Annotated in this window: 46 protein-coding genes, 1 other RNA gene and 1 pseudogene (1 of these 48 running past the window's edge); 16 read left to right on the plus strand and 32 right to left on the minus strand. The window is 62.3% G+C overall.

What is annotated here, in order from left to right; genetic code table 11:
- Positions 1-130: 130 nt before the first annotated feature.
- The 4 genes from NTD80_RS27220 to NTD80_RS27235 are packed head-to-tail and all read right to left on the minus strand — an operon-like array spanning position 131 to position 4,891.
- Positions 131-991: an HlyD family secretion protein gene (locus NTD80_RS27220; RefSeq protein WP_262135560.1), complete on the minus strand. Its 861-nt coding sequence runs from the start codon at positions 989-991 to the stop codon at positions 131-133.
- A 10-nt stretch (positions 992-1,001) separates the two neighbouring features.
- A complete protein-coding gene (locus NTD80_RS27225; RefSeq protein ID WP_065900886.1) occupies positions 1,002-1,202 on the minus strand; it encodes a DUF1656 domain-containing protein in 201 nt (66 codons plus the stop codon).
- Complete coding sequence (locus NTD80_RS27230; protein ID WP_262135561.1) at positions 1,192-3,369, minus strand: FUSC family protein; 2,178 nt, start codon at positions 3,367-3,369, stop codon at positions 1,192-1,194. Before NTD80_RS27230 ends, NTD80_RS27225 begins: the two co-directional genes overlap by 11 nt.
- Positions 3,370-3,379: 10 nt before the next feature.
- Positions 3,380-4,891, minus strand: a complete 1,512-nt coding sequence (locus NTD80_RS27235) for an efflux transporter outer membrane subunit (protein WP_065900879.1) — start codon at positions 4,889-4,891, stop codon at positions 3,380-3,382.
- Positions 4,892-5,120: 229 nt separating this feature from the next.
- On the opposite strand from NTD80_RS27235, the gene NTD80_RS27240 reads away from it, so the two are divergent.
- The 6 genes from NTD80_RS27240 (at position 5,121) to NTD80_RS27265 (ending at position 12,059) form a co-directional block, all read left to right on the plus strand.
- Positions 5,121-7,310 (plus strand): hypothetical protein, encoded by a 2,190-nt coding sequence (locus NTD80_RS27240; protein ID WP_262135562.1) that lies wholly within the window; start codon positions 5,121-5,123, stop codon positions 7,308-7,310.
- A gap of 97 nt (positions 7,311-7,407) precedes the next feature.
- Positions 7,408-8,376 carry a LysR family transcriptional regulator gene (locus NTD80_RS27245; protein ID WP_065900869.1) on the plus strand — a complete coding sequence of 323 codons (969 nt, stop codon included), beginning with the start codon at positions 7,408-7,410 and terminating at the stop codon, positions 8,374-8,376.
- 194 nt (positions 8,377-8,570) lie between these two features.
- On the plus strand, positions 8,571-9,545 hold the full coding sequence (locus NTD80_RS27250; RefSeq protein ID WP_106805116.1) for a 2-hydroxyacid dehydrogenase: 975 nt from the start codon (positions 8,571-8,573) through the stop codon (positions 9,543-9,545).
- A 272-nt stretch (positions 9,546-9,817) separates the two neighbouring features.
- Positions 9,818-10,720, plus strand: a complete 903-nt coding sequence (locus NTD80_RS27255) for a chemotaxis protein CheV (protein ID WP_106805117.1) — start codon at positions 9,818-9,820, stop codon at positions 10,718-10,720.
- Between the two features lie 3 nt (positions 10,721-10,723).
- Positions 10,724-11,206, plus strand: coding sequence for a GNAT family N-acetyltransferase (locus NTD80_RS27260; RefSeq protein WP_106805118.1), 483 nt, complete (start codon positions 10,724-10,726; stop codon positions 11,204-11,206).
- 109 nt (positions 11,207-11,315) lie between these two features.
- Positions 11,316-12,059 carry a YkgJ family cysteine cluster protein gene (locus NTD80_RS27265; RefSeq protein WP_262135563.1) on the plus strand — a complete coding sequence of 248 codons (744 nt, stop codon included), beginning with the start codon at positions 11,316-11,318 and terminating at the stop codon, positions 12,057-12,059.
- Positions 12,060-12,126: 67 nt separating this feature from the next.
- Here the strand turns inward: NTD80_RS27265 and NTD80_RS27270 are convergent, their stop codons facing one another.
- From NTD80_RS27270 to NTD80_RS27280, 4 genes and pseudogenes are all read right to left on the minus strand, one after another.
- Positions 12,127-13,215 (minus strand): methyl-accepting chemotaxis protein, encoded by a 1,089-nt coding sequence (locus NTD80_RS27270; protein WP_410017440.1) that lies wholly within the window; start codon positions 13,213-13,215, stop codon positions 12,127-12,129.
- A gap of 204 nt (positions 13,216-13,419) precedes the next feature.
- Positions 13,420-13,701: pseudogene (locus NTD80_RS31480) on the minus strand (PAS domain-containing protein); the annotation flags it as partial.
- 107 nt (positions 13,702-13,808) lie between these two features.
- On the minus strand, positions 13,809-14,579 hold the full coding sequence (locus NTD80_RS27275) for a transporter substrate-binding domain-containing protein (RefSeq protein WP_262135565.1): 771 nt from the start codon (positions 14,577-14,579) through the stop codon (positions 13,809-13,811).
- Between the two features lie 170 nt (positions 14,580-14,749).
- Positions 14,750-14,983: a hypothetical protein gene (locus NTD80_RS27280; RefSeq protein ID WP_065900852.1), complete on the minus strand. Its 234-nt coding sequence runs from the start codon at positions 14,981-14,983 to the stop codon at positions 14,750-14,752.
- A gap of 214 nt (positions 14,984-15,197) precedes the next feature.
- On the opposite strand from NTD80_RS27280, the gene NTD80_RS27285 reads away from it, so the two are divergent.
- The 6 genes from NTD80_RS27285 to NTD80_RS27310 all read left to right on the plus strand — a co-directional run bounded on the left by NTD80_RS27285 (position 15,198) and on the right by NTD80_RS27310 (position 24,789).
- Positions 15,198-16,364 (plus strand): efflux RND transporter periplasmic adaptor subunit, encoded by a 1,167-nt coding sequence (locus NTD80_RS27285; RefSeq protein ID WP_262135566.1) that lies wholly within the window; start codon positions 15,198-15,200, stop codon positions 16,362-16,364.
- On the plus strand, positions 16,361-19,456 hold the full coding sequence (locus NTD80_RS27290) for a multidrug efflux RND transporter permease subunit (protein ID WP_120447647.1): 3,096 nt from the start codon (positions 16,361-16,363) through the stop codon (positions 19,454-19,456). The genes NTD80_RS27285 and NTD80_RS27290 overlap by 4 nt, the downstream gene beginning before the upstream one ends.
- Positions 19,457-19,487: 31 nt before the next feature.
- Positions 19,488-20,165 carry a heavy metal response regulator transcription factor gene (locus NTD80_RS27295; protein WP_065900845.1) on the plus strand — a complete coding sequence of 226 codons (678 nt, stop codon included), beginning with the start codon at positions 19,488-19,490 and terminating at the stop codon, positions 20,163-20,165.
- A complete protein-coding gene (locus NTD80_RS27300; RefSeq protein ID WP_065900842.1) occupies positions 20,155-21,519 on the plus strand; it encodes a heavy metal sensor histidine kinase in 1,365 nt (454 codons plus the stop codon). Before NTD80_RS27295 ends, NTD80_RS27300 begins: the two co-directional genes overlap by 11 nt.
- A gap of 269 nt (positions 21,520-21,788) precedes the next feature.
- Entirely contained in the window at positions 21,789-23,111 is a 1,323-nt protein-coding gene (locus tag NTD80_RS27305) for an OprD family porin (protein ID WP_262135567.1), read from the plus strand.
- A 187-nt stretch (positions 23,112-23,298) separates the two neighbouring features.
- Positions 23,299-24,789, plus strand: a complete 1,491-nt coding sequence (locus NTD80_RS27310; RefSeq protein WP_262135568.1) for a diguanylate cyclase — start codon at positions 23,299-23,301, stop codon at positions 24,787-24,789.
- Positions 24,790-24,906: 117 nt separating this feature from the next.
- Here the strand turns inward: NTD80_RS27310 and lpxC are convergent, their stop codons facing one another.
- The 18 genes from lpxC to rsmI form a co-directional block, all read right to left on the minus strand.
- Positions 24,907-25,818, minus strand: coding sequence for a UDP-3-O-acyl-N-acetylglucosamine deacetylase (lpxC, locus tag NTD80_RS27315; RefSeq protein WP_065900836.1), 912 nt, complete (start codon positions 25,816-25,818; stop codon positions 24,907-24,909).
- A 112-nt stretch (positions 25,819-25,930) separates the two neighbouring features.
- Complete coding sequence (gene ftsZ, locus NTD80_RS27320) at positions 25,931-27,127, minus strand: cell division protein FtsZ (protein WP_065900833.1); 1,197 nt, start codon at positions 27,125-27,127, stop codon at positions 25,931-25,933.
- A 135-nt stretch (positions 27,128-27,262) separates the two neighbouring features.
- Positions 27,263-28,525 carry a cell division protein FtsA gene (gene ftsA / locus NTD80_RS27325; RefSeq protein WP_025855584.1) on the minus strand — a complete coding sequence of 421 codons (1,263 nt, stop codon included), beginning with the start codon at positions 28,523-28,525 and terminating at the stop codon, positions 27,263-27,265.
- Positions 28,526-28,540: 15 nt separating this feature from the next.
- Entirely contained in the window at positions 28,541-29,410 is an 870-nt protein-coding gene (locus NTD80_RS27330) for a cell division protein FtsQ/DivIB (protein ID WP_003171882.1), read from the minus strand.
- Between the two features lie 4 nt (positions 29,411-29,414).
- Positions 29,415-30,371, minus strand: a complete 957-nt coding sequence (locus NTD80_RS27335; protein ID WP_065900830.1) for a D-alanine--D-alanine ligase — start codon at positions 30,369-30,371, stop codon at positions 29,415-29,417.
- The gene (murC, locus tag NTD80_RS27340) at positions 30,368-31,813 is read right to left on the minus strand and encodes a UDP-N-acetylmuramate--L-alanine ligase (RefSeq protein WP_065900827.1); all 1,446 of its coding nucleotides are present in this window, start codon (positions 31,811-31,813) and stop codon (positions 30,368-30,370) included. The genes NTD80_RS27335 and murC overlap by 4 nt, the downstream gene beginning before the upstream one ends.
- The gene (murG, locus tag NTD80_RS27345) at positions 31,806-32,876 is read right to left on the minus strand and encodes an undecaprenyldiphospho-muramoylpentapeptide beta-N-acetylglucosaminyltransferase (protein WP_262135569.1); all 1,071 of its coding nucleotides are present in this window, start codon (positions 32,874-32,876) and stop codon (positions 31,806-31,808) included. Before murG ends, murC begins: the two co-directional genes overlap by 8 nt.
- Positions 32,866-34,083, minus strand: a complete 1,218-nt coding sequence (ftsW, locus tag NTD80_RS27350) for a putative lipid II flippase FtsW (RefSeq protein ID WP_065900821.1) — start codon at positions 34,081-34,083, stop codon at positions 32,866-32,868. The genes murG and ftsW overlap by 11 nt, the downstream gene beginning before the upstream one ends.
- Positions 34,080-35,426 (minus strand): UDP-N-acetylmuramoyl-L-alanine--D-glutamate ligase, encoded by a 1,347-nt coding sequence (gene murD, locus NTD80_RS27355; protein WP_065900818.1) that lies wholly within the window; start codon positions 35,424-35,426, stop codon positions 34,080-34,082. The genes ftsW and murD overlap by 4 nt, the downstream gene beginning before the upstream one ends.
- 6 nt (positions 35,427-35,432) lie before the next feature.
- Positions 35,433-36,515 carry a phospho-N-acetylmuramoyl-pentapeptide-transferase gene (mraY, locus tag NTD80_RS27360; protein ID WP_003171875.1) on the minus strand — a complete coding sequence of 361 codons (1,083 nt, stop codon included), beginning with the start codon at positions 36,513-36,515 and terminating at the stop codon, positions 35,433-35,435.
- Positions 36,515-37,885 (minus strand): UDP-N-acetylmuramoyl-tripeptide--D-alanyl-D-alanine ligase, encoded by a 1,371-nt coding sequence (gene murF / locus NTD80_RS27365; protein WP_262135570.1) that lies wholly within the window; start codon positions 37,883-37,885, stop codon positions 36,515-36,517. Before murF ends, mraY begins: the two co-directional genes overlap by 1 nt.
- Positions 37,878-39,341 (minus strand): UDP-N-acetylmuramoyl-L-alanyl-D-glutamate--2,6-diaminopimelate ligase, encoded by a 1,464-nt coding sequence (locus tag NTD80_RS27370; protein WP_106805131.1) that lies wholly within the window; start codon positions 39,339-39,341, stop codon positions 37,878-37,880. Before NTD80_RS27370 ends, murF begins: the two co-directional genes overlap by 8 nt.
- Entirely contained in the window at positions 39,341-41,083 is a 1,743-nt protein-coding gene (locus NTD80_RS27375; protein ID WP_262135580.1) for a peptidoglycan D,D-transpeptidase FtsI family protein, read from the minus strand. The genes NTD80_RS27370 and NTD80_RS27375 overlap by 1 nt, the downstream gene beginning before the upstream one ends.
- Positions 41,083-41,376: a cell division protein FtsL gene (gene ftsL / locus NTD80_RS27380; protein WP_003188663.1), complete on the minus strand. Its 294-nt coding sequence runs from the start codon at positions 41,374-41,376 to the stop codon at positions 41,083-41,085. Before ftsL ends, NTD80_RS27375 begins: the two co-directional genes overlap by 1 nt.
- Entirely contained in the window at positions 41,373-42,320 is a 948-nt protein-coding gene (gene rsmH, locus NTD80_RS27385; protein WP_410017439.1) for a 16S rRNA (cytosine(1402)-N(4))-methyltransferase RsmH, read from the minus strand. Before rsmH ends, ftsL begins: the two co-directional genes overlap by 4 nt.
- Positions 42,317-42,772 carry a division/cell wall cluster transcriptional repressor MraZ gene (mraZ, locus tag NTD80_RS27390; RefSeq protein ID WP_003171868.1) on the minus strand — a complete coding sequence of 152 codons (456 nt, stop codon included), beginning with the start codon at positions 42,770-42,772 and terminating at the stop codon, positions 42,317-42,319. Before mraZ ends, rsmH begins: the two co-directional genes overlap by 4 nt.
- 354 nt (positions 42,773-43,126) lie before the next feature.
- An RNA gene (rnpB, locus tag NTD80_RS27395) (RNase P RNA component class A) lies at positions 43,127-43,480 on the minus strand.
- Positions 43,481-43,575: 95 nt separating this feature from the next.
- Complete coding sequence (gene rsmI, locus NTD80_RS27400; RefSeq protein ID WP_262135571.1) at positions 43,576-44,448, minus strand: 16S rRNA (cytidine(1402)-2'-O)-methyltransferase; 873 nt, start codon at positions 44,446-44,448, stop codon at positions 43,576-43,578.
- Positions 44,449-44,657: 209 nt separating this feature from the next.
- Here rsmI and NTD80_RS27405 point away from each other — a divergent pair, with 209 nt between their 5' ends.
- From NTD80_RS27405 to NTD80_RS27420, 4 genes are all read left to right on the plus strand, one after another.
- Entirely contained in the window at positions 44,658-46,469 is a 1,812-nt protein-coding gene (locus NTD80_RS27405) for a penicillin-binding protein activator (RefSeq protein ID WP_262135572.1), read from the plus strand.
- Complete coding sequence (locus tag NTD80_RS27410; RefSeq protein WP_065900802.1) at positions 46,469-46,840, plus strand: YraN family protein; 372 nt, start codon at positions 46,469-46,471, stop codon at positions 46,838-46,840. Before NTD80_RS27405 ends, NTD80_RS27410 begins: the two co-directional genes overlap by 1 nt.
- Before the next feature lie 92 nt (positions 46,841-46,932).
- Positions 46,933-47,526 carry a phosphoheptose isomerase gene (locus NTD80_RS27415; protein WP_007972584.1) on the plus strand — a complete coding sequence of 198 codons (594 nt, stop codon included), beginning with the start codon at positions 46,933-46,935 and terminating at the stop codon, positions 47,524-47,526.
- A complete protein-coding gene (locus NTD80_RS27420) occupies positions 47,523-48,104 on the plus strand; it encodes a BON domain-containing protein (RefSeq protein WP_065900799.1) in 582 nt (193 codons plus the stop codon). Before NTD80_RS27415 ends, NTD80_RS27420 begins: the two co-directional genes overlap by 4 nt.
- A gap of 68 nt (positions 48,105-48,172) precedes the next feature.
- On the opposite strand, the gene NTD80_RS27425 is transcribed toward NTD80_RS27420, so the two are convergent.
- From NTD80_RS27425 to NTD80_RS27450, 6 genes are all read right to left on the minus strand, one after another.
- Complete coding sequence (locus NTD80_RS27425; RefSeq protein ID WP_065900796.1) at positions 48,173-48,946, minus strand: OmpA family protein; 774 nt, start codon at positions 48,944-48,946, stop codon at positions 48,173-48,175.
- A 234-nt stretch (positions 48,947-49,180) separates the two neighbouring features.
- Positions 49,181-49,825, minus strand: a complete 645-nt coding sequence (locus tag NTD80_RS27430; protein ID WP_065900793.1) for an MBL fold metallo-hydrolase — start codon at positions 49,823-49,825, stop codon at positions 49,181-49,183.
- A 148-nt stretch (positions 49,826-49,973) separates the two neighbouring features.
- Positions 49,974-52,703, minus strand: a complete 2,730-nt coding sequence (locus NTD80_RS27435) for a LuxR C-terminal-related transcriptional regulator (RefSeq protein WP_262135573.1) — start codon at positions 52,701-52,703, stop codon at positions 49,974-49,976.
- A gap of 252 nt (positions 52,704-52,955) precedes the next feature.
- On the minus strand, positions 52,956-54,320 hold the full coding sequence (locus tag NTD80_RS27440) for a DUF1329 domain-containing protein (protein WP_065900787.1): 1,365 nt from the start codon (positions 54,318-54,320) through the stop codon (positions 52,956-52,958).
- 30 nt (positions 54,321-54,350) lie between these two features.
- On the minus strand, positions 54,351-56,219 hold the full coding sequence (locus tag NTD80_RS27445) for a DUF1302 domain-containing protein (protein ID WP_065900783.1): 1,869 nt from the start codon (positions 56,217-56,219) through the stop codon (positions 54,351-54,353).
- A 330-nt stretch (positions 56,220-56,549) separates the two neighbouring features.
- Positions 56,550-57,671 carry the 3' portion of a fatty acid--CoA ligase gene (locus NTD80_RS27450; protein WP_065900780.1) on the minus strand. The gene runs 561 nt beyond the window's last position, so only the last 1,122 of its 1,683 coding nucleotides appear in the window; its start codon lies off the right edge, out of view; it ends in the stop codon at positions 56,550-56,552.

The raw sequence follows: 57,671 nt of genomic DNA on the forward strand, positions 1-57,671 counted from the left end.
TTCGTTGACTGACACACCGTATTCGCGGGCAAGCCCGCTCCCACAGGTAGAGAGGCGTTGTTCATGCCTGTGGTGCAAGGCCCGACTATTTCAGCCACGCCGCTAAACTCCAGGTTTCAGCTCCCACCTTTCAGTCTTGTGTTTGGTTGACGATCACCGTGCAGGTGATGCCCGCCGCCAGCAGCACGCCCTCCGGCACTTCATCGATGCGAATCCGCACCGGCACGCGCTGGGCCAGGCGCACCCAGTTGAACGTCGGGTTCACGTCAGCGATCAACTCGCGGCTCTCGGGGTTGTCACGGTCGTAGATGCCGCGCGAGATGCTTTCCACGTGGCCCTTCAAGGTCTCGCCGCTCATCAGTTGCATGTCGGCTTTATCGCCGACTTTCACATGCGGCAATTTGGTTTCCTCAAAGAAGCCATAGACCCAGAACGAGTTCATATCCACCACCGCCATCTTGGCTTCGCCGATGCGCGCGTAGTCGCCACGGTGCACGTTGAGGTTGGTGACGTAGCCGTCCACCGCCGCTACCACTTGCGTGCGCTTGAGGTTGAGTTCGGCGGCTTCCAGTTGCGCCAGCGCGTGCTGGTAATCGGCGAGGGCCGAGTCGGCGATGTTGCTGGCGTCGTCGCGGTTTTCCTTGGAGATCACCAGCGCGTCGAGGTCGGCGCGGCGGTGGGCATTGACCTTGCGCATCTCCCAGGTGGCTTTGCGCGAGGCGACCAGGGACTGCGCCTGCTTGACCGCAATGCGGTAGTGCTCGGGGTCGATCTGCATCAGCAGGTCGCCCTTCTTGACCAACTGGTTGTCGCGCACCGGCACGTCGACCACCTCGCCCGTCACGTCGGCGGCGACGTTGATGATGTCGGCGCGCACGCGACCATCACGGGTCCACGGCGTTTGCATGTAATGCACCCACAGCGTGCGGCCAATCCAGATTGCCAAAGCCAGTACCAGCAAAGTCGCGAGCAGGCTGAAAAACTTTTTCATCGGGGCATTCTCAACGGTAGACGGTCAGCGCCAATGCGCCGAACAAGCAAACGAACAGGCTCAGGCGCAGCAACGCCGGATGCCAGAAAAACCGGTACAAGTCGTACCCGGCCAGGAAGCGGTCCAGCGCCCAGGCCAGCCCTGCGGCAATCAAAAACATCAGGGTCATGGTCGGCATGTAGAGGCCGTGGAACGCGATTTCACGGGGCATGCGGGGCTCCTTTGAGGGCCGCCAGTGGCGATTGCGGGTCGAGCAGCGAAGTGCGGATAAAGTGCAGGTAGCTCTTCACCCGGCGCAGGGCCGACGTATCGAAGTGCGGGGCGAAGGGTTCGTCGGTGGCCTGCACGCGGCTGATCGCGTGGTCGACGGCGATCAGTCCGCGCTCCAGATTGCTCGCGCTGGGCTGCAGGAACAGCCGCACCAGCGAGCGGCCCATCACGCGGATCGCCTGGCGCCACGGCTGGGACTCGGCATACGCCGGGTGCACCGGCAGGATCGCCTGTTCCTTGCGCAGCTCGATGATCGCGTGGCCGACCTCCAGCACCACGAACATCCAGCGCAGCAGGTCGCGTTGCACTTGCGGCTGGCCGACGGCAAGGCCGTAGGCCTGGTGCAGCAGGTCACGGGTGCGGCTTTCAAAACTCGAGGCCAGGCCCTTGAGCTTGCCGCTGATCGCGTACACCACTTGCTCGCGCAGGTCCTGCTCCAGGCGGCGCCACAGCCAGCGGCTGTTGGGCGGCAGGATGATCGCCCCCGCCGCCGCGCACACCAGCATGCCGATGACCATCGCGATGTAGTCGTTGATAAAGGTGTAGGGGTTGTAGACCGTGAGGTTATCCGGCACCGAACCGGTGCTGAAGAAGATCAACAGGCCCACACCGACCCCGGCGTATTGCGGGCGTGAGGCGAGAAACGCACCGAAGATGATGACCGGGGCGAGCATCACGCACAGCAGCGGGAAGCCGTCGATCCAGGGGAACACGAAGAACATTTCGACAAAGCCCACCAACGCGCCGATCAAGGTGCCGCAGGCCATCTGGAACGCCATGCGCTTGGGGTTCGGCGTGGCGGCGGACAAACCGACGGTGGCCGCCGCGATCAAGGTCATGGTCGCGCCGCTGGGCCAGGCGGTCGCCACCCAGTAGCTGCCCAGCACGATCAGGATGAATGAGGCGCGAATCCCCGAGGCGGCGCAGGCCAGCCAGTTGGTCTTGGGGATAAAGGTTTCGTCCCACTGCTCGCGCGCATGGCTGTGATCGGCCAGGGAGGCGTGGGTTTGCGCATAGTTGTGCAGGTCGTCGACGAAGCGGTACAGCAGCTCGTAGGCGGTGTGGAAATCCAGCTGCTCGGCTTCGCTCGGGTTGCCCTCCTGGAACGCCGCGCGCAGGCTGCGCACCGTGGCGGGCAAGCCGTCCTTGTAGGCACTCAGTTGATTGACCAGGCGTGCGGCGTCGGGGCTGGTGAGGGCACGACCGGAAAAGCCGTCGAGCAGTTCGGCCAGGTCCTGCAGGCCGGGCCTGATCGCCGCCACCACGTGATCGGCCGCGTCGGTGCGCAGGCGTTCGAGCAACTGGTGCAAGGCGTTGAAGCGCGTGGTGATGCTCATGAACTCGCTGTTGAGGCGACTGAGGCGACCGTTGCGCCGACGCATGTGCGGGTCTTCAAACACGGTGATGCTGCGCAGCCCTTCCAGGCCCACGGCTTCGGCGATAAAGCGCACGTTGCTGGCCTCGAACCCTTCGCGCTGGCTGCGCCCCCGCAAGCCATCGGTGACGAACAGCGCGAACACGCCAAAGCGCTGGTACAGGGCGTTGCGCATCGCGGCGCTGCTGGTTTGCGGCAGGATCGCGGCGCTGACCAGCGTCGAGCACAAAATCCCCAGGGAGATTTCCAGCACGCGCCAGACCGCCGCCATAAAGGCCCCATCGGGATGGGCCAGGGCCGGCAGGCCAACCATCGCCGCGGTGTACCCGGCCAGCACAAACCCATAGGCGCGAAAGTTACGGTTGCGGGTCGCACCGGCGGTGCAAATGCCGACCCAGATCGCCAGCGCGCCAAGAAACAACTCGGTGTTCTGTGCAAACAAGGCAATCAACAGCACCATCACCGCCGAGCCCGCCAGGGTGCCGAGGAAGCGGTAAAAACTCTTGGCGAACACCTGGCCGCTCTGCGGTTGCATCACGATGAACACGGTGATCATTGCCGTGCGCGGTTGCGGCAGTTCCAGGCGCATGGCCAACCATAACGTCAGGAACGCGGCGATCAGCACCTTGAAGATATACACCCAGGTCACGCCATCACTGCGTGCCCAGTCGAAAAAGCCACGGCGCCACTCAAGGGCATGCAGCCAGCGCAGCGGTGCAGGCAAGGGAGTCATTCAATCCTACTCAGTGATCAAACACGGCGAGTGCCGCCGGGGTCTTGCTCGGGAGGGTCTTGGCGTCGTCGGGCACATCGTTGCCGGCACCGAGTCCGCCGCCCAGGGCTGTCACCAGTTCGGCGTGCGCGCTCAGGCGGGCGGCCTGCACCTGTTGCTCGACCTGCTGCTGACGGAACAGCAGGGTCTGGGCATTCAGCACATTGAGGTAATCGGTGAGCCCGCGTTGGTAGGCGATCATCGCGATGTCATAGGTTTTCTGCGCCGAGGCCACCGACTGCGCGGCGAAGCCCGCTTGCTTGTCCATGGACTCGCGGCGGATCAACTGGTCACTGATGCCTTTGAGCGCGGTGACAAGGGTCTGGTTGTACTTCGCCACGGCGATGTCGTAACCGGCGCTGGCCTCGCCCAACTCGCCACGCAAACGGCCGCCGTCGAAGATCGGCAAGGTGATCGCCGGGCCGACGTTGTAGTTGAATTTCTTGCCGGCCAGGAACTCCAGCATGCCGCCGCCGGTGGCCATGTAGCCAAGGCTGCCGACCAGGTCGACGTTGGGGTAGAAGCCGGCGTGCGCCACATCAATGCCACGCGCCTGCGCCGCGACCTGCCAGCGGCTGGCGACCACGTCCGGGCGCTGGCCGAGCAGTTGTGCAGGCAAGGAAGACGGCAGTTTCAGCGGCGCGGCAAGGGACAAGGTCGGGCGCTGCAATTGCGCGCCCGCGCCCGGCCCCTTGCCGGCCAATGCCGCCAACTGGTTGCGGCTCAGGGCGATTTCCTCGTCCAGGGCGTCCAATTGACGATGGGTTTCCGGCAACGGGGTTTCGGCCTGGCTCACGTCGAAGTGCGTGCCGATCCCGGCGTTCAGGCGTTTGTTGGCCAGGTCGAGGATCTGCTGTTGCTGGGCCAGGGTCGCCGCGACGATATCGCGGTTGGCGTAATGCAATGACAGCTGGATATAGGCGCGCACCACGTTGTTCTGCAACTCGAGCTGGGCCTGGCGGGCTTCGGCAGCGCTCATGTGCGCCAGATCGACGGCACGCTCGGAGGCGTTGCTTTCACGGCCCCACAGGTCGAGCGCGTAGCTCAGGCCCAGGGACGAGTTGTTGTCCCAGGTGGTCTCGCCACTCAACTCGCCTGGGCCATAGAACTGATCCTTCGGCCAATTGTGGCGCTTGAGGGTGGTGTCACTGTTGATCTGCAGCGACTCGGCCGACTCGGCAATCCCGGCCATGGCCCGCGCCTCGCGCACTCGCGCGGCAGCGATGGCCATACTCGGGCTGTTGTGAGTGGCGAGTGCGACCCAACGGTTGAGTTGCGGGTCGCCAAAGGCCTGCCACCATTGCGCGGTGGGCCAGTGGGCGTCCTGGGCGGCCTGCTGGATCGCCTCGTCGGTGGCCAGGTGATTGGCGTCGAGCGCCTGGCCCTGTGGGGCGATTCCTCCGGTTCCGATGCAGCCGCTGATTGCTAACGATAAGGCCCAAACACTGAGAGTCTTCAGCTCTCTGCTGATGCGACGCGGCACTGCTGCGAATTCCTGAGGTGGTGATGCGGGGAGAGGTGGCGCAATTCTAGGGGGCGGCATGGGGAACGATAAGCGGGTATTCCTGTGAATCTTTGTTACCGTTCAGGCGATAATCCGCGCCGGCTCAAGGCAAGTTGGATGTTTATCCCGACGCCAGGCTATTCCCCTACAGCGTGCCGAAGTGCCCACCAGCAGAATGACGAGCATCCCACCCTTCTGGAGTGCCCGAATGCTTTCAGCCCCCAGCACGCATGCCCGCATAGCGTCGACACCCGCGTCCGCTGATGCCCTGCGCAGGCAACTGCACCTCTCGCCCGAGCCTTTGCAGCCGGGCATGCTCCCGCTGCAACGGGACGTGCGCTGGATCGCCGACCTGGTCCTGGACAAGCTGGTCCCGCTCGCGGGCTATCATCGCGATCAAGCGCAGGTAGAAGCACTTCACCACAAATTGTCCAGCAGCCCGTCGAGGCTGGAGGTGTCGGTAGAGGAGTTACCGGACTACTACGCGTTTTTCAAAAAGGCCGAGCAGGTGCTTGATCAACATCGCGCCAGCCAGCGTCCGGACGTCGAAGCCGACTATGCCTTGTGTCGCGCGCTGAAATGGCAGTTTCGCGCGGCGGTCAGCAATGACCGACACCTGCACCTGACGCAGAAGTTGTTGCCGGCGCTTGCCTACGTGCGCAACGGCGGCGAACGCAGCAACCATCGTCATATCGGCTACAACTTTGTGTTGGACCCCGCGCTGCAGAACCGGGCCGGGCCACAGCTGGCAGCCGACTCGCGCCTGGCAATCACCGCTGACCAACGCATCAAAAGCACGCGCGCCCTCAGCCTGCAGGCCCATCTGAAGTCATCGATCGCAAACCAGTTCCAGACCCACACCCAGCTCGGCGTAGGCTATGTATCGTCTCGCGAATACGCGAACCTGGAAGCATACGCCGATGCCCGCAGCCATTCGGTGCGCACCTCCCTGAGCGAGAGCATCCGGCGAACCGTTCAAAACCTGCCCAGCTTGGTGCGTGATAGCCATAACCTGCAGAAACATCTCGCCTGCTCAGCACTGAGCCAACCCTACGTCCGGGATACCCTGGCCAGCGCCGGCCTTGTCGACGTTGAGTTGCCCAGCATGAGAAGCACCTCGCAGCCGGTTATCACCGAAAGAGGCCTGCTCCTGAATGCGCGAACCAAGGTCACGGTGGATGTCTTCAGCGCCCTGAAGCTCAATACCACGATAAAGCCGACCCTGCAGCGTACCCAGCGCCAGATCACCCTGGATATCCTGAGCCTGCACGAAACCGCACCTGAGATGGCACGACTGCGCCTGGCCTCGTCCAAGCACTACAACGACGACCCTGCGGCGCTGTTGAATGCCATGCAACGCCACATCGCCGACACCAGCCAACACTTCACCCAGCAGGCCTGCACACCCGTGCCGGCGTCCGCGTTGCACGCTGCCCGGCACGCCCGCCACAAACAGGCCCAATCCCTGCTGGAGCGCTATGTGTTGCTCAAGACCCACTCGCGCCTGACTCCACAGCAGGATGCTGAGATACGCAGCCTGATCCAGCGCAACCCGGCACTGCTTCGCCCCGACGAATTAGAAGTCCACACGCTGACAGCCGAGACCCGAATAGTGAGCTTCAGCGCCGCAGTAACGGCCTCGGCGCAGGCCGGGGCAGGCAAAGGGGTGGCGATTGAAGCCAGCCACCGCAAGCTTGATGACCCCCATCTGAGCGGTGATTACCTGACAATCGACATCGCCCCGATAGATTCGCGGCAGGTCGTGAAGAAAACCTTGCTTCGCGTACTGGGCGCGATTGGCGAGCAAACGTTCGACTGGGAAAACCTGGTCCGCTCGATCAGCGAATCAGTGCTCGATCCCGCCAGGCCGTCGTCCACTCAAGTACTGGTGAAAATAAAGCACGGTCAACCGGTGCTGTTGCATACCCGCCATACGCTGGATAAGCGCCGTGACCTGAAGCTCCCGGCGCCGGTCGAGCAGTTCTTCGGCGTAACGGCGCAGTCGCTGCGCACCCGGCAAACCCTGCACAAAGAACAGCTGGGCAGCGACTCGCTGGATCATCTCCTGCCCATCGCCCGTCGCTACCTGGAAACCCCTGATCAGCAGCCGGGCTGGGACGCTTACGTCGCGCGACACGCCGACGACTTTCACGCGTTGTTCGATACCCTTGGCCGACAGGCGCACGGTACGCCGCTGACCGCCGAGATTGACGCGCTCAAACGCCTCAGCCCGGCACTCAGCCGCGCCGCCGAAAACCTGATACAACACGCCAACACCGCCCTTGAAGCGCCGACCGGCGAAAACCGCGCCAGCACGCAGGAGGCCTTCAATCACTTGCTGCGCGAGTATCTGCCGCACTACAAGGCCAAAGTCAGTGAGGCCTGGACCTTGTCCTGATCCTTCGTCACCGTGCTCCGGGGAGAGCAGCGCCCAGCGGATACACACCTGTGCGCAACTTCATGTCACAATTTGGCATCTCCCTTGAGAACACTCCATGGACACTTTGCAAAACATGCGCGCCTTCAGTTGCGTGGCCGAAGCCGGCAGCTTCACCGCCGCCGCCGTGCAACTGGACACCACCACCGCCAACGTTTCGCGCGCGGTCTCCAACCTTGAGGCCCATCTGCAAACCCGCTTGCTCAACCGCACCACCCGCCGCATCGCGCTGACCGAAGCCGGCAAACGCTATTTGCTGCGCTGCGAGCAGATCCTTGCCTACGTCGAGGAAGCCGAGGCCGAAGCCAGCGACGCCCACGCGCGCCCCGCCGGGCAGTTGAAAGTGCACACCATGACCGGCATCGGCCAGCACTTCGTGATTGATGCGATTGCCCGCTACCGCCGCACCCACCCGGACGTGACCTTCGACCTGACCCTGGCCAACCGCGTGCCGGACCTGCTCGACGAGGGCTACGACGTGTCCATCGTGCTGGCCAGCGAGCTGCCGGATTCGGGCTTCGTCTCGCAACGCCTGGGCATCACCTACAGCATCGCCTGCGCCTCGCCCGATTACGTCAAGGCCAAGGGCTGCGCGCAACGGCCCCAGGATTTGCTCAATCACGCCTGCCTGCGCCTGGTCAGCCCGGTGATCCAGCTGGATAAATGGACCTTCAACGGCCCCGAAGGCCAGGAGAGCGTGGCGATCAACACCTCGCCCTTCCTGGTGAACTCGGCCGATGCGATGAAAACCGCGATCACCAGCGGCATGGGCGTCGGGCTGTTGCCGGTGTACGCGGCCATCGAAGGCCTGCGCAACGGCACACTGGTGCGGGTCATGCCCAACTACCGCTCCCAGGAGCTGAACCTGTACGCCATCTACCCGTCGCGCCAATACCTGGACGCGAAGATCAAGACCTGGGTCGAATACCTGCGCGGCTCGCTGCCGGAGATCCTGGCGGCGCACCAGGCGGAGCTGGTGGCGTATGAATTGAGCGGCAGCCTGAGTGGCGCGCGCCTGACGAACTGATTTCCACGTCGATCCAAATCAAAGGTGGGAGCGGGCTTGCTCGCGAATACGACAGGTCAGCCACAGATGTAGTGGCTGACGCTGCGCATTCGCGAGCAAGCCCGCTCCCACATTGGTTTGGCGGTGTCCTGACAATCACCCGCAAGAATGTTAGCTTGCTTGGCATTCTTCCGTAGTCGATGAGCCCGCCTGCAATGAAAAAGACTGTCCTCGCCTTCAGCCGTGTCACCCCGCAAATGATCGAACGTCTGCAACAGGATTTCGAGGTGATCGCGCCCAACCCCAAGCTGGGCGACATCAACGCTCAATTCAATGAAGCCCTGCCCCACGCCCACGGCCTGATCGGCGTGGGCCGCAAGCTGGGACGCGAGCAATTGCAGGGCGCGAGCAAGCTGGAGGTGGTGTCCAGCGTCTCGGTGGGCTACGACAACTACGACGTGCCGTACTTCAACGAGCGCGGGATCATGCTCACCAACACCCCTGACGTACTCACCGAAAGCACCGCCGACCTTGCCTTCGCCCTGCTGATGAGCAGCGCGCGCCGGGTCGCCGAGCTGGACGCCTGGACCAAGGCCGGCGAGTGGAAAGCCAGTGTCGGCGCGCCGTTGTTCGGCTGCGACGTGCATGGCAAGACCCTGGGCATCGTCGGCATGGGCAACATCGGCGCGGCCGTGGCCCGTCGCGGGCACTTGGGTTTCAACATGCCGATCCTGTACAGCGGCAACAGCCGCAAGCCGGCGCTGGAGCAGGCACTGGGCGCGCAATTTCGCAGCCTGGACGAGCTGCTGGCCGAGGCGGACTTCGTGTGCCTGGTGGTGCCATTGAGCGACAAGACCCGCCACCTGATCAGCACCCGCGAGCTGGGGCTGATGAAATCCAGCGCGATCCTGATCAATATTTCCCGTGGCCCGGTCGTCGACGAACCGGCGCTGATCGAGGCCCTGCAAACCCAGCGTATTCGCGGCGCCGGGCTGGATGTGTACGAGCAGGAGCCGCTGGCCGCGTCGCCGCTGTTCCAACTGAGCAACGCCGTGACCCTGCCGCACATCGGCTCGGCGACCCATGAAACCCGCGAAGCCATGGCCAACCGCGCCCTCGACAACCTGCGCAGCGCCCTGCTCGGCCAGCGTCCCCAGGACCTGGTGAACCCGCAGGTCTGGAAAGGCTGACTCATCCCCGCGTGTGACATCGGGACTTGTGTAGGAGCCAGCTTGTGTGGGAGCTGGTTTGTGTGGGAGCTGGTTTGTGTGGGAGCTGGTTTGTGTGGGAGCTGGCTTGCCTGCGATAGCAGCGCCTCGGTCTTTCTGCGGAACCGGCGTGATGCTATCGCAGGCAAGCCAGCTCCCACAGACCCATCCCGACACAAAATCCGGTTAAAGCCTGGCCTCCCCAAGTCGATAACTCTCTATAGATCGTCATCCCTGATCCACAGAAGGTTTTTATGTCCACCACCAAAGCCCGCGCAGACTCTCTCTCGCTTCTGCTCTTTACCTTGCGCAGCGGCAAGCTGATGGCGATCAACCTGCTGAAAGTCAGTGAAATCATCCCCTGCCCGCCGCTGACCAAGCTGCCGGAGTCGCATCCCCACGTCAAAGGCATCGCCACCCTGCGCGGCAACTCGCTGGCGGTCATCGACCTGAGCCGTGCCCTGGGTGAAATGCCCCTGCAGGACCCGGACGGTGGCTGCCTGATCGTCACCGATGTAAGCCGATCCAAGCAGGGCCTGCATGTGCAGGCGGTGAGCAAGATCGTGCACTGCCTGACTACCGACATCCGCCCGCCGCCCTACGGCTCCGGCGGTAACCGCGCGTTCATCACCGGGGTCACCCAGGTCGAAGGCGGCCTCGTGCAGGTGCTGGACATCGAAAAAGTCATCCACGGCATCGCGCCGGCCCCGATTGAAGCGGCGCCCACCGACCTGACCATGGAAGAAGCCGAAGTACTCGGCAACGCGCGCATCCTGGTGGTCGACGACAGCCAGGTGGCCCTGCAGCAATCCGTACACACCCTGCGCAACCTCGGCCTCACCTGCCACACCGCGCGCAGTGCCAAGGAAGCCATCGATGTGCTGCTGGAGCTGCAAGGCACGGTCGAGCAGATCAACGTGGTGGTGTCCGACATCGAGATGTCGGAAATGGACGGCTACGCCCTCACCCGCACCCTGCGCGAAACCCCGGATTTCAAAGACCTCTATGTACTGCTGCACACCTCGCTCGACAGCGCGATGAACAGCGAAAAAGCCCGCCTGGCCGGTGCCGACGCGGTACTGACCAAATTTTCGTCGCCCGAGCTGACCAAATGCCTGGTGGTGGCGGCCCAGACCGTGGCGCAAAAAGGCCTGTAACGCGTGAGCACGTATTACCAGTTGCTGCGTCGCGACCTCACCGGCAGCCTGCCGGCCCCGCAGTGGCCGGCGGGTACACAGTTGGACCACTACCGCGATGAGCTGGCCCCGGCGATTCATGCGGTATTGCGCATGACCCAGGAGCAAGGCGGCGGCCGCGTGCCCCCGCTGGAAACCTGGCAGCAGCAATTCATCACCGATGCCGAATTCGACCCCACGCTGTGCCTGGTGGCCAGCAACGCAGAAGGCATTCTCGGCGTGGCCCAGTGCTGGACCAGCGCCTTTATCAAGAACCTTTCCATACACCCCTGTGCCCAGGGCCAGGGGCTGGGCCGCGCCTTGTTGCTGCAGGCCTTCCAGGTGTTCAAGCAACGCGGCGAACCCTGCGTCGACCTCAAGGTGCTGGAGAGCAACCAGCGCGCCCGACAGTTGTACGCAAGCGCAGGCATGTTCTTTGTACTGCGCGATGCAGTCGCCGAGGACTGACAGGCACTGGCGCATAACTTGCTTCCAGAGACACCGAACGGTGCATAGAGGTCAAAACCCGTCACCGTTCACGCGTGCCCTCTGACCTTGCCTGGTGACAGATCCGCCCATGAACACCCATTTTTCCTGCGTTGGCTGCGGCAAATGCTGCACCGACCATCACGTCCCCCTGACCCTCGCCGAAGCCCGTATGTGGGCGGCGGACGGCGGCAACGTCATCGTTCTGGTAGAGGGTTTCCTGGGCAATGGCCTGGGCTTGCCACAGCAGCAACGTGAACATGCCGAGCGGCGTTCAGTGGTGGTGCCCAGCGGCAACACCGAGGCGTTTGTGGCCATCACCTTTGCCGCCTATAACGCCGGCCGCTGCCGGAATCTTGACGAAGACAACCTGTGCCGCATCTATGAACGCCGTCCGTTGGTGTGCCGGATCTATCCGATGGAGATCAACCCGCATATCCCACTGAGCCCCGCCGCCAAGGACTGCCCGCCGCAATCCTGGGAACAGGGCCCGGCGCTGATCGTCGGCGGCGAGTTGGCCGACCCGGCGCTGGCGGACCTGATCCTGCGCTCGCGCCAGGCCGACCGTGACGATGTGCAGACCAAGGAGGCGGTGTGCGCCTTGCTGGGTATTCGCACCACGGCGCTCAAGGGGGATGGCTTCACCGCCTACCTGCCGGACATGAACGCGTTTGCCCAGGCAATCGAGCTGGCGGTGGATCAGCCATCCGTGGCCAACGAGTGGGTGTTCCATGTGTCAGGCATGGACATCGCCGAGCAACTGCTGGATGCCGGCGCGCAGATTGCGACTGAGGTGCCGGCCAACTACGCGTTTATTCCGCTGCGCGCAGCGTAGGGCTTGCGGGCCGCTTCGCGGGCAAGCCCGCTCCCACAGGTGACTGCATTTCAACGTGGACACGCGGTTAGCGCCGTCCACTCCAGAACTCCCGCGCCAACTGGCGCAAATCCTCCGCCAGGGCTGCCACGTCGCCGGAGCTGAGCTGGCTCTGCTGGCCGGCGCTGACCGTGGCTTCCCCGGCATCGCGGATGCCGAGGATATTGCGGTTGATGTCCTCGCTCACCGCGCTCTGCTCTTCCACGGCGGTCGCGATCTGCTGGCTCATGGCGGTGATCTGCATGACCCGCTGGCTGATGCCATCCAGCGCAGCCGCCGCCCGTTGCGCCTGCTCGACGCTGGCGTGCACATGTTCGCTGCTCTGCGCCATGGCCTGCACCGCGTCGCGCGCGCCGCCCTGCAGGGTGCTGATCATGCGCTGGATTTCGTCGGTCGATTGCTGCGTGCGCTGGGCCAGGCCACGCACTTCATCGGCCACCACGGCAAAGCCACGGCCCTGCTCACCGGCCCGCGCGGCTTCGATGGCCGCATTCAGGGCAAGCAGGTTGGTCTGCTCGGCAATCGTGCGGATCACCTCCAGCACGCCGCTGATTTCGCCGCTGTGGCTTTCCAGTTGGTGGATGACGTCTGTGGCCCGCGCCAACTCCTGGGACAAGCGCATCACCGCGTCACGGCTTTCATCCACGCGTTGATGGCCTTCAAGGGTTTCGTTGCCAGCCTGGTCGGCCGCCCTGGACGCCTGCTGGGCATGGCTGGCCATTTGCGCCACGCTGGCGGCCATCTGGTGAATGGCCGTCGCTATCTGATCGGTCTGGGTCTGTTGGCCCTGGGTGCTGGCCTGGCTGCTGTCCAGATGCCGCACCAGTTGCGCCGCGTGCCCCGCCAGGCGCTGGGAGGCATCGCCGATGCGCCCGACCACCGCGCCCACCTGGGCTTCGAGCATCTGCAGGGCAAACTCGATCTGCCCGCATTCATCGCGGCGCCCGGTGTAGATCGCCTGGCTCAGGGGGTTATCGGCAATCTGGCGGGCGCGCTGGCTCAACTGGGCCAGGGGCCGCACGATCAGTCTCACCCCGGCCGCGCCGACCGCACATCCTGCCACCAGGCCCAGCAGTTGCCAGACTGGCGCGTACGCCGCCAGGCCTACGCCGAGCACCCACGCCACGGCGCAGCTGGCAGCCGCCCAGCCCGACAGCTTCAGCTGGAGGCCAACCGCCGGCCACGCGCGCCCCTTGCCCGTCCGCAGTCGCGCATACGCCCGTTCTGCCGCCGCCACCCTGGACGCATCCGGCTTGGTGCGCACCGATTGGTACTCCACCGTCGCCCCGTCGCGGGTCACCGGCGTGGCATACGCGCTGACCCAATAATGGTCGCCATTCTTGCAGCGGTTCTTCACCATGCCCATCCACGACCGGCCGCGTTTCAAGGTTTGCCACATATGGGCAAAGGCCTCGGACGGCATGTCAGGATGGCGCAGGACGTTGTGGGCCATCCCCAGCAACTCGTCACGGTGGTAGCCGCTGATGTCGATGAAATCCTGGTTGGCGTAGGTAATCGCGCTGGTCAGGTCAGTGGTCGAGAGGATGTTGGCGTCGGGGGCAAAGTCCAGATTCCGACCGGTGACCGGCAGATTGATCTTCATGGAGAAGCGCGCTCGTGATTATTGGAGGAGTCGGCAGGGCGTCGACTCTAAGCGCACCCATGGGGCAAATACTGATCCAGCTCATGTTCTGCGCAATTAATTAGCCATCACGGAGTTTCCAGGCGGTAGGGCGCGAGGATTCGCCGGTACTCACCGTTTTGCATCAACTCTTCGAGGGCGCGATTGAGGTCATTGAGCAACGCCGTATCGGTCTTGCGCACCGCAATCGCCACGCCGTCGCCCAACAGCGCGGCCGAAACAGGCGGACCGAGGAAGTCGAAGTCCTGGCCATCATCGGTGTCGAGCAGGGCCTGGCGGATTTCCACGGTGCCCTGCAGGGTCGCATCGATATCACCGGCCACCAGGCTGCGCACCAGTTCATCATTGAGCCAGAAGCTCTTGATGATCACGCCCCTGGGCGCCCACTTCGAGCGCACAAAGGCTTCACGATTGCTGCCGAGCAAAACGCCGACGCGCTTGCCCTTGAGCGACTTGACGCGCGGCAGCAGGCCAGAGGTCCGGCGGGCGACCAGCCGTGTCGTGAAGGGATAGAGGGTGTCGGTGAAGCCCGCTCGACGGCGGCGCAGCGACGTCGGGGCCATGCCCATGATTGCATCGAATTGCCGGGACTCAAGAGCAGGAAAGTCTTCGACGACCACCTGGTCGACCCAGGTACAGCGCACATTCAGTTGCTGGCAGAGGGCATTGCCCAGGTCGATATTCAGGCCGACCAACCGACCTTGCGCATCACGGCTCTGGAAGGGGGGGAATTGCGCGGCAACCGCGAAGCGGATTTCCTGCCGAGGGGGATCATCAGCGGCGACGGCTTCAGCCGCGCACAACAGGACAAGCATTACACATATGTGTATCAGGGCCACGGGAAGCGTCCTTTTCCGGAAAGACCAGCCTCGACACACTCCGTCCCGGGAAATACCGACGGGGCGGAGCGGAGGCTGTGGAAGCTTTCAAGAAATGGTTGCGGCCCCACAAGCAGAAACATCCGCGAAAGCTGTAGGCAGCTTCCGCCAAATGTTGCAGCTAGTTAATCTTAACGTTTACCCATGGAGCGACGCGTTCCCGGTGGGGCCATGCCTGGGGACTTGGTGTGGCCGTTCTTGGCGCCGTTCTTGTACCAGGGCTGGGCGGCTTGCTTGGCCCCGGCCAGTTCACCCGGCTTGAACGGAAACTTGAACGCCGGGATCTCGGCTTTTTCAACGCCTTCGGCGCTGGCCGGATCGACCAGGTCGGTCGCTTCAACAGGGGGTTGTGTCGGGGAAGTCATGGAAGCTCCGGAACGTGCAAAAAATGACGCGAGGCCGGCTTGCGGGCTACGCTGGCGCGCAGTATACCTGCCCGCCTCGGATCTTTAACCACCGCCTGTACGAATGGTCTGCGCTTACTGACAGCGCTGTCAGTTAGCAGTCACCTTGCTGACCGGGTTCGCAGGCTATAAAGGCCCTTAGTCTCCCACTCCTTTGCCCTGGCGCCTCACCTCCATGCAAATACAACGAAAAACCGCCCTGATCGTGGGTGTCCTCGTAGTGCTGGCCGTTGCCGCCTGGGCCCTGACGCGCCCGGCCAAGACCAGACTGGCAGCGCCGACTGCGATTCCGGTGCGGGTGGTGAGCGTGGTGCAGCAGGATATTCCACGGTTTGTCAGCGGGATTGGCTCGGTGTTGTCGTTGCACAGTGTGGTGATCCGCCCGCAAGTGGACGGCATTCTCACCAAATTGCTGGTCAAGGAAGGCCAACTGGTCAAGGCCGGGGACTTGCTTGCGACCATCGATGACCGCTCGATCCGCGCCAGCCTGGAGCAAGCCAAGGCACAGCTGGGCGAGAGCCAGGCGCAGTTGCAAGTGGCGCAGGTCAACCTCAAGCGCTACAAGGAGTTGAGCGTCGACGACGGCGTCTCCAAGCAGACCTATGATCAGCAGCAAGCGCTGGTCAACCAGCTCAAGGCCACCGCCCAAGGCAACCAGGCCGCCATCGATTCGGCCCAGGTACAGCTTTCCTACACCCAGATTCGCTCGCCGGTCACTGGCCGCGTGGGTATTCGTACCGTGGACGAAGGCAACTTCCTGCGCATGAGCGATACCCAGGGGCTGTTTACAGTGACCCAGATCGACCCGATTGCCGTCGAGTTCTCCCTGCCGCAACAAATGCTGCCGACCCTGCAAGGCTTGATCGCGGCACCGACCAGGGCCAGCGTCGACGCCTACATGGGCGCCGACACCGACGGCCAGACCGGCGACCTGCTGGGTGAAGGCCACTTGAGCCTGATCGACAACCAGATCAGCTCGACCACCGGCACCCTGCGTGCCAAGGCCGAGTTCAACAACGCCTCGCAGCGCCTGTGGCCGGGGCAACTGGTCACGATCAAGATCCAGACCGCCCTCGACAAAAACGCCCTGGTGGTACCGCCGACGGTGGTGCAACGCGGCCTGGATTCGCACTTCGTGTACCGGATCAACGGGGACAAGGTCGACGTGGTGCCGGTGCAGGTGACGTACCAGGACAGCGACGTGAACATCATCAAGGGGGTGCAGGCCGGTGATGTACTGGTCAGTGACGGCCAGTCGCGGCTCAAGGCCGGCGCCCAGGTGGAGGTGCTCAAGGAGCCACCGCAAGTGATCCAGACCGTCGACGCCAAGGTGCAGCCATGAGTGGCAGCCGTTCGCCGTCGGCCTGGTGCGTCGACCACCCGGTCGCCACCCTGCTGCTGACCTTCGCCCTGGTGCTGCTCGGGATGATTGCCTTCCCACGCCTGGCCATCGCCCCACTGCCGGAAGCGGAATTTCCGACGATCCAGGTGACCGCCACCCTGCCCGGCGCCAGCCCGGACACCATGGCCTCATCCGTGGCCACGCCCCTGGAGGTGCAATTCAGTGCCATCCCCGGCATGACCCAGATGACCTCCAGCAGTGCCTTGGGCTCAAGCCTGCTGACCCTGCAATTCACCCTGAACAAGAGCATCGACACGGCTGCGCAGGAAGTCCAGGCGGCGATCAACACCGCGTCCGGCAAGTTGCCCAGCGACATGCCGAGCCTGCCGACCTGGAAAAAGGTCAACCCGGCGGACAGCCCGGTGCTGATCCTCAGCGTCAGCTCCAACAGCATGCCCAGCACCGAGCTGAGTGACTACGTGGAAACCCTGCTGGCCCGGCAGATCAGCCAGATCGATGGCGTCGGCCAGATCAACATCACCGGCCAGCAGCGCCCGGCGATTCGCGTACAGGCCTCGCCGGACAAGCTCGCGGCCATCGGCCTGACCCTGGCCGATATCCGCCTGGCCATCCAGCAATCCAGCCTCAACCTGGCCAAGGGTGCGATCTACGGCGAGAACAGCGTGTCGACCCTGTCGACCAATGACCAGTTGTTCCACCCCAATGACTACGCGCAATTGATCGTGTCCTACAAGGACGGTGCACCGGTTCAGTTGCGTGATATCGCCAAAGTCATCAACGGTTCGGAAAATGCCTACGTGCAGGCCTGGTCCGGCGATACCCCCGGCGTCAACCTGGTGATTTCGCGCCAACCCGGCGCCAACATTGTCGAGACGGTGGACCGCATCCAGTCCGAACTGCCGCGCCTGCAAGCCATGCTGCCGGCGTCGGTGCAGGTCAGCGTGCTGACCGACCGCACCAAGACCATTCGCGCGTCCCTGCATGAAGTCGAAGTGACCCTGCTGATTGCCATCCTGCTGGTGGTGGCGGTGATGGCGCTGTTCCTGCGCCAGTTGTCGGCGACGCTGATTGTGTCCAGCGTGCTCGGCGTGTCGCTGGTCGCCAGTTTTGCGTTGATGTACCTGATGGGCTTCAGCCTGAACAACCTGACCCTGGTGGCGATCGTGATCGCCGTGGGGTTTGTGGTGGACGATGCGATCGTGGTGGTGGAAAACATTCACCGCCACCTCGAAGCAGGGCTCGACAAGCGCGAGGCGGCGATCAAGGGCGCCGGCGAGATCGGCTTCACCGTGGTCTCCATCAGTTTCTCGCTGGTGGCCGCGTTTATTCCGCTGCTGTTCATGGGCGGCGTGGTCGGGCGGCTGTTCAAGGAGTTCGCGCTAACGGCTACCTCGACCATCCTGATTTCGGTGGTGGTGTCGCTGACCCTGGCGCCGACCCTGGCCGCGCTGTTCATGCGCGCGCCCACCCATCATGCCCACGACAAACCCGGTTTCAGCGAACGCCTGCTCGCGGGCTATGCACGCAACCTGCGCCGGGCCCTTGCGCACCAGCGCACCATGGCGGCGATTTTCATCGTGACCCTGGCCCTCGCCGTGGTCGGCTACGTGTTTATCCCCAAGGGTTTCTTCCCGGTACAAGACACCGGTTTTGTGCTCGGCACCAGCGAGGCGGCGGCGGACGTGTCGTACCCGGACATGGTCGCCAAGCACAAGGCCCTGGCCGAGATCGTCAAGGACGATCCGGCGGTGGAAGCGTTCTCCCATTCGGTGGGTGTGACCGGCAGCAACCAGACCATCGCCAACGGCCGCTTCTGGATTGCCCTGAAAGACCGCGGCGACCGCGATGTCTCCGCCAGCCAGTTCATCGACCGCATCCGGCCGAAACTGGCCAAGGTGCCGGGCATCGTGCTGTACCTGCGCGCCGGCCAGGATATCAACCTCAGTTCCGGCCCCAGCCGCGCCCAGTACCAGTACGTGCTCAAGAGCAACGACGGCCCGACGCTCAACACCTGGACCCAGCGCCTGACGGAGAAACTGCGCGCCAACCCGGCCTTTCGTGACCTCTCCAACGACCTGCAACTGGGCGGCAGCATTACCCACATCAGCATCGACCGTCAGGCCGCCGCACGTTTCGGCCTGACCGCCACCGACGTCGACCAGGCGCTGTATGACGCGTTCGGCCAGCGCCAGATCAACGAATTCCAGACCGAGATCAACCAGTACCAGGTGGTGCTGGAACTCGACACCAAGCAACGCGGCAAGGCCGAGAGCCTGAATTATTTCTACCTGCGCTCACCGCTGACCAACGAGATGGTGCCGCTGTCGGCACTGGCCAAGGTCGACCCGCCAACCGTCGGGCCGTTGTCCATCAGCCATGACGGCATGTTCCCGGCCGCCAACCTGTCGTTCAACCTCGCGCCCGGCGTGGCGTTGGGCGATGCGGTGATCATGCTCAACCAGGCAAAGAATGAAATCGGCATGCCGACTACCATCATCGGCAACTTCCAGGGCGCGGCGCAGGCGTTCCAGAGTTCGCTGGCCAGCCAGCCGTGGCTGATCCTCGCGGCGCTGGTGGCGGTCTACATCATCCTCGGCGTGCTGTATGAAAGTTTTGTCCACCCGCTGACGATCATTTCCACCCTGCCCTCGGCAGGCCTGGGTGCGCTGATCATGCTGTCGCTGATGGGCCAGGACTTTTCGATCATGGCGCTGATCGGCCTGGTGCTGCTGATCGGGATCGTGAAGAAGAACGGCATCCTGATGATCGACTTTGCCCTGGAGGCCCAGCGCGTCAGGGGCCTGTCGCCGGAGGATGCGATCTACGAAGCCTGTGTCACGCGGTTCCGGCCGATCATCATGACTACCCTCGCCGCCCTGCTTGGCGCGGTGCCGTTGATGCTCGGCGCAGGCCCGGGCGCGGAAATGCGCCAGCCGCTGGGCATTGCGGTGGTCGGCGGGCTGCTGGTGAGCCAGGCGCTGACGTTGTTCACTACACCGGTCATATACTTGTACCTCGAGAAGTTTTTCCACCGGCCCAAACCAACGCCCGCGTTGGCGACCACACAATGAGGCTGAGGCCCCGCCCTGGAGCAAAAGGCTCATGCGCGTCCTGATTATTGAAGACGAAGAAAAAACCGCGGACTACCTGCACCGCGGCCTGACAGAACAAGGCTACACCGTCGATGTGGCCCGCGAAGGCGTCGAGGGGTTGCACCTGGCGCTGGAGAACGATTACGCGGTGATCGTGCTCGACGTGATGCTGCCCGGCCTCGACGGCTTTGGCGTGTTGCGTGCCTTGCGGGCGCGCAAGCAGACCCCGGTGATCATGCTGACCGCCCGTGAGCGCGTGGAAGATCGCATTCGCGGCCTGCGCGAAGGGGCCGATGATTACCTCGGCAAGCCGTTCTCGTTCCTCGAACTGGTGGCGCGCCTGCAAGCGTTGACCCGCCGCAGCGGCGGCCATGAACCGGTGCAGGTCACGGTCGCCGACCTGTGGATCGACCTGATCAGCCGCAAGGCCAGCCGCAACGGCCTGCGCCTGGACCTGACCGCCAAGGAGTTCTCGCTGCTCAGCGTACTCGCGCGGCGCCAAGGCGAAATCCTGTCGAAGACCGCCATCGCGGAGATGGTCTGGGACATCAATTTCGACAGCGACGCCAACGTGGTCGAAGTCGCGATCAAGCGCCTGCGCGCCAAGCTCGATGGGCCGTTCGACACCAAACTGCTGCACACCATTCGCGGCATGGGTTATGTGCTGGAGAACCGCAGTGTCGGCTAACTCCATCGCCCTGCGCCTGAGCGGCATGTTCACCCTGGTGGCGCTGCTGATCTTCCTGTTGATCGGCGGCGCGTTGTACCAGCAGGTCGACCGCGGCCTGGGCTTGTTGCCGGGCGCGGAGTTGGACGCGCGCTACAGCGTGCTCGAATCCTCGGTGAACCGCTTTGGCACGCCGGACCACTGGGTGAAGATCCAGGCCAAGCTCAAGCTGTTGGGCGAGGAAGACAAGCGCATCCGCTTCTGGGTGGTCAGCAGCGACCCGGCCTATGAATACGGCAACCCCGACGCGCAGATTCGCGCCTTTGCCGCCGGGCCAACGGGCAAGCGCGACCTGCGCCTGCCGGGGCGTGAATACCCGTTCAAGGTGTTGGTCAGCCAATTTGCGGCCAAGGACCAGCGCCCGCCGCTGCGCTTCATGATCGCCATTGATACCGAGAACTTTCGGGCTACCCAACACCAGTTGCTGATGGCCCTGATCGGCCTCGCATTCGTGGGGGTGGTGATGGCTTCGCTGCTCGGCTTCTGGGTCTCGCGTATCGGCCTCAAGCCGCTGATCACGCTGTCGGATGAGGCGCAGAAACTCGCGCCGCCGAAACTTTCCGGGCGCCTGCAGCTGTCGCCGCTGCCGCCGGAACTGAGCCAGTTCGTCAACTCGTTCAACTCAACACTCGATCGAGTGGAACAGGCCTACTCACGCCTGGAGTCGTTCAACGCTGACGTGGCCCACGAACTGCGCTCACCGCTGACCAACCTGATCGGCCAGACCCAGGTGGCCCTGACGCGCGGGCGTTCGGCCGAGCATTATTTCGAAGTGCTGCAATCCAACCTCGAAGAACTCGAGCGCCTGCGTTCGATTATCAACGACATGCTGTTCCTCGCCAGCGCCGACCAGGGCAGCAAGGCCACCAAGCTGATCGAAAGCTCCCTGGCCGACGAAGTGGCGACCACCCTCGACTACCTGGACTTCATCCTCGAAGACGCCCAGGTCCAGGTGCGCGTGCGCGGCGACGCCCTGGTGCAGATCGAAAAAGCCCACCTGCGCCGCGCGCTGATCAACCTGCTGAGCAATGCGGTGCAACACACGGCGCCGGGGCAGGTTATCGAGGTGAGCATCGAGGTGCAGGGGCATCAGGTGGCGATCGGGGTGACCAACCCTGGCGATGAGATTGCCAGCGAACACCTGCCCCGGCTGTTCGAACGCTTTTATCGGGTGGATGCGTCACGCAGCAACAGTGGGGCGAATCATGGGTTGGGGTTGGCCATCGTCAAGGCCATCGCGTTGATGCACGGCGGCGATGTGTTTGTGCGCAGTGCCGGCGGCGGCAATACCTTTGGCATTACCCTGCCCGTCTGACGGCCTAACTGTTGCGATTTGGGCAACAGTCATTATCTTGTTACACTCTGTATCCCACCGCTCACCTGCGTTAATTTGACGCATCGATGAGCGCGACGGCATAGACAGCTGACCCGCTTACCCGAATTTCCCTCGACTTATTTCCAGGGCTCTACACTGGGAATCTGTCTTAAAGCCGCTGACTTCAGCGGCTTTTTTTTGCGGTAAAAAAAGGCCAGGCACACCCCCACGACATTGGCCGTTTTCGATTGACCAAAGGAGCTCCACCGGTGAAGAACTCGCTGACGTTCACCCCGTTATTCCTCGCGATTGCAGCAACGATCGTCCCCCTTGCCCACGCGGCAGACACCACCCCCACCGACGGTTTCGTCGAAGGCTCGCACCTCAACATCAACACCCGCAACTACTACATGAACCGCGACCGTCGCGATATCCACACCGATGACAGCAAGGAATGGGGCCAGGGTTTTATCGGCACCTTCGAATCCGGCTACACCCAGGGCACCGTCGGCTTCGGCCTGGACGCCCACGCCATGCTCGGCCTCAAGCTCGATGGCGGAGGCGGCACCGATGGCTCCAGCATCCTTCCGTACGGCAGTGGCAACGGCAAGGCGCCGGGCTCGTTCTCCACCGCAGGTGGCACCCTGAAAATGCGCGCCTTCGACACTGAGTTTAAAGCCGGCGACCTGTTCCTGAACAACCCGGTGATCGCCGGCGGCATGACCCGCATGCTGCCGCAGACCTTCCGTGGCGTGAGCCTGACCAACCACAGCGTCGACGGCTGGATGTTCGAGGGCGGCCAGGCCAGCTTTACCAAGCTCTACAACCAGAGCGGCCACCGGCGCATTGGCACCAGCTATGGCGCGCTGCCCAACAACACGGACAGTCAGCACATGAATTGGGCCGGCGTGTCGTTCAGCGGCATCGACGGGCTGACCAGCAACCTCTACGCCTCCGAACTCAAGGACGTGTGGCACCAGTACTACTACGACCTCGACTACACCTATGTGGTCAACGAAATGGTCAGCCTCAACCCCGGCCTGCACTACTACCACACCCAGGACACCGGGCAGGCGCTGCTGGGCAACATCGACAACAACACCTACAGCCTGCACTTCACCGTCGACGTCGGCCATCACAGCGTCACTGCCGCGTACCAGCGGGTCAACGGCAATACCCCGTTCGACTACATTGCCCAGGGCGACAGCGTGTACCTGGACAACTCCCAGCAATACTCCGACTTCAACGGCCCCAATGAGCGTTCGTGGAAACTCAAGTACGCCTATAACTTCGGCGGCCTGGGCCTGCCCGGCCTGACCTCGGCCGTATCCTACATCAGCGGCAAGACCGACCTCACCACAGTCGACCCGCAAAGCCGTGGCTACAGCGCCTGGTACAGCGCCGACGGCAAGGACGCCAAGCACTGGGAACGCGATATCGACCTCAAATACGTCGTGCAGGGCGGCAAGGCCAAAGACCTGGCGGTGCGCCTGCAGTGGGCGGTCAATCGCGGCAGCAACGGCTACTCGGCGGTGGATCGCGATGTGGATGAATACCGCGTGATCATCGACTACCCGATCAACGTGTTCTGACACGCACCCTGTCGCCCAGGCAGAACCAGGATGGGCGCGGATTCGCTCGCGAATGCGGTGGAGCAGCCAACCCAGCCGTTACTGACGCATCGCATTGGCGAGCAAGCCCCCTCGCACCGTTTTGCCGGGCGCCATATTCCAGAGTTGCTACTACGCTATTGGCATCCTCGAAGCAGAAGTACGCCCGATGAGCCCAAGCCTCGCCCGCCCTACCCGCCGCCCGGAACGCTTGCTGATACTGGGCAGCACCCTCACGGTCCTGATGATCGTCGCGGTCGTCACTGCGTTATTGATTCGTGAACACGCCAATACCTTGCAGAGCGCCAAACGCACGGCCAACAACATCACACAGCTTATCGACGCCGATGTGTTGCGCAACGTCGAACTCTACGACATGTCCATCAAGGGCCTGATCACCGCCACTGAACGCAATGACCTGCTGGGCGTTTCCGCGAGCATCCGGCACCTGGTCCTGTTCGACCGCTCCGCCGCCGCACCCTACAAGGGCGATATCCTGCTGCTCGACCCCGAGGGCGAGGTGCTTGCAGACTCCTCGTTGCTGACCCCCAAGACCGGCAACTTCGCCGATCGTGACTATTTCCAGGTACACCGCACCAACCCGGATGTGGGCCTGTATATCAGCCGTCCGTTCCTGGCCCGCTGCGTGTGCGACGACCAGTGGCGCATTGCATTCAGTCGGCGCGTCTCGTCGGCAGACGGGCGCTTCCTCGGCGTAGCAGTGGCCTCCATGCGCCTGTCGTACTTTCACCAACTGTTCAGCAGCCTGAATATCGGCAGTGACAGCACCATCAACCTGATCAATCACCAGGGCATCCTGCTGGCGCAGGAACCCATGCTGGAACTGGATATGGTGGGCAAGGACCTGAGCCAACGCCCGAACGTGGCGCGCATGCTGCGCGAGCGCGATGGCAGTTTCAGCAGCATCTCCAGCGTCGATAACCAGCCGCGGCTGTACAGTTTTTCGACTGTGGGCAACTTGCCGCTGATCGTCGTGGTGGCGCTGTCCAGTGACGAGATTTTCGCTCCCTGGCGCCGCGCGGCGTGGCTGGTCAGCATCGCGACGGGCATTCTGTGCATGGGCCTGCTGTGGCTGACCTGGATGCTCTGCAGTGAACTGCGCCGCCGCCATCATGCCGAGCAGGTGCTGTCAGAACTGGCAGCCACCGACCCGCTCACCGGCCTGGCCAACCGTCGCATTCTCGACCAGCGCCTGCGCCTGGAGTGGGATCGCGCCCAACGCTCGACTGAGCCGTTGACGCTGCTGATGATTGATGTGGACCACTTCAAGGCCTTCAATGACCGCCATGGCCATCACGGCGGCGACGCGGCATTGCGCACGGTCGCCCAGGTGATCGGCGACAACATCCGCCGTCCGGCCGACCTTGCCGCGCGGTATGGCGGCGAAGAGTTCGCGGTAATCCTGCCCCATACCGATGCCAAGGGCGCCTGGGTCATCGCCGAGCATATCCGCAGCAGCGTCGAACATTTGCCCCGGGTGAACGGTGCCGACCGGCCGATTACGGTGAGCATCGGCATGAGCACCTGGGACAAACGCAGCCGAATGACTCTTGAGGCGTTGCTGCTCAAGGCTGACCAGGCGTTGTATGAGGCCAAGCACAGCGGGCGCAACCGGATCGTGGATGCTGGACAGATCTAGGGTGGGATCAGGTTTGCTGGGATGAGTGCGTTTGCTTACTCCCACTGCAAACCCATCAAGCATAAAAAAAGGCCACCCGAAGGCAGCCTTTCAAAACTAAAGAAAGAGAGTTGTTACTTACACCGCCGCGACGGGACGCATGTAAGAGATCGGTGCGGTGCTGGCATCTTCGAAGGTCACGACTTCCCAAGCGTCTGTCTGCTCAATCAACTTGCGCAACAGCTGGTTGTTAAGGGCATGGCCCGACTTGAAGCCTTTGAACTCGCCTATCAGGCTATTGCCCAGCAGGTAGAGGTCACCGATTGCATCGAGGATCTTGTGCTTCACGAATTCGTCTTCATAGCGAAGGCCGTCTTCGTTCAGTACACCATCCGCGTCGACCACAATGGCGTTTTCAACGCTGCCGCCGAGTGCGAGGTTGTGCTTGCGCAGGTACTCGATGTCACTCATGAAACCAAAGGTACGGGCGCGGCTGACTTCTTTTACGAACGAAGTGCTGGAAAAATCCACGCTTGCACTTTGGGTGCGGTCACGGAATACCGGGTGATCGAAATCGATCTCAAAGCTCACTTTAAAGCCTTCGAACGGGACGAAGGTGGCGCGCTTGTCGCCGTCTTCTACTGTCACTTCCCGCAGAATGCGAATGAACTTCTTGGCTGCGTCCTGTTCTTCCAGGCCGGCAGATTGAATCAAGAATACGAAGGGTCCAGCGCTGCCATCCATGATCGGGACTTCGGACGCGGAGAGCTCGACGTAGGCGTTATCGATGCCCAGGCCAGCCATGGCCGAGAGCAAGTGCTCCACCGTGTCCACTTTGACGTCACCGTTGACCAATGTGGTCGACATAGTGGTTTCGCCAACGTTTTCCGCGCGAGCAGGAATCTGCACCGCAGGGTCCAGGTCGGCACGCACAAACACGATGCCGGTGTCGACAGGTGCAGGCTTGAGGGTCAGGTATACCTTCTCCCCGGAGTGCAGACCTACACCTGTGGCACGAATAATATTCTTCAGAGTGCGTTGTTTAATCATGGCTTGGACCGCTTCAGCGCAAATTGCGAACTGGTATCAACAAAGGCTGGCGATAATAGCAGACCAGACCTTTGCTGAACACCAATCACCTTCATAGCCCTGATACATTCCATTAATCGGCCTGACGACGCAGGAATGCCGGGATGTCCAGGTAGTCCAGATCATCTTGCGGATTCGGGCTACGAGACGCCGCAGCACCGGCCTGGGCCTGGTTGCGCATCACGGTCGGACGATCCAGGTCACGGTAGTTGACCGACGGCAGTTCCTGACGCGCAGGTGCTGGAGCGGCAGCTTGCTGGCTGGCCTGGCTGTTGTGGAGCGTGTTGTCGATGACCTTCACAGGCTTCTCGATTTTCGCGCCCAGACCGGTAGCAACCACGGTCACGTGCAGTTCGTCGCGCATGTCCGGATCGATCACGGTACCGACCTTGACCATCGCGTGCTCGGAAGCGAAGGCTTCGATGATGCTACCCACGTCGGAGTACTCACCCAGGGACAGGTCAGGACCGGCGGTGATGTTCACCAGGATGCCGCGTGCGCCTTGCAGGTTCACGTCTTCCAGCAACGGGTTGCGAATGGCCGCTTCGGTGGCCTCGCGTGCACGGTTCGGACCGCTGGCGCAGCCAGTGCCCATCATCGCCATGCCCATTTCGCTCATGACAGTACGTACGTCGGCAAAGTCGACGTTGATCATGCCTGGACGCTTGATGATGTCGGAAATACCGCGAACGGCACCGGCCAGTACATCGTCAGCCTTGGCGAACGCGGACAGCAGGCTTGCGTCCTTGCCCAGGATGGTCAGCAGCTTCTCGTTGGGGATGGTGATCAACGAGTCGACGCTTTCAGACAGCAGACGGATGCCTTCGTCGGCGATCTGCATGCGCTTGCGGCCTTCGAACGGGAACGGACGGGTCACGACGGCAACCGTCAGGATCCCCATTTCCTTGGCCACTTCAGCAATGATAGGTGCCGCACCGGTACCGGTACCGCCGCCCATGCCGGTGGTGATGAACACCATGTTGGTGCCTTGCAGCACTTCAGCGATACGCTCGCGGTCTTCGAGTGCGGCTTGACGGCCGACTTCCGGGTTGGCGCCAGCGCCGAGGCCCTTGGTCACGGCAGTGCCCAATTGCAGGATGGTCCGCGCGCCGATGCTTTTCAGCGCCTGGGCATCAGTGTTGGCGCAGATGAACTCAACGCCTTCAATGTTGCTCTTGACCATATGGTTGACAGCGTTGCCGCCGCCACCGCCGACACCGATCACTTTGATGACCGGGCTTGCGGGGATGTTGTCTACGAGTTCGAACATGTTCCCTCTCCTTTCATTTCTCTAGTTTTTTCGCCTACGCCTACTGCTGCAGGCGTTACAAGCTTCAAGCCATAAGCTGCAAGCTCGGAACGCCATACTCTTGAAGCTTGCGGCTTGGCGCTCGCCGCAGCTTCTTTAGAAGTTGCCCTTGACCCATGCCTGCAGACGCTCGAACAACGGCGCTTTCGCCTCGTCGTCACTGCGGTAGCTGTCACGGTTGCTCGGGCCCGACAGGGAAATGCCATCGGTCTGCTTCTGCAGCCCGTACAACAGCAAGCCCACGCCAGTCGAATAAATCGGGTTGCGCACCACGTCGCCCAGGCCTTTCACGCCATGGGGAACGCCCAGGCGCACCGGCATGTGGAAGATTTCCTCGGCCAGTTCGACCGCGCCTTCCATCTTCGAGGTGCCACCGGTCAGCACAATGCCGGCCGGGATCAAATCTTCGTAGCCGCTGCGACGCAGTTCAGCCTGGATCAGGGTGAACAGCTCGTCGTAGCGCGGCTCGACCACTTCGGCCAGGGCCTGGCGCGACAGTTCGCGCGGTGGACGGTCGCCCACGCTTGGCACCTTGATGGTCTCACCGGCACCGGCCAGCTTGGCCAGGGCGCAGGCGTAGCGGATCTTGATTTCTTCGGCGTACTGGGTCGGCGTACGCAGCGCCATGGCGATGTCGTTGGTGACCTGGTCGCCCGCAATCGGGATCACGGCGGTGTGACGGATCGCACCCTCGGTGAAGATCGCGATGTCGGTGGTGCCGCCGCCGATGTCCACCAGGCACACGCCCAGTTCTTTTTCGTCGTCGGTCAGTACCGAGTAGGCCGACGCCAGTTGCTCAAGAATGATGTCGTCGATTTCCAGGCCGCAGCGACGCACGCATTTTTCAATGTTCTGTGCAGCGTTGACGGCGCAGGTCACCACGTGGACCTTGGCTTCCAGGCGCACGCCCGACATGCCCAGGGGTTCGCGCACGCCTTCCTGGTTATCGATCACGTAGTCCTGCGGCAGGGTGTGCAGCACGCGCTGGTCAGCCGGGATTGCCACGGCCTGGGCAGCGTCGAGCACACGCTCGAGGTCAGCCGAGCTGACTTCGCGGTCGCGGATCGCCACGATGCCGTGGGAGTTCAGGCTGCGGATGTGGTTGCCGGCTACGCCGACGAACGCCGAGTGGATCCGGCAACCGGCCATCAGCTGCGCTTCTTCAATCGCGCGCTGGATCGATTGCACGGTGGACTCGATGTTCACCACCACGCCCTTCTTCAGGCCCCGGGACGGATGCGTGCCAATACCGACGATTTCGATCGTGCCGTCTTCCCCGACCTCGCCCACCAGCGCCACCACCTTGGAGGTGCCGATATCGAGACCGACGATCATTTTGCCGCTTTGCACGTTTGCCATGGGTCCTGCCTCTTCTTAATTCTTCGCGACAGCGGGTTGCGCTGCCGTGGGCGCAGCCGGTTCACGCCAGCCGACGGCAAGGCCGTTGGCGTAACGCAGGTCGACGCTCGCAATGTTCGTAATCTGTTCTTTCAAGGTCTTGTCATAGATGGCAATGAAGCGGCGCATCTTTTCCACCAAGCGGTCGCGTCCCAGCAACAACTGGATGCCCGGGCCGGAACTGCCTGCCCCGGTTGTCAAAAACCAGCTGCCCCGCTCACGCAATTCCAGGCGTGCAATGGAGAAGCCCAGTGGCCGCAGCATCTGGCTCAGGGCCTGGTACTGCTGCATCACTTGCTGCTGCGCCCGCTGCGGCCCGAACAGCTGCGGCAGGTGCTCGTAGTTGGCCAGCTCACGCGGGGTGAACGCCTGGCCCTGGTTGTTCAACAGCGCCTCGTCGCCCCAGCGGGCCACCGGCAGTTGTTCTTCCAGGCGGATCGTCACCTGGTCCGGCCAGACACGGCGGACTTCGGCGTGGGCGATCCACGGCATCTGCTCCAGCTCCGAGCGCATACCGGCCAGGTCGATGGTGAAGAAGCTCGCCGCCAGGTACGGCCCGATACGCTGCTGCACCGCTTGCTGGCTGATGTAGCTCAAGTCGCCCTGCACGCTGATCTTGGTGATGGGACGATCGGCATACGGCAGTAGACGCTGCGCGCCCTCGTAAGTGCCAAAGCCCAGGACCACCAGCAGCACCGGCCAGAACAGCGCCTTGAGGAAACCAAAATTGGCTTTCGGCAGGCGCGCCGACATCGGCTCTTTAGCCACCATTCGGCTGGCACCCCGGGGCACCGGCTTGCGGCTCGGTGCTTGTGGGGGCTGATGACGAAGCGATGCGCCTTTCATGTCCTTAGCCTCGTGGCTCAATGCTTGCGGCAAGAATCGCCAGCACCAACTGCTGGAAATCCAGACCGGCTGCGCGAGCGGCCATAGGTACCAGGCTGTGATCGGTCATACCCGGTGCGGTGTTGACTTCCAGGAACCAGAAATTCCCTTGCTCATCCTGCATCACGTCTGCCCGCGCCCAACCGGCGATACCCAGCGCCTCACAGGCTTTCGCCGTGAGGTCCATCAATTGTTTTTCCTTGGTTGCGTCGAGGCCGCAGGGGATCCGGTACTGGGTATCGGAAGCCACGTACTTGGCGTCGTAGTCGTAAAAGGTATGGGGCGTGCCCAATGCGATAGGCGGCAATACCTGGCCACGCAGGGTGGCGATGGTGTACTCGGGACCCTGGATCCACTGTTCCACCAACACTTGCGAATCGTAGGTACTTGCCGCTTTCCATGCGTCGATCAATTCGGCGGCCGAGTTCACTTTGGCCATGCCGATACTGGAGCCTTCATGGGCTGGTTTGACGATCAAAGGCAGGCCCAGTTCCTTGGCCGCAGAAATACAATCGTCTTCGCTGCACAGCACACTGTGGCGCGGGGTTGGAATACCCAGGCTGTGCCACACCTGCTTGGTGCGCAACTTGTCCATCGCCAGTGCCGAGGCGAGGATGCCGCTGCCGGTGTAAGGGATGCCGGCGCACTCCAGCAGGCCCTGCATGCTGCCGTCTTCGCCGCCACGGCCGTGCAGGATGATGAACGCACGGTCGATCTTCTCGGCCTGCAGGCGCGCGAGGAAGTCATCGCCCACGTCGATACCGAACGCATTCACGCCGGCGCTTTGCAGGGCTTCAAGCACGGCATTGCCGGACTTGAGCGAGACTTCACGCTCGGCGCTCTTGCCACCGAACAGCACCGCCACGCGGCCGAAGTCGGCGGGCGCGAGGGTGGAAAACAGGGCGTCGTAGTTGGTGGTCATTTCGACTTCCCCTGTACGGCCGCGAACAATGGGCTCGCAAGCAATTTAGGGGCAAGGCCGCCGATATCACCGGCACCCTGGCACAGCAGGATGTCACCGGCGCGCAACAGCGGCTTGACGATCGGCGCCAGGTCCACGCCACGCTCGATGTAGATCGGGTCCAACTGGCCGCGCTGGCGGATGCTGTTGCACAGCTTGCGGCTGTCGGCGCCCGGGATCGGCTCTTCACCGGCCGGGTAGACCTCCATCAGCAGCAGCACGTTGGCGTCGGCCAATACATTTACAAAGTCGTCGTACAGGTCGCGGGTGCGGCTGTAGCGGTGCGGCTGGTAGACCATCACCAGGCGGCGCTCCGGCCAGCCGCCGCGCACGGCCTTGATCACGGCAGCGACTTCGGTCGGGTGGTGACCGTAGTCGTCCACCAGCATCACGTCGCCGCCTTCTACCGGCAACTGGCCGTAGACCTGGAAGCGCCGGCCGACACCGGCAAAGCGCGACAGGCCTTCGACGATGGCTTCATCGCTGACGCCTTCATCGGAGGCGATGCAGATGGTCGCCAGGGAGTTCAGGACGTTGTGGTTGCCCGGCATGTTCACCGAGACATCCAGCGGCTCGCGGTCAGGGCGCAGCACGGTGAAGAAGGTCTGCATGCCTTCCTGGCGCACATTGATCGCACGCACGTCAGCGTCTTCGCTGAAGCCGTAGGTCACGGTCGGACGCTTGACCAAGGGCAGGATTTCGCGCACCACCGGGTCGTCCAGGCACACCACGGCCAGACCGTAGAACGGCAGGTTGTGCAGGAACTCGACGAAGGTTTTCTTCAACTTGTTGAAGTCGCCATCGTAGGTGGCCATGTGGTCTTCGTCGATGTTGGTGACAACAGCGACCAGCGGCTGCAGGTGCAGAAAGCTGGCGTCGCTTTCATCGGCTTCGGCGATCAGGTAGCGGCTGGTGCCGAGCTGGGCATTGGTACCCGCTGCATTCAGGCGGCCACCGATCACGAAGGTCGGGTCCAGGCCACCGGCGGCGAACACCGAGGCGATCAGGCTGGTGGTGGTGGTTTTGCCATGGGTACCGGCGACGGCGATGCCGTGGCGGTAGCGCATCAGCTCCGCGAGCATCTCGGCGCGTGGCACCACCGGGATACGGCGCTCAAGGGCGGTGGCCACTTCCGGGTTGGAGGTGTTCACGGCGCTGGAAACCACCAGTACGTCGGCCTCGGCGGCGTTCTCGGCACGGTGACCGATATAGATCTGCGCGCCAAAGGACTTCAGGCGATCCGTGACCGGCGACTCTTTCAAGTCGGAGCCGGACACCTGGTAACCCAGGTTCAGCAATACCTCGGCAATCCCGCACATGCCCACGCCGCCAATACCGACGAAGTGGATACGACGGATGCGACGCATCTCGGGTTGTGGCATGGCTTTCTGATTCTCAACCATGGGCCACCTCCAGGCAGATATCGACCACGGTGCGGGTTGCGTCAGGTTTGGCCAGGCGGCTTGCGGTGCTCGCCATGCTGTTGAGTCGTTCCGGTTGCATCAAAACCTCGGTCAGGCGTGCGGCCAAATCGGCGGCGCCAGTCGTTCTTTGCGGCAGCAGGAAGGCAGCGCCCTCCCCGGCCAAATATTCGGCGTTGCGGGTCTGGTGATCGTCGATCGCATGGGGCAAAGGCACCAGCAAGGACGGCAGACCGGCGGCGGCCAGTTCACTGACGGTCAGCGCACCAGCGCGACAGACCACCAGGTCGGCCCAGCCATAGGCATGGGCCATGTCTTTGATGAAGGGCTGCACATTCGCCTCGACACCGGCCTCGCGATAGCGCGTGGCGGTGAGTTCATCGTGGTTCTTGCCGGCCTGGTGGAAGATCTCCGGGCGCAGGTCCACAGGCAGTTGCGCGAGTGCTTCGGGCAGTAATTTGTTCAGTGGCTCAGCCCCCAGGCTTCCGCCCAGGATCAGCAGGTGCGCCTTGCGCCCGGCCAGGGGCTCGCGGGCGATGTCCATGAACAATTCGGTGCGCACCGGGTTGCCGGTGGTGCGGCGCTTGTCCGCGGCGCTGAAGGTGTTGGGGAATGCCTCGCAGACCCGCGCCGCCAGGGGCACCAGCAAACGGTTGGCGGTACCGGCGACGGCGTTCTGTTCATGCACGATCACCGGCACACCGGCGAGCTTCGCCGCGACACCACCAGGACCGGTCACATAACCGCCGAAACCGAGCACACACACCGGCTTCAATTCGCGAATGACCTTGCGCGCCTGCCACACTGCCTTGAGCAACACGAACGGCGCCTTGAGCAGGGACAGCTTGCCCTTGCCACGCAGCCCGGTGACGTTAATCAAGTGCAGCGGCAAGCCGGCATTCGGTACCAGTTCGTTTTCGATGCCACGTGGTGTTCCCAGCCAGTGCACGGTGTAGCCACGGTTCTGGAACTCCCGCGCGCAGGCCAGGGCCGGGAACACATGGCCCCCGGTGCCGCCCGCCATGATCAGCACGTTAGCGCCCATGGGATGGCTCCTCGGCAAAATCGCTTTCGCTGAATTCCATCTCTTCGCTGCCCAAGTGGGTTCGACTCTCCCACTCGATGCGCAGCAACAGGCCCAGGCACGCGCAGCAAATCACCAACGAACTGCCGCCGTAACTGAGGAACGGCAAGGTCAGGCCCTTGGTCGGCAGCAGGCCGACGTTCACGCCGATGTTGATCAGGAACTGGCCGATCCACAGGAACGACAAGCCGTACGCCACATAAGCGGCGAAATACTGTTTGGCCTTCTCGGCCCACAAGCCGATGTACATGCCGCGTACACACACGAACACGAACAGCGCGACGGTGCACAACGAGCCGACCACGCCGAGTTCTTCGGCGAGTACCGAGAACACGAAGTCGGTGTGCGCTTCCGGCAGGTAGAACTGCTTCTGCACGCTGTTGCCCAGGCCCACGCCCAGCCACTCGCCGCGACCGAAGGCGATCAGCGCCTGGGTCAGCTGGTAGCCGGAGCCGAATTGATCGGACCACGGGTCGGTAAAGGTAATCAGGCGCGCCATCCGGTAGGGTTGCGCCTGCACCAGGATGGTCACGGCAGCCACGGCCAGCAGCACCATCAGGGTGAAGCGGAACAGGCCCACGCCGCCGAGGAACAGCATCGCCGCCGCCGCGCCCATCATCACCACGGTGGCCCCGAAGTCGGGTTCCATCAGCAACAGGCCGGCCATTGGCAGCAGCACGATGAACGGCTTGAAGAAGCCCATCCAGCTTTCGCGCACTTCTTTCTGGCGCCGCACCAGGTAGCCGGCGAGGTAGATCACCACGAACACCTTGGCGATTTCCGAGGGTTGCACGTTGAAGGCGCCGAAGCCGATCCAGCGCATCGAACCGTTCACCTCGCGGCCGATGCCGGGCAGGATCACCATGATCAGCAAGCCGAACGCCCCGATCAGCATCAACCAGCCCAGGCGTTGCCAGGTGGCGATGGGGATCATCATGGTCACGATGCACGCGCCGAGGCCAATCACCAGATACACCAGGTGACGAATCATCATGTACAGGGTGTTGCCCGATTGCACGGCAGCCACTTCGGAAGACGCCGAAGTGATCATCACCAGGCCCAGGCCCAGCAGCGCCAGGCAACCGGCGAGCATCGGGAAATCCAGGTCGATACCGCGCCCGGTAATGATCGGCGACGGATAGGGCTTGATGATATTACGCAAATTCATGCCAAGGCCTCCACGGCGCGAGCGAACAGCAGGCCGCGCTCTTCGTAGTTCTTGAACATGTCGAAACTGGCGCACGCCGGCGACAGCAACACGGCGTCACCCGGCTGGGCCAGGGCCTTGCAGTGGGCGATGGCGTCGTCCAGCGAGGTCGCGCGCACTTGCGGCACGGCATCGCCCAGGGCGGCGGCGATCAGGTCGGCATCGCGGCCCATCAGCACCACGGCGCGGCAATGCTCGGCCACCGGGCCTTTGAGGTCCTTGAAGTCGGCGCCCTTGCCGTCGCCACCGGCAATCAGCACCAGCTTGCCTTCGATATCGGCGCCGAGGCCCTCGATGGCTGCCAGGGCCGCACCGACGTTGGTGGCCTTGGAATCGTTGTAGTAGCTGACGCCATCCAGATCGCGTACCCATTGGCAGCGATGCTCGAGGCCGCCAAAGCTGCGCAGGCTCGACAGCATCGCGTCGAATGGCAGGCCGACGGCATGCCCGAGAGCCAATGCGGCGAGGGCGTTGGATTGGTTATGCGCGCCACGGATTTTCAGCTCGCGCACCGGCATCAGGTTCTGGAATTCGAAGGCCAGGTATTTCTCGCCGTTCTCTTCACGAATGCCGAATGCCTTGAAATCAGGTTTGCTCAGGCCGAAGGTCCAGCAGGGCAGGCCCTCGCCCATCAGCGGACGGCTCAGGGCATCCTGGCGATTGACCACCACTTGCCGGGCGCCACGGAAGATCCGGTGCTTGGCCAAGTGATAGGCCGGCAGCCCGCTGTAGCGGTCCATGTGGTCTTCACTCACGTTCAGCACGGTGGCCACTTCGGCGCCGAGGTCGTGGGTGGTTTCCAGCTGGAAGCTCGACAGTTCCATCACGTACAGCTCGACGTCGTCGCTGAGCAAATCGAGTGCCGGGGTGCCGAGGTTGCCACCGACGGCGACGCGCTTGCCGGCCGCAGCCGCCATCTCGCCGACCAGAGTGGTCACGGTGCTCTTGGCGTTGGAGCCGCTGATGGCCACGATCGGCGCCTTCGCGTTACGCGCGAACAGGTCGATGTCGCCGGACAGCTTCACGCCACGCGCCGCTGCGGCTTGCAGGGCCGGTGTCGCCAGGGCCAGGCCAGGGCTCACGTAGAGCTCATCGGCGCGGCACAGAAACTCGACATCCAGCTCGCCACAACGCACTTCCACGTGCGGGTAGTCACGGCGCAGCGTGACCAGCTCCGGTGGATTTTCCCGCGTATCGGCCACGGCAAACGACGTGCCCCGGTTCGCCAGGAAGCGAACCAGGGACATGCCGCTCTTGCCGAGGCCGACAACGATGCGGAAGTGGTCTGAAGCGATCAGGGACACTCGTTTCTACCTCAGTTTCAGGGTGGCAAGGCCGACCAGTACCAGAATCACGGTGATGATCCAGAAGCGGACAATCACGCGTGGCTCGGGCCAGCCCTTGAGTTCAAAGTGGTGGTGAATCGGCGCCATGCGGAACACGCGGCGCCCGGTCAATTTGAAGGAGGCCACCTGGATGACCACCGACAGGGTTTCCATCACGAACACACCGCCCATGATGAACAGCACGATTTCCTGGCGAACGATCACCGCGATGGTGCCCAGGGCCGCGCCCAGCGCCAGTGCGCCGACGTCGCCCATGAAGACTTGTGCGGGGTAGGTGTTGAACCACAGGAACCCCAGGCCCGCACCGATCAGTGCGCCGCAGAACACGATCAGCTCACCCGCGCCCGGTACGTACGGGATCAGCAGGTATTCGGCGAATTTCACGTTGCCCGACAGGTAGCAGAAGATGCCGAGTGCACCGCCGACCATCACCGTTGGCATGATCGCCAGGCCGTCGAGGCCGTCGGTGAGGTTGACCGCGTTGCTGGAGCCGACGATCACGAAGTAGGTCAGCACCACGAAGCCGATGCCCAGTGGAATGCTGGCGTCCTTGAGCATCGGGATGATCAAGGTGGTTTCGACTGCGCTTGGCGCCGTGGTGTAGAGGAAGATCGCTGCGGCAAGACCGAACACCGACTGCCAGAAATACTTCCAGCGGCTAGGCAGCCCCTTGGAGTTTTTCTCGATGACTTTGCGGTAGTCGTCGACCCAGCCGATGGCGCCGAACAGCAGGGTCACCAGCAGCACTACCCAGACGTAGCGGTTGTGCAGGTCGGCCCACAGCAAGGTGCTGATACCGATGGACGACAGGATCAACGCACCGCCCATGGTCGGGGTGCCGGATTTGGACAGGTGCGACTGCGGGCCGTCATTGCGAACCGATTGACCAATTTGCAGGTTCTGCAGAGTGCGGATCATCCACGGCCCCAGAAACAGCGACAAAGACAGCGCGGTCAGCACACCCAGGATCCCGCGCAGGGTCAGGTACTGAAAGACCGCGAAGCCTTTGTGGAACTGTTGCAGATACTCAGCCAGCAGCAGCAGCATTAATGTTTCTCCGTACTTGAGCCACACAAGGCCGCGACGACGTTTTCCATCACCGCGCTGCGCGATCCCTTGATCAAAATGGTTGTGTGTTTGTCTTGTTCAGCGGCACCCAACGCCTGGATCAGCTCGGCCTGGGTCGCGAAATGCCGCGCACCGGGCCCGAAGGCATTGACGGCGTGTGCCATGTTCGGCCCCACGGCGTAGAGGGCGTCGACTTTGCCGGCGGCATAAGCGCCGACTTCGCGATGGCCTTGCTCCGCCCAGTCGCCCAGCTCACCGATATCGCCCAGCACCAGCACCTTGCGCCCGGCGAAGCCTTTGAGCAGGTCGACAGCGGCATTGATGGAGGACGGGTTGGCGTTGTAGGTGTCATCAATCACGCGCATGCCATTGGTTGCCAGCTGCGCGACGGTGCGGCCCTTGACCGGCTGCACGGCACCCAGCCCGGTGGCGATACCGAACAGCGACACGCCCAGGGCGGATGCTGCAGCGGCAGCCGCCAAGGCGTTGGCGACGTTATGGTTGCCGAGCAGATTCAGTTGCACATGCTCGCTGCCTTGCGGGGTATGCAAGGTAAAGGACGGGCAACCACGGGCATCGACGCTGATGTTGGAGGCGTGGAAATCAGCCGCGGCGTTGAGCACGGAAAACGTCAGGACCTTGCGACCGGCGGCGCGTACACGCCAGGTGTCGAAGGCCTTGTCGTCCAGGTTCAATACCGCCGTCCCGGAGGCATCGAGGCCTTCGAGGATTTCACCCTTGGCTTCGACGATTTTTTCCGGGCCGCCGAACTCACCGACATGGGCTGTACCGGCGTTGCTGATGATTGCCACGTGGGGCTTGGTCAGCGCCACGGTGTAGGCGATTTCGCCGACGCGCGATGCGCCCAGTTCGATCACCGCCGCAGTGTGTTCCGGCGCCAGTTCGAGCAGGGTCAGCGGTGCGCCAAAATCATTGTTGAGGTTGCCACGGGTGGCGAGCACCGGTCCGCGCGTGCGCAGGATGCCGGCGAGCAGCTCCTTGACCGTGGTCTTGCCGCTGGAGCCGGTGACGGCCGCCACAGGCTGGGTAAATGCGGCACGGTTCAGCGCGCCCAATTGACCCAAGGCCAGTCGCGTATCGGCAACCAGCAATTGCGGGAGTGTAGAGTCCGCCACTTCGCGCTGCACCAAGGCACCCACGGCGCCTTTGGCGGCGACGTCATTCAGGTAGTCGTGGCCGTCGAAACGCGGGCCGGCCAAGGCGACAAACAGTTGCCCCGGCTTGATGTTGCGGCTGTCGATACTGACGCCGTCGAAGCTGCAATCGCTCGACAGTACACGGGCCGACAAGGCCTGGGTCAGTTCGCTGAATTTCATCGCCTTAAGCATGGGCGACCTCCCAGGCCGTCAAGGCGTGATCAGCCTCGACCAGATCGGAGAAGGCATGGCGTTCACCGTTGATTTCCTGGTAGTCCTCGTGACCTTTACCGGCCAGCACCACCACGTCATCAGCGCTGGCGCTGGCGATCAATTGGGCAATGGCTGCACCGCGACCGGCAACGAAGGCGGCCTTGGACGGATCTTTGAAACCAACGCGGATATCGTCGAAAATCTGGCTCGGGTCTTCGCTGCGCGGGTTGTCGTCGGTGACCAGCACGCCATCGGCCAGGCGCTCGACGATCTCGGCCATCAACGGACGCTTGCCGCGATCGCGATCACCGCCACAGCCGAACAGGCAGAGCAATTTGCCCTTGGCGTGCGGACGCAGGGCAACCAGGACTTTTTCCAGGGCATCCGGCGTGTGCGCGTAGTCGACCACCACCAACGGCTGCTTGCCGCCACCCAGGCGCTGCATGCGGCCGACCGGACCTTCCAGCTTCGGCAGCACGCGCAGGATTTCGTCCAACGCGTAATCCAGGCCGAGCAACGCGCCGACGGCGGCGAGGACGTTACTCAAGTTGAACCGTCCGAGCAGGCTGCTGCGCAGATGGTGTTCGCCTTGTGGCGTCACCAGCGTGGCGCGCACGCCTTCGTCATTGAACTGGGCGTCGCGGCAATACAGGTAGGCGCTGGCATCTTCCAGGCTGTAGCTGATCAGGCGCGACTCACGGTCTTCAGCCGCCAGCTGCCGACCGAATTCGTCGTCCAGGTTCACTACCCGGCACTTTAGGTCATTCCAGGCAAATAGCTTGGCCTTCTCGGCGGCGTAGGCTTGCATGGTGCCGTGGTAGTCCAAGTGATCGCGGGACAGGTTGGTCATCACCGCCACATCGAAGGCCAACGCGGCAACACGCCCCTGGTGCAGCCCATGGGACGAAACCTCCATGGCAACCGCCTTGGCACCGGCCTTCTTCAGGTCGGCCAGGGTCGCTTGCACGGCAATCGGGTTCGGCGTGGTGTGCAGGCCGCTTTGCAGCGCGCCGTAGAAACCGGTGCCCAACGTGCCGACGATGCCGCAATGCTGGCCCAACAGGTCCAGCGCTTGCGCGACAAGCTGGGTCACGCTGGTCTTGCCATTGGTGCCGGTCACGCCGACCAGGTTCAAGTGACGGCTCGGGTCACCATAAAAGCGCCCTGCAATGTCCGACAGCTGCGCAGCCAGGCCTTTGACCGGAATCAACGGCACGTCAGTGATCGGCAGCACGGTGGCGCCTTCGACTTCATAAGCTACGGCAGCCGCACCGCGCTGCAGGGCATCGGCGATATGCGCACGACCATCGTACTTGCCGCCAGGCACCGCCAGGAACAGGTCACCGGCGCGCACATTACGGCTGTCCAGGCTCAGCTCGCGGATCAACAGATCGCGACCGGCATGGGCAAAAATCTTGTTCAGGCTAAGAGACATCAGCCGCGCCCTCCATTGGCTTTTACAGCAGCGGCCGGTGGTCCGGCGTTCGCTTGTTGGGTCGGCGGCAGATTGTCCGGCGTGATGTTCATCAGGCGCAGGGTGCCGGACATCACTTTGCTGAACACCGGTGCCGAGACCAGGCCACCGAAGTAACCGGCTTTGCTCGGTTCATCGATGACCACGACGATGGCGTAGCGTGGATCGCTCATCGGGCCGAAGCCTGCGAACAACGAACGGTAGGAGTTTTCGGCGTAGCCCTTGGTGCCCACCGAGGTCTTACGCGCAGTACCCGACTTGCCGGCCACGTGATACGCCGGCACCTGGGCACGGAATACGCCGCGCGGTGCTTCGATCACTTGTTGCAGCATGCCTTGCATGGTCTTGGCGACGTTTTCCGGGATCACCTGGGTGGCTTTCGGCGCCTCGTCGACATGGATCAGGCTCAACGGAACCATGCGGCCGTTGTTGGCCAATACAGAGAAAGCGTGCGCCAATTGAATCGCCGTCACCGACAGGCCGTAGCCATAGGAAAGCGTGGCCGTCTCGGCCTTTTTCCAGTCGCGGTAGTTGGGCAGGTTGCCGACACGCTCGCCTGGGAAGTCCAGGCCGGTAGGCTGGCCGAGACCGATTTTCTGTGCCAGGTGGTAGATGGTCTCGCCGCCGATATCGAAGGCGACCTTACTCATGCCCACGTTACTGGAGTTGATCAGGATACCTGTCAAATCCAGCACCGGACCTTCGGTACGGGATACGTCACGAATGGTGTATTTGCCCAACTGCAAGGTACCCGGATACACCTCGACCTTGTCGCTGGGTTTCCAGCGCCCGGTTTCCAGGGCAGCACTCATGGAGATGGCTTTCATGGTCGAACCCGGCTCGAACACGTCGATCATGGCGCGGTTACGCATCATCGCCGGTTGCAGGTTGCGACGGTTGTTCGGGTTGTAGGTCGGCTGGTTGACCATGGCCAGGATCTCGCCGGTCTTCACGTCCATGATCACCAGGCTGCCGGCCTTGGCGCCGTTCTCGATGATCGCGTTACGCAGCTCGCGGTTGGCCAGGTATTGCAGGCGCAGGTCAATGGACAACGCCAAGGGCTTACCGGCCTTGGCGTTTTTGGTGACCTGGACATCCTTGATCAGTCTGCCGCGCCGATCCTTGATGACTTGTCGTTTGCCGGGAACCCCGGCCAGCCATTCATCGTAGGCCAGTTCCACGCCTTCACGGCCGTGGTCATCGATATCAGTGAAGCCCACCATATGCGCGGTGGTTTCACCGGCCGGGTAGAAACGACGGAATTCCTCGATGCCATACACACCGGGGACTTTAAGGTCGAGCACCTGCTGGCCTTGCTCGGGAGTCAGGCCGCGAACCAGATAGATGAATTCTTTGTTGGCCTGGGCTTCCAGGCGTTCAGCCAAGGCTTTCGGGTCCTGGCCGAGGGCGGCGGCGAGTGCCGGCCAGCGGTCCTTGGCCACCTGCAGCTCTTTGGCGTTGGCCCACAGGGTCGTCACCGGCGTACTGACGGCCAGGGGCTCGCCGTTACGGTCGGTGATCAGGCCGCGGTGTGCAGGAATAGGAATATGACGCAGGCTGCGGGCATCGCCCTGACCGATCAGGAAGTCGCGGTCGACCACTTGCAGGTCGATGATCCGCCAGGCGATCGCCCCCACCATCAGTGCCAGCAAGCCGAGCACCAGGCGGAAGCGCCAAGGGTAGAGTGCGCCTTCGAGTTTCATCATGGCGCCACCATCCGAACTTCGGCCGCGCCCGGGATGTGCATCTTCAGCTGTTCGGTGGCCAGCACTTCGATACGGCTGTGGGCGGTCCAGGTGCTTTGCTCCAGGATCAACCGACCCCATTCTGCCTGGGCCTTATCGCGCACGCTCAACTCCCCGTAGAGGGTGTTGAGCAACTGGCGGTTCCAGTGGGCGCTGTAAGACACCGCAATCGCGGACACCAGCACGCCGACAAACAGCAGCAACATAAAGAAGCTGCCGCCCGGGAGGGGCTTGGCGAAAAGCTTGCTCACCGCAACTTCTCCGCAACACGCATGACGGCACTGCGGGCACGCGGGTTGGCCTTGAGTTCGGCTTCGGAAGCGAACTGCGCTTTGCCATGGATTTTGATTTTCGGCACAAAGGCTTCGAAACGCACCGGCAGGTTGCGCGGCAGGTTATCGGATTCGCCCTTGACCAGGCGACGCATGAACAGTTTGACGATGCGGTCTTCCAGGGAGTGGAAGCTGATCACCACCAGGCGACCGCCCACTTCCAGCGCCTCGAGGGCCGCCTCGAGGCCAGCCTCCAGGTCGCCCAATTCGTTGTTGACGTGAATGCGCAGGCCCTGGAACGCGCGAGTTGCCGGGTTCTTGCCCTTTTCCCACGCGGGGTTGGCGACTTTCAGCACCTCGGCCAGATCGGCAGTGCGCTCGAACGGCTGGATTTCGCGGCGCTCGACCACGGCACGCGCCATGCGACCGGCGAAGCGTTCTTCACCGTATTCCTTGAAGACACGGGCGATTTCTTCCACCGGTGCGGTGGCGATGAACTGCGCGGCACTGACACCCCGGGCGGGGTCCATGCGCATGTCGAGCGGACCGTCGTTCATGAAACTGAAACCGCGCTCCGGGTCGTCAAGCTGTGGCGAGGACACGCCCAGGTCGAGCAAAACCCCGGCCACCTTGCCCGCCATGCCGCGCTCGGCAACTTCGGCACCCAGCTCGGCAAAGCTGCGCTGCACAACGACAAAGCGGCCGTCTTCGGCCGCTAGCGCTTGCCCGGTGGCAATCGCTTGAGGGTCTTTGTCGAACCCGAGGAGCTTACCGTCGGATCCGAGCTGGCTGAGTATCAAGCGGCTATGCCCGCCCCTGCCAAAGGTGCCATCCAGATAGCAGCCATCCGCGCGTACGGCGAGAGCCTCAACGGCTTCGTCAAGCAGTACGGTGATGTGGTTAAAGCCGCTATCAATAGTCACAGGATCAAATCACGCAGTTCATCAGGCATCGCGCCCGGTTGTTGAATAGCAGCCAGGTCAGCTGCAGAAACAGCATCCCAGGCATCTTCGTCCCACAATTGGAACTTGTTCAGTTGGCCGACCAGCATTGCGCGCTTATCGAGCTTGGCGTACTCGCGCAAACGCGGGGGCACCAGGAAACGACCACTGCCATCGAGTTCGAGGTCGACGGCATTACCAATCAGCAATCGCTGCAGACGGCGGTTTTCTTCACGCAATGAAGGCAAGGCGCGCAACTTGGTTTCAATCAACTCCCACTCATCGAGGGGGTAAACGCACAAACAAGGGTCAACGGCATCGATGGTGATGATTAACTGTCCGGAACTTCGCGAAATGAGCTCGTCACGATACCGGCTCGGCATGGCGAGACGGCCTTTTGCATCGAGACTGATAGCGTTAGCTCCGCGAAACACAGATGCGTTTCTCCAAATTTTAGCGTTTTACGTTCAAAAAACCCACTTTGTGCCACTTTCCGCCACTTGCGCACACTATAGGAATGCGCCCACCACACCGTCAAGGCGCGGATTCAAGGAAAAGCCTTACAGAACGGAGATTTAGGAGCGTAAAAGGAGGAGAAACCAGAGTTCGGCGATGTTTTGGGCCCAGCAAGCGCAGTTAGCTCAAAGAGCTATGGCTTAAAGTTAAAGTGATTTATTAAGAGTAAGATTTTTTTGGTATTACGAAGATGCATCTGCCAATGATTCGGCAGGGAGGGATTCTTGCGTTATTACCGGGTTTCTGCCCGAGATTCGGACAAAAGGAAAAAGGTGGAGAGTCGATCTGTAAGCCGGGTTCTGTCTTGAACAGTCATTCGTCTACGATGGCCATCACTGGACATCTTTAGCAACCTACCCGGTCCCAGCGCGGGCCACGCCTTGGGACCCTATTTGGTCTTGCTCCAAGTGGGGTTTACCTAGCCACGAACTGTTGCCAGACGTGCGGTGCGCTCTTACCGCACCTTTTCACCCTTACCGGCACCGAAGTGCTTAGGCGGTTATTTTCTGTGGCACTTTCCGTAGGCTCACGCCTCCCAGGCATTACCTGGCACTTCGCCCTATGGAGCCCGGACTTTCCTCCCCCCCCTAATTTTCATAGAGGGCAGCGACTGTCCAATCGACTCTCCGCCGCGCAGGTTAACGGCACGGCGGCTTGAGGACAAGTATTAAAGTGCAGCATTGCCATCACGTTCAGACGGAATACAGGATTACCTGCGGAACTATTCGGTTTTCTGTTTATCCAGCGCAACTTGATACAACAGGTTCTTGCGCACCCCGGTAATTTCCGCTGCCAGGGCTGCCGCGCGCTTGAGTGGCATTTCCTTGAGCAACAAATCGAGGATGCGCATCGCCTCACTGCCCACGGCGTCGTCCGCTTCCGGCGCAGTCCAGCCTGCCACCAACACCACGCACTCGCCGCGCTGCTGGTTACTGTCACCCTCGACAAAGGCGCGCAGCTCTTCAAGCGGCAGCCCCTTGAGGGTTTCGAAGGTCTTGGTCAGCTCACGGGCGAGCAGCGCCAGGCGCTCGCCGCCGAACACCAGCTCCATGTCCTGCAGGCATTCGAGAATCCGATGAGGGGCTTCGTAGAAGATCAGGGTGCGCGGCTCTTCCTTCAAGGCCTGAAGACGCGCACGCCGCCCGACCGCCTTGGCGGGCAGGAAACCCTCGAAAATAAAGCGGTCGGACGGCAACCCCGCCGCGGATAATGCAGCGATCAGCGCGCACGCTCCCGGAACAGGCACTACATTGATACCAGCGGCCCGCGCCTGGCGGACCAAGTGATAGCCCGGGTCGGAAATCAGCGGTGTGCCCGCATCGGAGATCAGCGCCACGTCGTCGCCGGCCAGCAAACGCAAGATAAAACGGCTGCCTTCCTCGCGCTCGTTGTGCTCGTGGCAGGCGGCCAATGGCGTGCTGATACCAAAATGCTGCATCAAGCGCTGGGAGTGCCGCGTGTCTTCGGCCGCGATCAATTTAACCTCGCGCAACACTTTCAGCGCCCGGGCACTGATGTCGTCCAGGTTGCCAATGGGCGTCGCCACGACAAAAAGCGAGCCTGCAGTGGAATTCAAAGGACCTGGAGCAGTCAAAACGCACACCTCGATGGTTGGCAAAAGCCATATTGTAGCGCGTAGGCGCTTTGAAAAAATGCCATCAAGGCCGATGCCTTTTCAGCCGTCGACGCCCGACAGCAACATTTGCACCACCTAAATCGACGGTTTCACGCCAGTAACATCGCGCCTGGGCCAGTGCTTGGGTACAATTCCACGCTAATTTGATCGGTATCAGGAACACTTACATGATCGCTTGCCTGCGGCTGCTCTCCGCCCTCTGCCTCGCTGCCTTGCTGGCCGCTTGCGCCAGCTCGCCCTCGTCCAGCCTTGGCGACCTTCCACGGACCCCGGACGCCAGTATCGAGCAACTGCTCGAACAGGCCACTACCGCCAAGACGCCAGAAAAGGCCGCATTGCTGCGCCTGAGTGCGGCTGACATGGCCTACAAGCAGAACAATCCTGGCCGCTCGGCGCAGATCCTTGCGCAGGTGCCACTGGACGTCCTCAAGCCAGCTGCGCAAGTCTTTGCCAGCACCCTGGCCGCTGAGCTGGCGATGGCTCGCAACCAGCCCAAGGCTGCGTTGACGGCCCTCAACCATCCGAGCCTGCAAAGCCTGAAGGACCTGCCGGCCGAACAGCAGATCCGCACCGGCAGCGTGCACGCCCGCGCTTATGAAGCCGATGGCCAGACGTTGGCCGCCGCCCGCGAACGCGTGGCCATGGCCCCGCTGCTGACCGGTGACGCCGCCCGCAGCAACCACGAAGCCATCTGGACGTTGATCGCCGCCCTGCCGGCCGAACAGCTGCAAGCCAGCGGCAACCCGGTGCTCGACGGCTGGATCACCCTGGCCCAGTCGGTTAAGGGCGCCGGTACGCTGGAACAGCAGCAAGCGGCCATCGACACCTGGCGCGCGCAGAACCCGGGACACCCGGCGGCCGTGCAGCTGCCGACGCCGCTGACCAAGCTCAAGGAGCTGGCCAGCCAGCCCTTGAACAAGATCGCCCTGCTGCTGCCACAGGACGGCCCGCTGGCCGGTGTCGGCAAGGCGTTGCGTGAAGGTTTCATGGCCGCGCACTACCAGGCTGAACAAGCCGGGCAGAAGCCGCCTGTCATCGAGTTCTATGACAGCTCGCGCCTCACTTCCCTCGACGACTTCTACGCCAAGGCCCAGGCTGCCGGCGTGCAACTGGTGGTCGGCCCGCTGGAGAAGCCACTGGTCAAACAGCTGAGCGCACGCCCGCAATTGCCGATCACTACCCTGGCGCTGAACTACAGCGAGACCGATCAGAGCCCGGCGCAACTGTTCCAGTTCGGCCTCGCGGCTGAAGACGAAGCTCGCGAAGTGTCGCGCCGCGCCCGCGCTGACGGCCTGCACCGCGCTGCCGCCATGGTGCCGCGTGGCGAATGGGGCGAGCGTGTCTACAAGGCCTTCCGCCAGGATTGGGAAGCCAACGGCGGCACCGTCGTCGGTGTCGAGTATGTCGACCAGCCTGTTGCCCTCGCCCAGCAAATTGCCGACTTGTTCCAGCTGCGTAAAAGCGAAGGCCGCGCCAAGAGCCTGCAAAGCACTGTGGGCACCGACGTAGCGGCACAGCCGTCGCGTCGCCAGGACATCGAGTTCATCTTCCTGGCCGTGACCCCGCAACTGGCCCAGCAGATCAAGCCGACCCTGAACTTCCAATATGCCGGTGACGTGCCGGTGTACGCGACCTCCCACGTGTTCAGCGCCAGCGGTGACAAGAACCAGTACCTGGACATGACCAACGTGATGTTCTGCGAAACCCCTTGGCTGCTGAACACCACCGACCCACTGCGCAACCAGGTTGCCGCGCAATGGCCACAAGCCAATGGCAGCCTCGGCCGCCTGTATGCGATGGGTGTCGATGCCTACCGCCTGGCGCCGCGCCTGGGTCAGCTGAAGGCGCTCCCGGATACCCGCGTTGACGGCCTTTCGGGCAGCCTGGGCATCAACACCAACCAGCGCGTTGACCGCCAGATGCCGTGGGCCAAGTTCGTCGGTGGCGATATCCAACGCCTGCCGGACACCCCGCGCTGATGCCCGAGCGGTCCCGCGCGCAAAGCGGCAAGGATGCCGAACTTCAAGCTCTGAAACATCTGCAACAACAGGGTCTGCGCCTTCTGGCGCAGAACTGGTTATGTAAACGCGGCGAGCTTGATCTGGTCATGCTTGACGGCGATACAGTAGTATTCGTCGAAGTCCGCTACAGAAAACACGCACAATGGGGTGGCGCGCTCGCCAGTATTGACGGGCGCAAGCGTCAGAAGCTGATACTCGCCGCGCAGTTTTTCCTGCAGAAAGAGCATCGCTGGGCCGATTCCCCCTGCCGTTTCGATGTGGTTGCCATAGAAAGCACACCGTCGGGTTCTGCTGATCTGAGATGGCTCAAGAGTGCCTTCGACAGCTGATTCACCGGACATCTTCACCACACACTTTTGCTCTTTGCTTTGCGGGCTGCACATTCCTGTGCCAAACAGCCGCGCTACTTAAGGTCACACAGATGGACATGCAATCCCGAATTCGCCAGCTTTTCCAGGCCAGCATCGACACCAAGCAACAGGCGATGGAAGTACTTGCACCGCACATCGAGCAAGCCAGTCAGGTCATGGTCAACGCCTTGCTCAACGAGGGCAAAATGCTTTCGTGCGGCAACGGCGGTTCAGCCGGCGATGCCCAGCATTTCTCGTCCGAACTGCTCAACCGCTTCGAGCGTGAACGCCCGAGCCTGCCGGCCATCGCCCTGACGACCGACTCGTCGACGATCACCTCGATCGCCAACGACTACAGCTACAACGAAATCTTCTCCAAGCAGATCCGCGCCCTGGGCCAACCGGGCGATGTGCTGCTGGCGATTTCCACCAGCGGCAACTCGGCGAATATTATTCAAGCGATCCAGGCCGCACATGACCGCGAAATGATTGTCGTAGCATTGACCGGACGCGATGGCGGCGGCATGGCCTCGCTGCTGCTGCCTGAAGACGTGGAGATTCGCGTCCCGGCCAATGTCACCGCACGTATTCAGGAAGTCCACCTGCTGGCGATCCACTGCCTGTGCGATCTGATCGACAGCCAACTGTTCGGGAGTGAAGAATGACCGTTAAACGTCTCAGCCTATTGGCTATTGCGCTGTGCCTCGGCATCAGCGGTTGCAGCACGGCCATCACCGCGACACGAGACACCCCCATTCAGGATGACAAGGGTACCCGCACCTTCGGCAGCAAGATTGATGACTCGCTGATCGAAACCAAGGTCGAAGTGAACGTCGCCAAGGCCGCCACGGACCTGGGCAACGGCGCCTCGCGCATCGTCGTCACCAGCTTCAACGGTGTGGTGCTGCTCGCTGGCCAGACCCCGCGCGCCGACCTCAAGGCCCAGGCCGAACAAGCGGCGTCGGCCGTGCAGCGGGTCAAGAAGGTCCACAACGAATTGCAGGTCATGGAACCGATCACCCTGCTGGCCATCAGCAACGACGCCCTGCTGACCACCAAGATCAAGGCGCAGATGCTCACCGACAATGCGATCCCCGGTTCGCGCATCAAGGTCGTCACCGACAACGGTATCGTCTACCTGATGGGCCTGCTGACCCAGGCCGAAGCCACTCGCGCAGCCAACCTGGTGCAAGGCGTGTCCGGCGTGCAAAAAATCGTGAAGGTGTTCGAGTACATCGACTGATGTAACCGACAGCCACAAAAAAGGGCGCCGTGCATTGACTGCACGGCGCCCTTTTTATTGGCGAAAGTTTACTGGTACTGCGAGTACGGGTTGCCCTGGAACTGGTTGTTCTGCTGCGGCGCTTGTTGCTGGGCACCTGGCTGACCGTATTGCTGGCCAGGGATCGGGCCGAGGTTCACTTCGACGCGACGGTTCTGGGCACGACCGTTGACGTCGGCGTTGCTGGCAATCGGGTTATCCGGGCCGGCACCGCGGGCACTCAGGTTGGTCGGGCTCACGCCTTGCGAGGTCAGGTAGTTGGCCACGCTCTGCGCACGACGCTGGGACAGATCCATGTTCAGCTGGCGGCTGCCGGTGCTGTCGGTGTAGCCAACGATCTGAATGGTGTTCTGGTTGAACTGCTTGAGCGAGTTGGCCAGGTTATTCAGCGGTTGGTAAAAGCTGCTGGAGATCGCATCCGAGTTGGTGGCGAAGGTGATGTTGCCCGGCATGATCAGCTTGATCTGGTCACCCTGGCGCTGAACTTCAACCCCGGTGTTGGCCATGCTCTCGCGCAGTTTCTTTTCCTGCTGGTCGGCGTAGTAGCCGTAGCCTGCAGCGCCGATACCGGCGATGGCGCCACCGATCAGTGCGCCCTTGCCACGGTTGTTATGGTCGATGGCCGCACCTGCCAATGCGCCTGCCAGGGCGCCCAGGCCACCGTACTTGGCGGTCTTGCTGATACCGCCGGATTCATTACTCGCCTGTCCCTGGCTGCTGCCGTCATAAGGATTAGGTGAAGCGCAGCCGGATAACAGGGCTACGACAGTAGCGACAACAAGCAGACGACGCGAAGTGAACATGAGGGGAGCTCCTACTTTTGCATTCTGTGGTGCAAAGGACATTGGCAATGGACCTGTGCCGAGTTTGGAACACGACAGCCGGTAAAAATTCCGCGACCACGTGCGGGCCTGGAACAAAACATTGGCCACCATCGCCGCTACAGAAACCGTAGCAGACGGTTCCTGAATGCGACCTGTGTTTTTTGCTACAACGTTTGCCCGCTAAAGGTCAGCCATGCCTTTGGGATTAGTCCTTCACGCCCTTACAAACGGGTTCTCGCGCATCTCATCCCCCAGGCGCGTATCCGGTCCATGCCCCGTCACCACCGTCGCACCTTCGTCGAGTGTGTAGAGTCGCTGCTTGATCGAACGCACGATCGTTGCCTGGTCACCGCCCCACAAGTCCGTGCGGCCGACTCCGCGCCGAAACAGCGTGTCGCCGGCAATCAGCAGCTTGGCTTCCGCAAACCAGAAACTCATCGACCCCGGCGTGTGCCCCGGCGTATGCAGAGCCACACCGCAACCGCAGGCCAGCTCTTCGTCATCGGCCAGCCAGCGGTCCGGCGCGGGCACCGGGGTGTAGGGCACACCAAACATCTGGCATTGCATTTCCAGGTTGTCCCAGAGGAATTGGTCCTCCTTGTGCAGATGCAGGGTGGCGCCGGTTTTCTCTTTCAACTGGCCCGATGCCAGGAAGTGATCGAGATGAGCGTGAGTGTGGATGATGCTCACCACTTTCAGGCCCAGCGCATCGAGACGTGCCAGGATCAATTCGTGATTGCCGCCCGGGTCGACCACGATGGCCTTTTTAGTGACGGGATCGCCGATGATGGTGCAGTTGCACTGCAACGGGCCGACGGGAAAGGTTTCGCGGATGAGTGTCGGCTTGGGGGTGTTCATGGCGGGCCTCTGGTGCAAGTGCAAGGTGATGTTCTGATTGCACTATTAAAACAGAATGGCGCGGCGGCGCAGCCGAACGCGAGCAAGCTCGCTCGCCACAGAACGCTTGCTCACCCTGACAGGCTCGGTCGGCAGGAAGCTGGATTCTTTACCCAATCAGCCTCAATTCCTGCGCCCGCGCCACCGCCTGGGTGCGCCGCTCTACCCCGAGCTTGCTGTTGATATGGCTCGCGTGGGTCTTGACCGTGTGCAGGGAGATGAACAATCGGTTGCTGATTTCCTGGTTCGAACAGCCCTGGGCGATCAATTGCAGGACCGCCAGCTCGCGGGCGCTCAAGGTTTCGTGGTTGGGTGACGCCTCGACCACAATGACCGCCGGCAACCGGGCCAGGAGGCTCTGATTGAGCAAACCGTGGGGATCCTTGCCGACTTGCTCGCGCATCCAGTCCGGGTGGTTTTCCAGCAGCCGCTGGAACGGTTGCAGAGCACCGCCCGCCCCCGCCTCGAGCGCCTGTGCCACTATCGGTCGAGCCTTGGCCTCGTCGCCGTTCTCGAGCAACAACTGCGCCTGTTGAGTCAGGGCCATCAGGGCAATCATCTGGCGCCCGCTGTTGTGGGCCTGTTGCGCCAACGCCTCAAGCCGTTGCAGCGCCGCCTCGGGCTGATGGCGAGTGGCATCCAGTGCAGCCTGTTGCAGCCCGATATGTTGCGGCAAATGGGGATGAAACTCCGGCGCCGCAGCGGCGTGTTCACCGTTGTAGGTTTGCCCCAGGCGCGTCAGCCAGGCGTCAGCCAGGTCGGTGCGACCCTGGGCCAGCCAGAGTTCGCATTTGATCAGGGTAATCATCGCCAGGTAGTAGATCGGCGGCACGTCCCAGATGTGCATCAGGCGTTCGGCTTCGGCGAGTTCGGCGAAGGCCTTGGGGAAATCCGCGCGGCGCCCTTCGAAACTGGCGATCACACAATGTCCGATCAGCACACTGATGTCGCGGCACGCACGGGCCTCGGCGAGACCGGCACGCAGGCGAGCCAGGCCGGCCTCGGGCTCGAACCGGACCAGCAACAGATAACCTTCATAGAGCGATAACCGCGCGCGCACCGCATAAAGCCGCTGTGGAGCCAGCCCGTGCAGGCGCTGCAGGCCTTGGCGAACTTCATCCAAAGACCGCAGGATTTCACCGCGCGCCTGCAGTACCCGCGCGCGGTCGTAATGCGCCAGCGCCTCGAACAGCGGGTTGCCGACGCGCTGCGCCAGCTCCAGCGACTCGCGATTCAAGCCGCGCGCGCGCCACAGGTCGGCGTCGACGATGGCCAGGTTCGAAAGGGTCGACAGGCACATCAGCCGTTGGCCATAACGGCGTTGCGGCAGGCTTTCCAAGGCTTCGCTGCAATAACGCTGGGTCAGCTCGCGATCGCCCCGCCCACGCGCGATGATCCCGCTCAGCGCCAACCATTGGGCCAGCATCGATTTCTGCGCGGTTGCCGACGGTGCCGGCAGGAAACGGCTGAGGTAGCTCGACAACTCTTCCGCCGCGTCCAACTGGCAGGCCAGGCCCAAGGCCCAGCTGTAGAGCACGATCAAGCGCGGCGTACTGATCAACAGGCTGTCGGGCAAGTCCATTTTCCAGCGCAGCAGCATGCCGACATTCTGCTCGGCCAGCAGCTGCTCCTCGGACAGGTTCTGTACCAGGTTGGCGGCCACATCCAGATGCCCTGCGCGCAGCGCCTGCTCTACCGCCTCGTCGATCAAGCCCTGGGCGTTGAACCAACGGCAGGCACGCAGGTGCAGGCTGGCGGCAGGCAGCACATTGCTGCTGGCACGGCGGGTGCGCAGCAGGTCGGAGAACAGATGGTGATACCGGAACCAATGGCCCTGCTCATCCAGCGGCACCAGGAACACCTGGTGGGATTGCAGGTACCGCAGGATTTCAGCGCTGTCGTGGGCTTCGCGCACCGCGTCGCACAGCTCGCTGCAAAAGCGCTCCTGGGGGGCGGTGTCGAACAGGAAGGCCTGGACTTCGGCCGGCAAGCAATCGATCACCTCCTCCAACAGGTAATCGCGAATCAGCCCTTCACCGCCATGCAGGCTTTGCGGCAAGGCGCCTTCACTGCCGGCTTCGGACGCAGCCAGCAACCAGAAACGCAGGCCGGCAACCCAGCCCTCACTGCGGCGGATCAGGTTGTCGAGGGCCTCGCCGCGCAATGAACTGCTGTGGTGGTCCAGCACGGCCAGGGATTCGGCATGGGTCAGGCGCAAATCCTGTTCATGCAACTCGAGCAAGTGCCGCGACAGGCGCAGGCGCGCCAAATGCCAATCCGGCCGCTGGCGACTGGTGACCAGCACCACCAGCCCATCAGGCAAATGATTGAGGAAAAATTGCAGGCAGCGGTCGAGCACCGGGCCCTGGGCCAGATGGTAGTCATCCAGCACCAGCAACAGCGGTGCACGGCTGGACAGGTGTACGGTCAGTTCATCGAGCAGGCCATCGAGCCACTCTTCAAAGGCGAAAGGTTGGTGACGCTGGCGCATCTTCAGCAGGCCCAGGGATTGGGCGCCAAGTTGCGGGAAGAATTGCTGCAAGCCATCGAGCAGGCGCTCGAGGAAACGCCCGGGGTCATTGTCGCGCGGGCTCAGGCCCAACCACAGGCTTTGCCAGTGAGCAGGCAAGTCCTGGCAGAACTCCACCGCCAACGAACTCTTGCCGAACCCCGCTGGTGCGCTGACCAAGAGCAGGCGACCTTCCAGCCCAGCAGCCAGGCGTTCGCACAAACGCGGTCGCAGCACGTAGCCGTCAGGCAGCGGTGGCCTGTAGAAACGACCTTCCAGGGTCGGGATTACCGCGCTGGCAGGCCCTTGGATTCGGGACAGATCAGTCATCGCCGGGCTCTTGTAGAAGGCTGTTGTCGGCATTGCAGATGTCCGCAGACTAGCGGTAAAAGCGGCAGGTTTGTAGATCTTTGCAACAAATGACTGAAAAGAACTGCGACAAAAAATCTCACCACAAAAAAGCAGGAGCTGGCTTGCCGGCGATGCAGGCGCCTCGGTCTGTCAGTTGCACCGAGGGGATGCTATCGCTGGCAAGCCAGCTCCTACACGGGGCCGGCTTCCCTATCGAGGGATTGCTTGGGCTTAGCGAACACCATCCTGGCGCAGGGCTGCGGGAGTGAAGTCGCTGGTGGTGGCGGTGAAGCCGAAGTCATAGGCCTGCTTCTCTTCGTTCTTCATGCCCAGGGCCAGGTAGCGGCCGGACTGCAGGTCGTAGAGGGTTTCCAGGGCGTACCACGGCACTTGCTTGTCGTAGTAGTTCTCGGCATGCGCTTCGGCGACGCGCCACAGTTGGCCACGACCGTCGTAGTGATCGATGACCGCGGCTTGCCAGGTGTCTTCATCGATGAAGAAGTCACGCTTGGCATAGATGTGGCGCTGGCCTTCCTTCAGGGTCGCAACCACGTGCCACACGCGGCGCAGCTCGTAGCGTGCCAGGTCCTGGTTGATGTGGCCGGCCTTGATGATGTCGGCATACTTGAGCTTCGGATCGTCGATCTTGTAGCTGTTGGAGGCGATGTAGATTTCCTTCTTGCCTTCCAGTTTCCAGTCGTAGCGATCCGGCGCACCGTTGTACATGTCGAGGTTGTCGGAGGTACGCAGGCCGTCGGCGGCGGTACCCGGGCCGTCATAGGACACTTGCGGCGCCCGGCGCACACGGCGCTGACCGGCGTTGTAGACCCACGCCGAGCGCGGCTCCTTCACCTGGTCCAGGGTCTCGTGCACCAGCAGCACACCACCGGCCAGACGTGCCGGCGCGGTCACTTGCTGCTTGAAGTAGAACAACACGTTGCCCGGATTCTTCGGATCGAAATCCTTCATCTTGTCGCGGAATACGAACTGGTCTTTGAAGTACACCAGGCTGAACGAGCCGTTGGTTTGCGGCGTGGCCTGGGTTACCAGGCGGGTCACGCTGCCGCCGCGATAGCGGGTGATGTGGTTCCAGATGACTTCCACGCCGCTTTTCGGGATTGGGAACGGAATCGCGGTTTCGAAGTTTTCCAGGCCGTTGCCGCCGGACACCAAGTTGGTGGTGGTGGCGTTCTTCTTGATGGCGGCGAACACATCAGCCGGCACGGTGGCGCCGCGATGAGTCGGGTAGACCGGCATCTTGAAGGTGTCCGGATAACGCTTGAACATCGCGTATTGGCCAGGCGCCAGCTTGTCTTTGTACTGCTCGACGTTCGCCGCGGTGATGGTGAACTGCGGCTGTTCACTGGCGTAAGGGTTGGCCAGGAAACCACGCGCGTCGACAGCGCCGGCGTTGGTCGGCAATGGTGTCCACTTCGGAATGGTGCCCGCCGCGTTACCGGCCATCTCGGCCCCCATCGGCGTCAGGGTCGTACCCAGCTTGGCCGCTTCATCCGCCGAGACTGCCGCCATGACGTTGCTCGCCAGGATCGACAGCCCAAGCACACCCACGTGCAACAGACTTTTAGTTATTTTCATGTTCTGGTTCTTCCTGAAAATACAGTGTGCTTAGAAGTTCACGCCGAGGCTGAGCGCAACAAAATCGCGGTCATTCACCGTAGTGAAATCGCCACCGAAGAAGTTGGTGTAGTTGAGGCTGGCGGTGTAGGTGTTCTGGTATTCGGCGTCCAGGCCAAGGCTCACGGCTTTGCGGCCTTCTTCAAAGTTGGCGCCCGGCCCAGGAGAGTAGCCCTTGACGTCATGGGACCATGCCACGTTCGGTTTGAGGTTCACACCCGCGAAGACATCCGGGTATTCCCAGATAGCCCGACCGCGATAGCCCCACGAAGTGGCTGTGGTGAAACCATCATTGTTGCAGTTGGTGTTCAGCCCGTTGGCATTACCCAGGCCGGCGCCTTGGGCAGTCGAGAGGTTCAATGCCGCACAGGCATTGTTAGGCAACGAACCCGGACCGAAGACAGGGTCGCGACCGTAACGTACGTCCGACTTGCTCTCCAGCCCGCCCACATGGGTAACGCCAACTTCACCTACCAGCGTCAAGCGGCTGGCACCCATGACTTGGTCGAAGAAGTGAGTAAACGTTGTTTGGAACTGGCTGATCTCTTTGCGGCGATAGCCATGCAAGTCCTGCCCCGGGCTGCCGTTGAGCAACGAAGCATTGCCCAGTACCGGCCCACCAATAGGTTTAACGCCGGCGAACAGGATATCCGTAGAGTTCAACTGTACGGGCGCGTTAGGGCGGTAGCTCAACTCACCGCTCCAGGCAGTACCTGTAGGAAGCGTGGTAGAGAAGCTCAAGCCATACAGACGGATATCTTCCGGGTACTCGATGAAGTAGTTGGAATTACCCGCGACAACCAAGGGCCGCAATTGTGGCGGCAGCCCAGGTGTAGGGCCGGTATAGGCCGATTGCGGTGCGCCCTGGGCACTGAAAATCGGCGCACGGCTGTGATAATTCATAAAGTAGGCGCCGAACTCTGTGTCCAGCGGCTCGAAGTTGTAATGGAACGCGACCCCGAACTGTCCGCTGTCACGGGCATCGCGGTCTGGACCGCGACGAACCAGCACGCCCTCGTTGTTGACGTCCACACCTGCTGCTGCCAACCCTGGGTTGAGTGCTGCCGGCAACGTACGACGGCTGTTCAGCACGCGCAGGTTGTCCTTGCAGCCATCGGAAACGATGTCCGGCTGCGAGAAAAACGTACCGCAGTTGTCGGTAACCGTCTGGTCCCACTCCAACTGATAGAACGCCTCCGCCGAAAGGTTATCGGTCAGTGTCTGCGACACATAGAACATGTTGACCGGAATCAAACCTTCCTTGACCTCAGCCCCCGGACGACGGAATGCAGACACATCGATCGGGTTGATGGAGTTGATGCCGCCACCGATAAAGGTACTTTCGCCCCAACTCACTACCTGCTTACCGAACCGCACGCTGCCAGGTTGATCGGCAATCGCGTAGTTGTGGTAGATGAACGCGTCGAGAATCTGTCCACCCGAGGATTTCGCACCCTCTTTACGGTTGTTGTCGCTGATGTCCTTGAACTCGCGGCTTTCATCCTTGAGTTCGAAGTCATACCAGTACTTGCCACGCACAAATACGCCGGTATCGCCGTATTTCAGCTCCAGATCATGGATACCCTTGAAAATTTTCGAGAACGTCTCACCACGCTTGAAGTTCAAGTGGCCGTCATCGGATGTCTGGGACAGACCATTGCCACCATTGTTGGCACCAATGAGATCCTGGTTGGGCTTGGCTGTCGACCAACTGGCCCCCACGGAAAGAGACGAGTCAAAACTCCCTTCGATTTCACCGATATTGAAACTGACGCCGAATGCGGGCCCGGCGAGCGTAGAGGCGAGACTGACGGCCAGGGGCAACTTCGCCCGGCGCCAGAACTGGTTTACTGAGGTCATCGACGCTACTCCATGTGCATTATTGTTATGGCAGTGAGTTCTTTCTGTGATGCGTGTAACGGCCGGAATACAACGATTCCAATGCCGCTCGGCAACCGGGCCCCCATGGCCCGAAGCGGAACATCCGTGAAAAACTCTGGAAGGGACTATAGCCAGCAGGGGGTAGCGCTTGATCCCTCTAAAGTGTGATTTGCATCACCAACCCGTCTGCCACAACCCTTTCGCCATGTCGGCGAGGGCCGACGCGGCAAGGATGGCTGAAAATTGGCAAATCACAAGTGAAGGCGCGAGATAGAGCATTGCCGTGCCTTTTGGGCACGGCCAAGCGGCTCAGAGGGTGGACAGGAACGTACTGTTGTTCGCCTGCCATTCAATGATGTCGATGCGGATACGTTTTTTGTCGAGTTTGCCGACACTGGTCTTGGGAATTTCCGTAACAACGGCGATCTGGTTCGGAATCGCCCACTTGCTCAAATGGCCCAGTTCCACGAACGGCTTGAGGTGTTCCTTGAGTTCACGGGCCCCTATCACATGGCCATCACGCACCACCAGCAACGCAAACGGGCGCTCGCCCCACTGCGGGTCGGCGATGCCCACCACCGCTACTTCGCGTACCGCCGGGTGCCGGCTGACCAGGTCTTCGAGGGCCAGGGAAGAGATCCACTCGCCGCCGGTCTTGATCACGTCCTTGATGCGGTCGCGGATATCGATCACGCCGAAGGCATCCAGCGTGGCCACGTCGCCCGTGTGCATCCAGCCACCGGCCCACAGCTCGGCCCCCTTCTGCGGCTCGTTGAAATAGCCTTCCGAGAGCCACGGCGCGCGCAGCACCAACTCGCCCTGGGACTCGCCATCGGCCGGCAGGAAATTCCCGTCACCGTCGATGATCGCCGCCTCCACCAACGGCCCGGGTACGCCGGCCTTGATGCGATACGTGGTGCGCTCGTCCTCGGTGCCCGCCATCAGCTCTTCGTTGAGGTGGGCGCAGGACACCAGCGGGCCGGTCTCGGACATGCCGTACGCAGCGGTCAGCTGAATCCCGCGTGCCTTGGACGCTTCATACAGCGAACGGTTGAGGGCGCTGCCGCCGATGACGATTTTCCAGCCAGCAAAATCCACGCCCTGGGCAGCCTTGGCGTTGAGCAGCATCTGCAGGATGGTCGGCACACAGTGGGAGAAGGTGACCTTTTCCTTGCGCCACAACTCCACCAGGTATTCGGGGTCGTAGCGGCCGGGATAGACCTGTTTCAGGCCGAGCATGGTCGCCACATACGGCAAGCCCCAGGCATGCACGTGGAACATCGGCGTGATCGGCATGTACACATCGTTGGTGCCGAGCAGGCGCACGCTGTCGACGCTGCCCATGATGGTCGCCACGCCAATCGTGTGCAGCACCAACTGGCGATGGGTGAAGTACACGCCTTTAGGGTTACCGGTGGTACCGGTGGTGTA

The sequence above is a fragment of the Pseudomonas sp. 13B_2.1_Bac1 genome (assembly GCF_025466155.1).
Lineage (GTDB): Bacteria > Pseudomonadota > Gammaproteobacteria > Pseudomonadales > Pseudomonadaceae > Aquipseudomonas > Aquipseudomonas aylmerensis.

Coding starts and splice junctions, on each gene's coding strand:
- NTD80_RS27220 (WP_262135560.1), bottom strand. CDS start 991: ATGAAAAAGTTTTTCAGCCTGCTCGCGACTTTGCTGGTACTGGCTTTG.
- NTD80_RS27225 (WP_065900886.1), bottom strand. CDS start 1,202: ATGCCCCGTGAAATCGCGTTCCACGGCCTCTACATGCCGACCATGACC.
- NTD80_RS27230 (WP_262135561.1), bottom strand. CDS start 3,369: ATGACTCCCTTGCCTGCACCGCTGCGCTGGCTGCATGCCCTTGAGTGG.
- NTD80_RS27240 (WP_262135562.1), top strand. CDS start 5,121: ATGCTTTCAGCCCCCAGCACGCATGCCCGCATAGCGTCGACACCCGCG.
- NTD80_RS27245 (WP_065900869.1), top strand. CDS start 7,408: ATGGACACTTTGCAAAACATGCGCGCCTTCAGTTGCGTGGCCGAAGCC.
- NTD80_RS27250 (WP_106805116.1), top strand. CDS start 8,571: ATGAAAAAGACTGTCCTCGCCTTCAGCCGTGTCACCCCGCAAATGATC.
- NTD80_RS27255 (WP_106805117.1), top strand. CDS start 9,818: ATGTCCACCACCAAAGCCCGCGCAGACTCTCTCTCGCTTCTGCTCTTT.
- NTD80_RS27265 (WP_262135563.1), top strand. CDS start 11,316: ATGAACACCCATTTTTCCTGCGTTGGCTGCGGCAAATGCTGCACCGAC.
- NTD80_RS27280 (WP_065900852.1), bottom strand. CDS start 14,983: ATGACTTCCCCGACACAACCCCCTGTTGAAGCGACCGACCTGGTCGAT.
- NTD80_RS27285 (WP_262135566.1), top strand. CDS start 15,198: ATGCAAATACAACGAAAAACCGCCCTGATCGTGGGTGTCCTCGTAGTG.
- NTD80_RS27290 (WP_120447647.1), top strand. CDS start 16,361: ATGAGTGGCAGCCGTTCGCCGTCGGCCTGGTGCGTCGACCACCCGGTC.
- NTD80_RS27295 (WP_065900845.1), top strand. CDS start 19,488: ATGCGCGTCCTGATTATTGAAGACGAAGAAAAAACCGCGGACTACCTG.
- NTD80_RS27310 (WP_262135568.1), top strand. CDS start 23,299: ATGAGCCCAAGCCTCGCCCGCCCTACCCGCCGCCCGGAACGCTTGCTG.
- lpxC (WP_065900836.1), bottom strand. CDS start 25,818: ATGATTAAACAACGCACTCTGAAGAATATTATTCGTGCCACAGGTGTA.
- ftsZ (WP_065900833.1), bottom strand. CDS start 27,127: ATGTTCGAACTCGTAGACAACATCCCCGCAAGCCCGGTCATCAAAGTG.
- ftsA (WP_025855584.1), bottom strand. CDS start 28,525: ATGGCAAACGTGCAAAGCGGCAAAATGATCGTCGGTCTCGATATCGGC.
- NTD80_RS27330 (WP_003171882.1), bottom strand. CDS start 29,410: ATGAAAGGCGCATCGCTTCGTCATCAGCCCCCACAAGCACCGAGCCGC.
- NTD80_RS27335 (WP_065900830.1), bottom strand. CDS start 30,371: ATGACCACCAACTACGACGCCCTGTTTTCCACCCTCGCGCCCGCCGAC.
- murC (WP_065900827.1), bottom strand. CDS start 31,813: ATGGTTGAGAATCAGAAAGCCATGCCACAACCCGAGATGCGTCGCATC.
- murG (WP_262135569.1), bottom strand. CDS start 32,876: ATGGGCGCTAACGTGCTGATCATGGCGGGCGGCACCGGGGGCCATGTG.
- ftsW (WP_065900821.1), bottom strand. CDS start 34,083: ATGAATTTGCGTAATATCATCAAGCCCTATCCGTCGCCGATCATTACC.
- mraY (WP_003171875.1), bottom strand. CDS start 36,515: ATGCTGCTGCTGCTGGCTGAGTATCTGCAACAGTTCCACAAAGGCTTC.
- murF (WP_262135570.1), bottom strand. CDS start 37,885: ATGCTTAAGGCGATGAAATTCAGCGAACTGACCCAGGCCTTGTCGGCC.
- NTD80_RS27370 (WP_106805131.1), bottom strand. CDS start 39,341: ATGTCTCTTAGCCTGAACAAGATTTTTGCCCATGCCGGTCGCGATCTG.
- NTD80_RS27375 (WP_262135580.1), bottom strand. CDS start 41,083: ATGAAACTCGAAGGCGCACTCTACCCTTGGCGCTTCCGCCTGGTGCTC.
- NTD80_RS27405 (WP_262135572.1), top strand. CDS start 44,658: ATGATCGCTTGCCTGCGGCTGCTCTCCGCCCTCTGCCTCGCTGCCTTG.
- NTD80_RS27410 (WP_065900802.1), top strand. CDS start 46,469: ATGCCCGAGCGGTCCCGCGCGCAAAGCGGCAAGGATGCCGAACTTCAA.
- NTD80_RS27415 (WP_007972584.1), top strand. CDS start 46,933: ATGGACATGCAATCCCGAATTCGCCAGCTTTTCCAGGCCAGCATCGAC.
- NTD80_RS27420 (WP_065900799.1), top strand. CDS start 47,523: ATGACCGTTAAACGTCTCAGCCTATTGGCTATTGCGCTGTGCCTCGGC.
- NTD80_RS27425 (WP_065900796.1), bottom strand. CDS start 48,946: ATGTTCACTTCGCGTCGTCTGCTTGTTGTCGCTACTGTCGTAGCCCTG.
- NTD80_RS27430 (WP_065900793.1), bottom strand. CDS start 49,825: ATGAACACCCCCAAGCCGACACTCATCCGCGAAACCTTTCCCGTCGGC.
- NTD80_RS27435 (WP_262135573.1), bottom strand. CDS start 52,703: ATGACTGATCTGTCCCGAATCCAAGGGCCTGCCAGCGCGGTAATCCCG.
- NTD80_RS27440 (WP_065900787.1), bottom strand. CDS start 54,320: ATGAAAATAACTAAAAGTCTGTTGCACGTGGGTGTGCTTGGGCTGTCG.
- NTD80_RS27445 (WP_065900783.1), bottom strand. CDS start 56,219: ATGACCTCAGTAAACCAGTTCTGGCGCCGGGCGAAGTTGCCCCTGGCC.